Source organism: Streptomyces sp. NPDC048442 (assembly GCF_040651475.1).
Lineage (GTDB): Bacteria > Actinomycetota > Actinomycetes > Streptomycetales > Streptomycetaceae > Streptomyces.
Map to the genome: position 1 here is coordinate 288,358 of NZ_JBEZKB010000007.1, position 42,514 is coordinate 330,871.

33 protein-coding genes are annotated in these 42,514 nt (G+C 69.8%); 17 read left to right on the forward strand and 16 right to left on the reverse strand.

The window, feature by feature from the left end; all coding sequences use genetic code 11:
- Window positions 1-119: 119 nt before the first annotated feature.
- On the reverse strand, window positions 120-551 hold the full coding sequence (locus AB0D18_RS14065) for an SMI1/KNR4 family protein (protein WP_362416596.1): 432 nt from the start codon (window positions 549-551) through the stop codon (window positions 120-122).
- Window positions 552-839: 288 nt separating this feature from the next.
- Here AB0D18_RS14065 and AB0D18_RS14070 point away from each other — a divergent pair, with 288 nt between their 5' ends.
- A complete protein-coding gene (locus AB0D18_RS14070; RefSeq protein ID WP_362416599.1) occupies window positions 840-1,286 on the forward strand; it encodes a hypothetical protein in 447 nt (148 codons plus the stop codon).
- On the opposite strand, the gene AB0D18_RS14075 is transcribed toward AB0D18_RS14070, so the two are convergent.
- From AB0D18_RS14075 to eccCa (AB0D18_RS14120), 10 genes are all read right to left on the reverse strand, one after another.
- Complete coding sequence (locus tag AB0D18_RS14075) at window positions 1,234-1,614, reverse strand: hypothetical protein (RefSeq protein WP_362416602.1); 381 nt, start codon at window positions 1,612-1,614, stop codon at window positions 1,234-1,236. The two genes, AB0D18_RS14070 and AB0D18_RS14075, sit on opposite strands and share 53 nt — an antisense overlap.
- A 52-nt stretch (window positions 1,615-1,666) precedes the next feature.
- Window positions 1,667-2,167, reverse strand: a complete 501-nt coding sequence (locus AB0D18_RS14080) for a hypothetical protein (protein WP_362416605.1) — start codon at window positions 2,165-2,167, stop codon at window positions 1,667-1,669.
- A gap of 290 nt (window positions 2,168-2,457) precedes the next feature.
- Entirely contained in the window at window positions 2,458-2,883 is a 426-nt protein-coding gene (locus AB0D18_RS14085) for a hypothetical protein (protein WP_362416608.1), read from the reverse strand.
- Window positions 2,873-3,379 (reverse strand): Imm50 family immunity protein, encoded by a 507-nt coding sequence (locus tag AB0D18_RS14090; RefSeq protein WP_362416609.1) that lies wholly within the window; start codon window positions 3,377-3,379, stop codon window positions 2,873-2,875. Before AB0D18_RS14090 ends, AB0D18_RS14085 begins: the two co-directional genes overlap by 11 nt.
- A gap of 48 nt (window positions 3,380-3,427) precedes the next feature.
- Window positions 3,428-3,913 carry a hypothetical protein gene (locus AB0D18_RS14095; RefSeq protein WP_362416612.1) on the reverse strand — a complete coding sequence of 162 codons (486 nt, stop codon included), beginning with the start codon at window positions 3,911-3,913 and terminating at the stop codon, window positions 3,428-3,430.
- Window positions 3,914-4,126: 213 nt separating this feature from the next.
- Entirely contained in the window at window positions 4,127-4,456 is a 330-nt protein-coding gene (locus tag AB0D18_RS14100) for a hypothetical protein (RefSeq protein ID WP_362416615.1), read from the reverse strand.
- 139 nt (window positions 4,457-4,595) lie between these two features.
- On the reverse strand, window positions 4,596-9,425 hold the full coding sequence (locus AB0D18_RS14105) for a putative T7SS-secreted protein (RefSeq protein WP_362416618.1): 4,830 nt from the start codon (window positions 9,423-9,425) through the stop codon (window positions 4,596-4,598).
- Window positions 9,425-10,114 carry a hypothetical protein gene (locus AB0D18_RS14110; RefSeq protein ID WP_362416621.1) on the reverse strand — a complete coding sequence of 230 codons (690 nt, stop codon included), beginning with the start codon at window positions 10,112-10,114 and terminating at the stop codon, window positions 9,425-9,427. Before AB0D18_RS14110 ends, AB0D18_RS14105 begins: the two co-directional genes overlap by 1 nt.
- Complete coding sequence (locus tag AB0D18_RS14115; protein ID WP_362416624.1) at window positions 10,111-10,488, reverse strand: SseB family protein; 378 nt, start codon at window positions 10,486-10,488, stop codon at window positions 10,111-10,113. Before AB0D18_RS14115 ends, AB0D18_RS14110 begins: the two co-directional genes overlap by 4 nt.
- Window positions 10,489-10,540: 52 nt before the next feature.
- Window positions 10,541-14,503 (reverse strand): type VII secretion protein EccCa, encoded by a 3,963-nt coding sequence (gene eccCa / locus AB0D18_RS14120; protein ID WP_362416627.1) that lies wholly within the window; start codon window positions 14,501-14,503, stop codon window positions 10,541-10,543.
- A 516-nt stretch (window positions 14,504-15,019) separates the two neighbouring features.
- Here eccCa (AB0D18_RS14120) and eccD (AB0D18_RS14125) point away from each other — a divergent pair.
- Entirely contained in the window at window positions 15,020-16,483 is a 1,464-nt protein-coding gene (eccD, locus tag AB0D18_RS14125; protein ID WP_362416724.1) for a type VII secretion integral membrane protein EccD, read from the forward strand.
- 177 nt (window positions 16,484-16,660) lie between these two features.
- Here eccD (AB0D18_RS14125) and AB0D18_RS14130 read toward each other — a convergent pair whose 3' ends face one another.
- Together AB0D18_RS14130 and eccE are read right to left on the reverse strand one after the other, a co-directional pair.
- The gene (locus AB0D18_RS14130; RefSeq protein ID WP_362416727.1) at window positions 16,661-17,320 is read right to left on the reverse strand and encodes a hypothetical protein; all 660 of its coding nucleotides are present in this window, start codon (window positions 17,318-17,320) and stop codon (window positions 16,661-16,663) included.
- A 5-nt stretch (window positions 17,321-17,325) separates the two neighbouring features.
- Window positions 17,326-18,534, reverse strand: coding sequence for a type VII secretion protein EccE (gene eccE / locus AB0D18_RS14135; protein ID WP_362416730.1), 1,209 nt, complete (start codon window positions 18,532-18,534; stop codon window positions 17,326-17,328).
- 162 nt (window positions 18,535-18,696) lie between these two features.
- Between eccE and eccB the strand changes: the two genes are divergently transcribed.
- From eccB to AB0D18_RS14165, 6 genes are all read left to right on the forward strand, one after another.
- The gene (gene eccB, locus AB0D18_RS14140; RefSeq protein WP_362416630.1) at window positions 18,697-20,322 is read left to right on the forward strand and encodes a type VII secretion protein EccB; all 1,626 of its coding nucleotides are present in this window, start codon (window positions 18,697-18,699) and stop codon (window positions 20,320-20,322) included.
- On the forward strand, window positions 20,319-21,632 hold the full coding sequence (gene mycP, locus AB0D18_RS14145) for a type VII secretion-associated serine protease mycosin (protein WP_362416633.1): 1,314 nt from the start codon (window positions 20,319-20,321) through the stop codon (window positions 21,630-21,632). Before eccB ends, mycP begins: the two co-directional genes overlap by 4 nt.
- Window positions 21,633-21,800: 168 nt before the next feature.
- Window positions 21,801-22,226, forward strand: a complete 426-nt coding sequence (locus AB0D18_RS14150) for a hypothetical protein (protein ID WP_362416636.1) — start codon at window positions 21,801-21,803, stop codon at window positions 22,224-22,226.
- Window positions 22,223-23,497, forward strand: a complete 1,275-nt coding sequence (locus tag AB0D18_RS14155) for a hypothetical protein (protein ID WP_362416639.1) — start codon at window positions 22,223-22,225, stop codon at window positions 23,495-23,497. The genes AB0D18_RS14150 and AB0D18_RS14155 overlap by 4 nt, the downstream gene beginning before the upstream one ends.
- Before the next feature lie 13 nt (window positions 23,498-23,510).
- Window positions 23,511-23,876, forward strand: coding sequence for a WXG100 family type VII secretion target (locus AB0D18_RS14160; RefSeq protein ID WP_362416642.1), 366 nt, complete (start codon window positions 23,511-23,513; stop codon window positions 23,874-23,876).
- A gap of 16 nt (window positions 23,877-23,892) precedes the next feature.
- A complete protein-coding gene (locus AB0D18_RS14165; RefSeq protein ID WP_362416645.1) occupies window positions 23,893-24,192 on the forward strand; it encodes a WXG100 family type VII secretion target in 300 nt (99 codons plus the stop codon).
- Between the two features lie 546 nt (window positions 24,193-24,738).
- Here the strand turns inward: AB0D18_RS14165 and eccCa (AB0D18_RS14170) are convergent.
- On the reverse strand, window positions 24,739-28,821 hold the full coding sequence (gene eccCa, locus AB0D18_RS14170) for a type VII secretion protein EccCa (protein WP_362416648.1): 4,083 nt from the start codon (window positions 28,819-28,821) through the stop codon (window positions 24,739-24,741).
- A 943-nt stretch (window positions 28,822-29,764) separates the two neighbouring features.
- Here eccCa (AB0D18_RS14170) and eccD (AB0D18_RS14175) point away from each other — a divergent pair.
- From eccD (AB0D18_RS14175) to AB0D18_RS14200, 6 genes are all read left to right on the forward strand, one after another.
- Complete coding sequence (gene eccD, locus AB0D18_RS14175) at window positions 29,765-31,447, forward strand: type VII secretion integral membrane protein EccD (protein WP_362416651.1); 1,683 nt, start codon at window positions 29,765-29,767, stop codon at window positions 31,445-31,447.
- A 192-nt stretch (window positions 31,448-31,639) separates the two neighbouring features.
- On the forward strand, window positions 31,640-31,930 hold the full coding sequence (rpsO, locus tag AB0D18_RS14180) for a 30S ribosomal protein S15 (protein WP_362416654.1): 291 nt from the start codon (window positions 31,640-31,642) through the stop codon (window positions 31,928-31,930).
- A 352-nt stretch (window positions 31,931-32,282) separates the two neighbouring features.
- Window positions 32,283-34,493 (forward strand): polyribonucleotide nucleotidyltransferase, encoded by a 2,211-nt coding sequence (locus tag AB0D18_RS14185; protein WP_362416657.1) that lies wholly within the window; start codon window positions 32,283-32,285, stop codon window positions 34,491-34,493.
- Window positions 34,494-34,495: 2 nt separating this feature from the next.
- Entirely contained in the window at window positions 34,496-35,875 is a 1,380-nt protein-coding gene (locus AB0D18_RS14190; protein ID WP_362416660.1) for a pitrilysin family protein, read from the forward strand.
- Between the two features lie 23 nt (window positions 35,876-35,898).
- A complete protein-coding gene (dapB, locus tag AB0D18_RS14195; RefSeq protein ID WP_362416663.1) occupies window positions 35,899-36,651 on the forward strand; it encodes a 4-hydroxy-tetrahydrodipicolinate reductase in 753 nt (250 codons plus the stop codon).
- 14 nt (window positions 36,652-36,665) lie between these two features.
- Entirely contained in the window at window positions 36,666-37,109 is a 444-nt protein-coding gene (locus AB0D18_RS14200) for a hypothetical protein (RefSeq protein WP_362416666.1), read from the forward strand.
- A 157-nt stretch (window positions 37,110-37,266) separates the two neighbouring features.
- On the opposite strand, the gene AB0D18_RS14205 is transcribed toward AB0D18_RS14200, so the two are convergent.
- Window positions 37,267-37,818, reverse strand: coding sequence for a hypothetical protein (locus AB0D18_RS14205; protein ID WP_362416669.1), 552 nt, complete (start codon window positions 37,816-37,818; stop codon window positions 37,267-37,269).
- A 130-nt stretch (window positions 37,819-37,948) separates the two neighbouring features.
- Window positions 37,949-38,188: a hypothetical protein gene (locus tag AB0D18_RS14210; RefSeq protein WP_362416672.1), complete on the reverse strand. Its 240-nt coding sequence runs from the start codon at window positions 38,186-38,188 to the stop codon at window positions 37,949-37,951.
- Between the two features lie 233 nt (window positions 38,189-38,421).
- On the opposite strand from AB0D18_RS14210, the gene thyX reads away from it, so the two are divergent.
- The 3 genes from thyX (at window position 38,422) to AB0D18_RS14225 (ending at window position 42,093) form a co-directional block, all read left to right on the forward strand.
- Complete coding sequence (gene thyX / locus AB0D18_RS14215) at window positions 38,422-39,174, forward strand: FAD-dependent thymidylate synthase (protein WP_362416675.1); 753 nt, start codon at window positions 38,422-38,424, stop codon at window positions 39,172-39,174.
- 198 nt (window positions 39,175-39,372) lie between these two features.
- Window positions 39,373-40,272: a 4-hydroxy-tetrahydrodipicolinate synthase gene (gene dapA / locus AB0D18_RS14220; protein WP_362416678.1), complete on the forward strand. Its 900-nt coding sequence runs from the start codon at window positions 39,373-39,375 to the stop codon at window positions 40,270-40,272.
- 135 nt (window positions 40,273-40,407) lie between these two features.
- Window positions 40,408-42,093 carry a ribonuclease J gene (locus tag AB0D18_RS14225; protein ID WP_362416681.1) on the forward strand — a complete coding sequence of 562 codons (1,686 nt, stop codon included), beginning with the start codon at window positions 40,408-40,410 and terminating at the stop codon, window positions 42,091-42,093.
- The last annotated feature ends 421 nt before the right edge of the window (window positions 42,094-42,514 follow it).

Consider the following 42,514-nt stretch of genomic DNA (forward strand, 5'->3'; position numbering starts at 1 on the left):
TACAGGAGCCAGCGCAGTTCCTCCCTTCGACGGAAACTACCCACGGGTGTTTGCCGCCCAAGGGGGCGGTGATGAGCTCACGCGTAGCGGTGGCGGCTTCCATTCGTGACGGAAAACGCTCACCTGTACCAGTCCTCGCCGTCGCTTTCTAGAAAGCTCCGTAGGAAGCCTTCCAGGGAAGCGGAAATCCAGCTTCGGCTGTCCGTCTCGTGGTCCCACACAAACACGTCGTCGCGTTCAGGGGTGCGGACGAATGCAAAATTATCGCCGCCTCCGTTGTCCCCGAAGAAGATGAGGGGGTCGAAGGGCATATACAGGGACCGAAACTGTTCGTCGCTGCGGAACATGACATTTTCGGCCAGGATTCTTTCGGCCTTCCAGATGGTATCCACGCCATACTTGGTCACCATTCCGTCAGACTCGAGAAGGAATTCCTGAAGGGATTGAGGAATCGACTGTCCAAGTTGCTTCCCGATGTCCATGAGGGAGTCCAAAGTTGTTGGCTCACACAGCCCGGCTCCTGGAAATTGTTCGGCGATTTCCCGCCACATTGCTGTCTCGTCTCTTGTAATTGTCGTTGCGGGCTTTACGCGTTTCGTCGATTACTTCTGGTAGGGCACTCCATAGGAGTTTTGCGGTGCCCGCGAACGAGCAGGTACCCCGGGGCGTCCTCACGGGATCCGGCCCGGCTCGACTCCTCCTACGGCCCCGAGTTCATGCATGCCGAGGCTCAACTGCGCGAGTCCCAGTGTCACTTGAACTGCCTGATACGTTCCCCTACCGGCCACCGTCACAGAGCTCGCCACGGCCGCCGCCACCGCCCCGGAGGAACCACCGGCATGCACATACCGGCCGACTACCTCGCACTGGCGCGTACGTACGACGGAACCTACGCCCCGTCCCTCCTGCACAAACTCACGCACTGCCCGTACCCCTTCGTCTGGCAGGCCCTGGCCGCCAACCCCCTCACTCCGCCCACCACCCTGCTGGACCTGACCAAGGCCCAGGACAGCGCATGGAACGACAACAGGCTCCTGCACCTCTTGGCCGACCACCCCCGCGCAGACCTCTACGTTCTGCGAGCCGTCCTCACCGCCACCGCCACGAAACTTGCGGCAGGCCAACGCCCGTACGCAGCAGCCCTGGCCCTCACGGCCCGTCCCGAACTCGCCCCCGACGCATTTCGGCACCTCGGCGCCCTCCCAGGCGCCTCCCGCCGCTTCCGCCACGGACTCACCCGCCGCCTGAACCACTCATCAGTCCTGTGGATTCGGGCTCAACCGTGAAGTACTCGCTCTCCAGGTACTTGAGGTGACCCAGCTCCGAGCCCTTCAGGTCGGCACCTCTGATCTTTCGCAGCGGAGAAATGTCCTCTGCCTGAATGAACCCGGTGGTCGTCAACTCGCATACAGCGAAGAGTGCGCTCTCAAGGATGTCCGGATCGTTCTCCAGTACCGCCGCAGAAGCGAGCAGGTACGCGATCAAAGCTGCTTCCCGCTGGTCGAAGGTATGAAGCCAGTCGCGCACCACATTGCAAGCCTCTTCCCTCCCTTCAGGAGAGTCAGAGGTCAGCTCATGGACCAACTCAATGAGACTTCTCTCGCCGACAGACATGTCCCGCCCCATTCGTACGATCCCGCCTGTCGCAAGGCCCCCACCCGCACCGCTACGCGCGCCAAGCTTCCACCGCCCGTACGGCCTGGCTCAGTTCATCCTCGGACAGATCCTCCCGCTCTCTGAAGGTCGGGTCGATCGAATAGTCCTCCAACAGCCAGAAGACCTGGTCAAGGGCCGTCTCGCCATTCGCCTGCGCGAGGCCGCGAGCGCGGAGCCAGCCGCGAGCGAACCCCGCTCCGGTGCACCGACCGGCGACGAAGGCGCTCAGCCACTCCAGCGGCTGCGCAGTTGCGGTTCCCGGCGGGACGTCGTTGTTTCGGGACCAGTCGATGTGCCGGGGTGGGAGAGAGCTCGCCACGTTGAGCAGGGCCGGCCACCGATGACCGGCGGCTCGCGCGTAGCGCGCAAACCGGGCGCGGATTTCGTCGATTCTCTCCGGTACGGCACCCGCCAGGAATGCCGCCGTGCCTGCAATCAAAGCGTACCCGGGGGTAGGAAAGAGGACGGCCCCCTGCATATCCAGCTCGGCGAAGAGTATCGGCGGCTCCACCCCGACCAGCTCGGCCCCGCCCTGCTCGGTCCGGCCGGCACCGAGCTCTGCACGCTGCTTGGCCCGATTGCGTACCCCCGGTCGCGCGTCAATGACCCACGTACTCGTCGCACCCGCCGATATCGCGCGAGCCCCCGCCCGGACACGCGTGACGAGGGACCTCTCCACACGGCTGCCTGCGGGGAGCGGTACGACGTTCTTGGATCCGAACGAGAGCCATCGGCTGTCGAATTCTCCACAAGGGGAGACCACACCAAAAGCTCCGGCTCCTCCTGCTCCTGCCTGTCCGTTCATTCAACCCAACTTGCGAGGAATGACCGAACTCGGGTCACGGAGCAGGACGACGCCTCGAAGGACAGCGAAGAACTTGAAGACAGCGAAGAGGCTGGAGCATCCGCGGACACCACGACGCACCCCTGCGCCATCTCCTCCAGCCGCACCTGCTTGTACCCCGGGTACCCCCAACCGCGAACCATGAGGTTTCGTATGTCCGTGAATACGAGAGAGAACTCAATCGCGTTGTGGCCCTCGTCGGTCCTGAACATCGCAATGAGATCGGATCGGCTCTCTCCGTCCTGAATGCCGAACCCGAGGACAACTGTGCGCTGCCGCTCATCAATCTGGACGTAGGAGAGATCGCAGGCGCTGAGCACAGTCGAGTTGGCGAGGACGGCCCAAGGAGAACCCGACACCGGCATTCCCTCGTCAGCGCTCATGGAAGACCCTTACATGAGGTTCCGGAACGGTGGCGTAAAGCCGCCTGTCGATCCCGCCCTTGAAAAGATGCGGGCCGCTGTCTGTGCCGTCTGGACGCCGGCGGAACCCACTCAGGTGGTGCGCGAGCACGTCAGAGGAGCTGCTGAACTCCAAGAGGACACCGTTTTCTGAAGTCTCGAGAACCATCTTGATTCTGCTCTTGGCGTCCAGTGGAGAGACAGACAGCCGGGCTGTGACGGGCGGGTTCCAGTCACTGAGCGAGAGGTCCTCCACCCCTAGGAACACCAGGTGGCACTGGACCGTATCGACCCCGGCCTCGGCCCATGCCTGTGGCAGCGGCAGGGGGGGTTCAGGAAGGTCCAGACGCAAAGTCACGGTCGGTCCGCGCCAGTTGAGTTGGATTGAGCGGACTCGTACGCGCTCCAGGGCGGGCAGCTCGGTGCCGTACAGCGGGGCCAGATACTGCATGTTCCGCACGGGGAAGCCAGTGGTCATATCGGTCTCCTCCTCCTTCACATTCCAGGGAGTCCGGTGCCGAGATGCTCACGACCAGAGCACACAGTCCTTGAGGGAGATCTCGGCAACGGCTGAGTTCTCCACACTCTCAAGATCCGAGATGTACGGGTGCACGTCAGGAAGCGGCGTACAGAAGGTGACGTTTGACGTGAGGAGTGCGTCCTCGGTATCGGCGAAGGACAAGGAGACGTACGCTTTCACCAGGGAGTCACCGAACTCTTCCTGCGCTTTGTCCAGACAGGCACAGACGTAAGCCAGGCACCTTCGAAGGAGGAGAGGCGGGCGCTCATCTGCTGCGGCGGGGAGGTCGTAGTCGGTCATCCCTCTACCGTTGACCGTGGTCTCTTCCTCGAGCCGGTCGTAGTAGGCGCGGGCAGGCAGACGCAGGTCGGTCAATATCCGCGCTCCACTGGGCGAGGTGGACCACCCGCGCTCCGCAACCTCGCGGAACATGGGAGGGATGTCCTCAGCGTTCAGACCTTTGACGTCGGCTTCTTCCAGCAGCGCCCGCATCTGAGGACTGCTTCGCAGGGCTACTCCTTGCTAGTCAAGACGTCGATCACGCTGTCCTGCGCCGGTTGTGCAATTCCCCGGCGATCTCAGTACCGCTCGGCAGCGCGCTCGGGCGGACCGGAGCCCTGGCGTCATCCAGAACCACCACGTGCACACGGATACCAACGCGGAGCAGAGGCACGTTCTGTGACCGTCAGGAACGGAAGCCAGGTCCTACTCCAGTTCCGCCGCGCGCCTCTTGAGGTCCCAGGCGAATGTGTCCCAGTCGGGCCCGAAGGACAGCAGGTCTGCGGCCGCCTCCCGGAGCAAATGCGGGTCGTCGGGACGTTGCAGGCAGGCCAGACGGTAAGCGAGGTTCCGGGCCCAGGGCGGCAAGGCCATCCAGTCCTCGGTGAGGACGTCCTCGAGCATGGCCAGGATCTCGTTGGCCGTCGCGAAGGTGAGCTTCTCGACGAATTCGCGGGCCGCTTCGTTGACCTGCTGGTTGTCACCGCCGTCGATCGCCTGGCTGAGAGTCCTGGCCGCAGGGGTCGGATCGGGCATGTTGCGTTTCTCCTGACGGACTTCTTCCGGCGCCCCGGAGCGCCCCGGTGGTCGTGACGGTACGGGCGCCCAGACCCTAGCAGTCGATCCCGGCACAGCCTGGGCAGGCGCTGTGGTGCCGGGTCCAGGGGACCAGTCACTACGCATTCAGCCAATAGGTGGACAGTTGGTAGGCGCCGTCGGGCCGCTGAATGACCCGGTAGCCGACGTCGTGCCCGTCGATCTTTACCGACCCGTCGAGAGGTCCGGTGAACTCGGGGGTCCTGGTGCGGGGAACGACGCCGCCGTCTCTCATGTACGAGTACACGTCGGAGACGATGGCCTGTTCGATCTGGTCAGGCTTCAAGCTGGTGGTGCGCAGATCGTTCGTGGTTCCGTCCGGCCCAGTGTGGGCTCGGTCATAGCCGTGGCCAGTGTTGAAGTGCCACTGGTCGTCGCCCACCATGGCGGAGCGTTTGAGGTCCTTCCCCTCGCCCTTGGAGGTGTATTCACCGATGGCCGGGCCGTCGCCGTTCGCGTACGGCGACAGGCCGAAGGGGTCACAAACAGTGTGCGGGTCGGTCACGTAGGCGACCGGGTTCGGTGCCGGTGGTAGCCCCAAGGGGTCCGGAGACGTGTACCTGCCGGTCTCCGGGTCGTAGTACCGGTGGAAGTTGTAGTGCAGTCCCGTCTCGGGATCGAAGTACTGGCCCGGGAAGCGCAGAGGAGTGTACGCCGTGCTGTCAGTAGGCCAAGTCGTGGCGCCCCACAAGGAGCTACGGGCCCGCCAGGCGATGTTCCCCAGTTCGTCGACGAGCTCGCGCGGGGTTCCGATGAGGTCAGTGACGATGCTGAAGAAGCGTTCGTCGACCTCGGTCTGCGAGGCATCAGCGGCGGTGATGCGCTCCGTCTGAGTGAGGGGATGGAGGCCCTGGTGGTCCCAGGTAAGGGTGACTGGGTTCGGGAGGGCGGGGGAGGTAGTGGTCTGTTCGCAGAGGGTCGTGCCGTCCCAGGTGAAGTCGGTTTGTTCCAGGACGGTTTGGTTGTCGCGGGCGAGGCGTTGCTTGGAGGTGCGGCGACCGAGAGGGTCGTAGTGGTAGCGCCAGCGGGTGCCGTCGGGGGTGGTGACGGCGGTGAGGTGGTTCTCCGCGTCCCAGGTGTAGTGCCAGGTGTCCGGCTTGCGGGACAGACGGGGTTTCTGGCGGAGGGTGGTGCGGCCGAGGGCGTCGTGTTCGTAGCGGACGGTGCCGGCACGGGTGAGGGTGGTGCCGGTGTAGTCGCGGGTGCCGGTGGATTCCTGGCCGGGGTGGGTGGTGGGCCAGGAGGCCGAGGACTGGTTTCCGGCCGCGTCGTAGGCGTAACTTTCCGACCAGGAGGGGGCGCTGACAGAGGTGACCCGGCCGACCCTGTCGAGGGTGAAGGTGCTGGGGCCGGAGAGTTGGTCGTCGATGCCGGTGAGGTTGCCGTCGGCACGGTAGTTGTAGGCGCGGCGTTGGACGCTGCGGCCCGTACTCGTGACGTGCTGATCGGTGAGGCGGCCCAATGCGTCGTAGGCGGAGGTGAGAGTGACTGTCTCGCCGATGTGGCGGGCCAGTTCGCGACCTGCGTCGTCGTGCTCGAAGGTGAGGGTGCGGCCCGACGTGGTGAGGGTGTCGCGGCGGCCTGCCGCGTCGTACGTCCAGGTGCTGGCCGCGCCCGAGGGCGTACGACGGGAGGTGCGGCGGCCCAGTGAATCGTGGCTGAAGGTGAGCGTGCGGCCGTTCACCGTTTCGGACTTGAGGCGGCCGTGCCGGTCGCGGAGAAGCGTGACCGTGGCGTCTGGGCCTGCGGCCTCTGCCAGTTGATCGAAGAGGTCGTAGGCGTAGGTGGTGACTGCACCGGCGGCGTCCTTGGAGAGGATGCGGCCGAGGTCGTCGCGGGTGTAGCGGACGGTTTGGTTCAGGGCGTCCGTGCGGGTGGTGAGGCGGCCCGCCGCGTCGTGGGTGTAGGTGAGGGTGCGGTCGTCGAAGTCCGTTTCGGTGACCAGGTGGCCGGCCGCGTCGTACGTGTAGTCCCAGGTCAGGCCCTGGGGGTTACGTACCTGGGTCAGCCGGAGTTCCTTGTCGTGCTGGAACTCGTAGCGCACGCCGTCAGGGCCCGTACGAGCCGTCATCAGGTCGAAGTGGGTGTACTCGAAGACGGAAACGGCCCCCATCGGGTCCGTGTGGCTGGTGCAGTTGCCCTCCCCGTCGTACGACCACGTACTCGCGGATCCATCCGGGGAGATGCGACCGGCGAGCAGTCCTTCGACCGTCCAGTCGAGGCGGGTCGTCGCGCCGAGGGCGTCCGTGATCGTCGTCGGGCGGCCGAAGGCGTCGCGGGTGTAGCGGGTGACCGCGCCCAGAGGGTTGGTGATCTCCAGTGGCAGGCCGGCCGCATCCGTACGTACCCGGCTCGAATTGCCGAGGGGGTCGGTGACGGAGCGGAGGCGGCCCGCCGTGTCGAACGAGAAGCGGGTGGAGGAGCCGGACGGGTCGGTCACCGTCGTGCGGTTGCCCCGCTCGTCGTACTCCTGGCGGGTCGTCAGGCGATCCGGACCTGTCACCCGCATCGGCAACCCGAGCGCGTTGTACTCGGCGGTGGCCTCCCGGCCGTCCGGCCGGACCGCTCGGATCACGCCGCCCGTCTCCGAGTCGTACTCGAAGCGGGTCGTGCGGCCTAGCGGATCGGTCCGGGACAGGAGCCGGTGGCGCCGGTCGCGCTCGTAGCGGGTGACCGCGCCCAGCGGGTCGATCTCGGCGACGATCTGGTGCGATTCGTTGACCAGGTAGCGATGGACGGCGCCCGAGCCGGTGGTGGCCGTGGTGACGCGCAGACCGGTGTCCGGGTCGATGTCGTCGTACGTGACGCGCAGCGCGACGTGGCCCTCGGTGCCGCCCTCGGCTATGCAGCGGTCCTGGTCGTCGTACGCGTACTCGTAGCGACTGTCGTTGGTGTCGGTCCAGGAAGTGACGCGGGCGCGGTCGTCGTACGTGAAGACGAGGGGGAGACCGGAGGAGTTGGTGACCGAGGTGAGGTGGCCTTCGGTGTAGCCGTACCGGACGATCTCCTGGTCCGAGCCGTCGGACGCCGCACCAGCCAGGTGCAGGGCGGTGATGCGGCCCTGCTCGGTGGTCAGCTTCAGATGGCGGCCCGCGCTGTCGACGATGGCGGTCGGTACGGACTCCTCCGTGTACTCGAAGGTGATCCAGTTGCCGTTGCGGTCGTCGATCTGGGTGAGGAGGGCGAGGTGGGGGCCGGTGGTGGTGAAGTGCTGGACCCGGCCGGTGTCCGGGTCGGTGATCGTGTAGTTGCCGGCGGCATCTGTGTCCAGGGGGCGGGCCGGGCCGTGGGTGGGGAGGACCGGCACGCCGGGGGCGGGGTGCGGGTAGGGGAGGAGGAGGCCGTCCTCGCAGACGAGGACGATGCCCTCGGAGTCGATCTCCAGGCGTTGGTCGGCTGTTGACGACCAGGAGGGGCCGAACCAGCGGCCCGACCGGTAGTCGGAGGCGACGCGGCGGGTGAAGGCGAGTGGGAGCGTGCCCGGCAGCGCGACGTCCTTTTGGGGGAGGTACATCACGCCCGTGGCGAGGTCGATGGGGTCCGAAGGGCCCTTCTCGACGGCCGCTTCGGGACGGGACGGCTTGAACGGGTCCTCGGCGAGGGATTCGCGCGCCCGGGCGAAGAGTTCCGCCTTTTCCGGGTCGACGGGCAGGTTGGGCCCGTCGACGTCGGCCTCGGCGAGCTTCCTCGCGTTCGGCGCAGCCCCGTCGAGTTCCGTGCCCGGAACCTTGCCCCCGCCATGCTCCGCCGCCCGCCCCGCGGCCGCCGCCTCCTGACCCGCCCTCCGCGCCGTATTCGCCCCCTTCAGCCCCATCCCCGCGCCCTTGGTCCCGATCAGCTCCGGCACCAGCGTGCCCAGGAATTCGCTCGGGTCGGCCTTTGCCGTGTCCCACATGTTCTTCAGGGCGCGGTCCGGGTGGGCCGCGGTGGTGGCCAGGCCGGCCAGGGTCATGTTGGTGGCTTTGTAGTACTCGGCGGGGTGGGAGAGGTTGTACGGGTCGGTCGGGTTGACGCTGCGGACGAAGTTCGTCAGGCCGATGACGCCCTTGGTGACGCCGCCCGCGAAGTGCGTCGCCTCGACGTTCATCCCCATCATCGCGTCGGTGCCGTCCAGCTTGAACCGGTCCATGCCGGTCGGCTCTTTCGGCGCGTGGGCGAGGGCCGCGGTGACCGTCGACCTGGCCGTTTCGGCGGCGGTGTCTCGCTGGGTGCGGGCGGCGGTGAGGATTTCCTGCGCGCGAGTGAGCTTCGCCGTGCCCGGGTCGACGAAGGGTTCCGGGCGGGGCGGCGGGGTGGGTTCGTTGCGGGCCGCGTTGTAGGCCTCGCGTTTTTCGTCGTGGGCGGCGAGGGCCGTCCGGGACGCCTCCTGACCCTCCTTGTAGAGGATGATCGCCTCCCGCGCCTGCCCCTGCGCCCAGGTGATCGTGGTGACGTACGACTCCAGGGCCTTCGCCGCGTCCCCGCAGGCGTCCGCCGCGTGCAGCCAGTCGGTCGGCAGCGGTGCGAACTTCTGCCGGAACGTATCGGCCGCCACCCCCTTCCAGTGGCTGGAGTCCAGCTGCTTCATGCCCGCGCCGACCCGGCCGAACGCGGCGGCGAAGTCCCGCAGGTTCTTCGCCGTCGCCCGGATCTCGGCAGGCTTCCCGTGGATCAGCTCGGTGGGGTCCATGGTCTGGCCCAGCTGCCGCTCGCGGATCTCGGCGCCCAGGTCGGAGGCGGCGCCGTCGCCCCAGTCCCTGATGGCGTCGCCCACCACTCCCTGGCCGATGTGATCCAGACCGTCACCGGCCTTGTCCGTCGCCCAGTCGACGCCCTCGCCGAGCTTCTCCTTGCCCCAGTCGACGCCCTCGCGGACCTTGTCGTAGGCGCCGCCGACGACCTTGTCGAACGTGTCCCCGAAGTCCGGCATCAGCGACTGCCCCCACCCTGTTGGTCCGTACTCGGCTCCGCAGCGCCCTGCTGCTCCGGTGCGTCACCGCGCTGCTGGGCCACCCCGGCCTCGGACGGTTCGAACAGGTCGCGGGCCTTCTCCTGCGCCACGTCCCGCTGTCCCTCGTCGATCAGCCCGGTCCTTTCCATCCAGTCCGCGTTGGTGGCCGTCACGTCGTACCCGGTGTTCTGCCAGGTCTCCTGCACCTCGGAGTTCGCCTTGAGGAAGGACTCCGGGCTCCAGTCGGCGCCGCTGAACTGGTTCTGGGAGCTGATCTCGTCCCAGCTCTTCTCCCTGACCTGGTCCTCGGTCAAGTGCGGATTGCCGTTCATGCCGTTCACGGCGAACTTGAACGTGTCCTTGACGTACCGCTCCTGCTCATGGAAGGAGCCCGCCGAAAGACCGACACCGAGCGCGAAGTTGTTGCCGCGCATCATCAGCGCCCGTACGCCCCACTCCCAGCGCTCGCAGAAGGTCTTGAACTCCGCCGTCAGCCCGGCGTGCCCCAACTCCAGTCCCGACAGGGCGAGTTCGGTGAAACCCCGGCCCATGGTCGCCTCGCCGACCATGCCCTGTTCGTGCAGCTCGGCGAGTGCCGCGTTGATCCCGGACGCGATCCGCGCGAGTGCGGGCTGTGCCGCATCCAGGTCGGGCTGTTCCCCGCTCATCCGGCACCCCCGAGATCCACCACGGCTTCCTCCGGTACGACGCCGGCCACCGGCGGGAACAGCGCCCCGTCCTCGCTGCCCGCGTCCAGCGCCACCCCCGCGGGCACCCCCAGCGCGGGCACCATCACATCCAGCAGCCGCGCACCGTAGACCGTCCGGTACGGCCACTCCCGCCCGGCGTCGCCCTGCGCGAACGCGAACCGGGCGAGTGCCGCCTCGTCGGAGAACGCACAGATCCACCGCACACCGCCCCACTCGGCGGTCCACAGGCTGTCGTGCGCGTCCAAGGGGACGAGGACGGTGTGGCGGCGGAACTCACCGAGGAGAGCGGCGAACTCCCGTTCCGCGGCCCGGATTTCCTCCCGGCCCGTCATCCGTTCACTCCCCGTAATCCATTCACTCCCTGTAATCCATTCACCGGGCCCGTCACCCGTCCACCAACCCCGTCTGCACCAACGGCTTCCCCCGCCTCCGCGAGACGAAGAATCCGCGCCCCGTCGGCATCGGCCGCGGGCGGACGCCCGGCATGACGTCGCCTTCCTGTGGGTCGCCGGAGAGGACGACGCCCTGGGCGCCCAGTTCCTGCATGCGCTGCATGAAGGGTTCGTACGCGGAGCGGCTCGCGCCCGCCGTGTTGCGGGCGATGATGAAGCGGACGCCGACGTCCCTGGCGAAGGGGAGGAGTTCGGCGAGCCGGCCGAGCGGGTTGCCGCTCGACGTGGAGACCAGGTCCCAGTCGTCGACGACCACGTACACGTTCGGCCCCTGCCACCAGCTGCGGTCGCGCAACTGCTGCGCGGTGACGTCGGCGGACGGGGTGCGCCGTTTCATCAGGCCCTCCAGCGCGTCCACGTGGTGCTCCATGTTGTTGGACATGGGCACGTACTCGGCGAGGTGGGCGGGCGGGGTGACGTCGAGCAGGCCGCGCCGGTTGTCGATGACGAAGAACTGGCACGCGGACGGGTCGTAGCGCTCCGTCAGCTGCTTGATCACCAGCCGCAGCAGGTTCGTCTTGCCCGTCTCGCTCTCGCCGAAGACCAGGAAGAACGGGTCCTGGTCGAAGTCGACGAAGACCGGCTCCAGGAGGTTCTCGTCGATGCCGAAGGCGATGCCGCGCTCGGGGTGCGCGTTGCCGTGCGGGAGGGTGGAGGCGGGGAGCTCGCGCGGCAGGAGGCGTACGGCGGGGGCGCCGGGCGCCGTCCAGTGCCGGGCCACCTCGCGGTTCATCGCGGCCGACGCGTCGGAGAGCTCACTGTCGGAGTTGATGCCGTCGATGCGCGGTACCGCCGCCATGAAGTGCAGTTTCTCCGGGGCGATACCGCGACCGGGCACGCCCGGCGGCACGTTCACGGCCACCTTGCGGTCGATCTCGGAGTCCATCACGTCGCCGAGCCGCAGCTCCAGGCGGTTCATCAGGAGGTCCTTGAGGTTGGCTCGCACCTCCATCGAGCGGGAAGCGGTGAGGACGAGGTGGATTCCGTAGCCGAGTCCACGTGCCGCGATCTCCAGGACGAGCTGCTCAAGACCCTCGTACTCCGTACGGAAGTTGCCCCAGCCGTCGAGGATCAGGAAGACGTCGCCCCAGGGCTGGTCGGCCACCGATATCTCGCCGCGCGCCCGCATCCTGCGGTACGTGGCGATGGAGTCGATGCCCGACGAGCGGAAGTACTCCTCGCGGCGCGCCATGATCCCGTACACCTCGGAGACCGTACGGCGCACCTTCTCCGGGTCGAGCCGCGAGGCCACCCCGCCGACGTGCGGCAGCCCGGCGACCGCCGAGAGGCCGCCGCCGCCGAAGTCGAGGCCGTAGAACTGGACCTCCTGCGGGGTGTGGGTCAGGGCGAACGCCGTGACCAGGGTCCGCAGGAGCGTGGACTTGCCGGACTGGGGGCCGCCGACTATCTGCATGTGGCCCGCCGCGCCGGAGAAGTCCCGGTAGAGCGTGTCGCGCCGCTGCTCGAACGGCTTGTCCAGGACGCCGAGCGGTACGACGAGACGTCCCGCGCCCTCGTAACCGGGCTGGGTGAGCCCGCGCCCGGGTACGCCGGCGAGGCCCGGCAGCAGTTCGTCCAGCGTCGGCGGGTTGTCCAGCGGCGGCAGCCACACCCGGTGCGCCTCCGCGCCGCGCCCCTCCAGGCGCCGCACGATCACGTCCAGGACGGTGTCTGCGAGCGCGTCGTCCTGGGCGGGACCGCCCTCGCCGGTACGGGAACCGGCGGCGGGCGCCAGGTAGCGCACCGGCACCGGGGCCGCGGTGAACAGCGCGGGCGCGCGGTCCACCCGGAGCTCCCCGCCCGCGGCGGGCCGCTCGGGACCCGTCCGGTAGACCCCCGACACGTACGCGGCCTTGAAGCGGACCATCTCGTCCGTGCCGAACTTCAGATAGCCCGAGCCGGGCACGTTGGGCAGCTGGTAGGCGTCCGGGACGCCGATCGCCGCCCGCGACTCCGCGGCGGAGAAGGTGCGCAGACCGACCCGGTAGGAGAGATACGTCTCCAGGCCGCGCAGCCGCCCCTCCTCCAGACGCTGTGAGGCGAGCAGGAGGTGGACGCCCAGCGAGCGGCCGATGCGGCCGATCTGCACGAACATCTCGATGAAGTCCGGCATCGCGGTGAGCAGCTCGCTGAACTCGTCGATGACCAGGACGAGGGAAGGGATGGGCTGCAGCGGGGCGCCGGCCGCGCGGGCCTTCTCGTAGTCGTGGATGTTGGCGTAGTTGCCCGCGTCGCGCAGCATTTCCTGCCGGCGGTTGAGCTCGCCGCGGATCGAGTCGCCCATCCGGTCGACCAGGGTCAGGTCGTCGGCCAGGTTGGTGATCACCGCTGCGACGTGCGGCATCTGCGACATTCCGGCGAAGGTCGCGCCGCCCTTGAAGTCCGCGAGGACGAAGTTGAGGGTTTCGGACGAATGCGTGACGGCGAGACCGAGCACGAGGGTGCGCAGCAGCTCCGACTTGCCGGAACCGGTCGCTCCTACACAGAGACCGTGCGGGCCCATGCCCTCCTGCGCCGCCTCCTTGAGGTCGAGCATCACGGGCGTGCCGTCCTCGCCGACACCGATCGGCACCCGCAGCCGCTCCGCCTGGGAGCGCGGCCGCCAGGTGCGTGCGACGTCGACGCCCGCCGCGTCGCCGAGGCCCAGCAGGTCCGTGAACTCCAGATTGGCGAGCAGCGGTTCGTCGTCGTCCCCGCCGGACGCCATCCGCAGCGGGGCCAGCTGCCGGGCCAGCGCCTCGGCGGCCTCCCGGCTCAGACCGTCGGGCGCACCGTCGTACACCATGCCGTGCCCGGACTCCAGACGCAGCGCGTCCGGCCGTACGACGACGGAGAGGCCGCCCCGCGCACCGTTCATCTCACCCGGTACGACCTCGACGACGGTGACTCCCTGCAGCCCCTCGGGGGAGGCCAGCCGCGACATCGGCGGAACGGACAGGCCGTCGATCACCACGACGACGTGCGGCGACTCGAGCAGCGGCTGCCCGCCCGGCTGGAACCGGGGACGCCCGTCGAGCCGTCCGGCCAGCAGGTCCTCCAGCTCCAGGACACCGGTGGCGACCAGCCGACGGCTGCCCGCACCGTCCCCGTCGCCCGGGACCTGTGCGTGCGGCAGCCACTTCGCCCACTCCCACTCGGCGGCGTGGAGCCGGTCCGTGGCGACGGCGATCACCAGGTCCTCGGGGGAGTGCAGCGCGGCGAGCGAACCCACCACGGCGCGCGCGGTGGACCGTACGCACTCCGGGTCGCCGCTCACCGTCAGGTGGTAGAACGCCCGCAGCGAGACCGCCATCGGCAGCCCGTCCAGCGTGCTGTGCACGTCCAGGAACTGCTGCATCGCCCCGGCGGTGAGCGGCTCCAGCTCGTCGACGGGCGCGGTCTCCGGCGGGACCAGCTCGGTGGCGAGCTGCTGGCTGCCGAGACCGACGCGCACCTGCCCGAAGTCCGGATCGGCCGGCCGCCGCTCCCAGACCCGGCTGCCCTCGGCGACCAGCGCCCAGAGCTGCTCGGGGGAGGGGTGCAGGTAGTACTGCGCGTCGCGCTGGAGCCGGGCGGTCTCCAGGACCGTACGCCGGGTTCTGGTGAGGTACTTGAGGTAGTCGCGCCGCAGGTCGGCGAGCGCGCCCTGGGTGCCGCGCCGGTAGCGCACCAGCATGGCGACCGCCATGCCGACGGTCGCCGCGACCATCAGCATGCCCATGATCTTCATGATCGGATTCGGGGTCATGAAGAAGAACACGACCGATCCACCCATGCCCAGCATGGGGAGGATCTGCATCAGCGCGCCCTCCTGCTGACCGCGCGGCAATTCCGGCGGCGGTTGCAACTGCACCTGCTCGCCGGGAATTTCGGATGGCAGCGCACGAGGCGGGCGCTTGACGACTATCTGGCTCACAACTCCCCAATTCCCCTACCGGGCCGGAGTCGTTCCTCCTGGCAGCTCATGACGGACGACTCTGCCCGCGGGGATCCTAACTTGCGCACCGGTGGCTCGGTCGGCGGTAGGGTGGCGCCCGGCGAGTACGCACCCGCGAACAGCGGGAGCAAACAGTGCGGTTGAGGACAACTGGGAATTCGTCGGTCGATTCGGCGCCGTGGGTGGTCATTTCGGACACCTGGTGCGCAACTGGTGCGCAGCTTGTGTGCGACTGGTGCGCGCGCTGCCCTGCGGCTGCCGCCTAGCCGGCTTGCGGTCGGCGTGCGTCGGGCTTGCGGTCGGCGTGTGTCCGGCGTGTGTCCGGCGTGCGGTCGGCGTGCGTTCGGCGTGCGCGCACGGGCCGGGCCCGACCACCTCGTGTCCCGACCACATCGTGAAAACCTGCGACGGGAGCAGAAGTTGAGTACGACGGTCTCAGCGCCGACGGCCACAGGCGGCCACCCGGGTGCCGCGAACGGCCGGTCGGCCCCCGCGATCACCACCACCGCCGCGAGCGGCACCGGCTTCTGCCGCGTCACGGTCGTCGCCCCCGACGGCCGCATCGACGTGGCCCTCCCCGACGACATCCCCGTCGCCGACCTCCACCCCGAGATACTCCGGCTGTCCGGCCAGAGCCCCGCCGCGAGCGCCCCCGTCGGCTACCACCTGGTCCGCCGGGACGGCACCGTCCTGGACGGCGCCCGCACCCTGGCCGCACAGCGCATCCTGGACGGCGAGCTCCTGTCGCTGCGCCCCTTCTCGGAGTCCCTCCCGCCGGCCGTCTTCGACGACGTCTCCGACGCCGTCGCCACCGCCGTCGCCCGCGACCGCACCCTGTGGAACGACCGGCTGACGCGCGCCGCGGGCCTCTCCGGCGGCGCCGTACTCCTCGTCCTCCTGGCCTTCGTCCTCTGGAACGCCGACCCCCGCCACGACATGCACGGCCTGCCCGGCATCCTGGCCGCCGTCACCGGCACCCTCCTGCTGGCCCTGGCGTGCGTACGCGCCCGGGTGTACGACGACCGCGCCTCGGCCGTCGCGCTGGGCACCGGTGCACTGGTGCACGCGGCCGTCGCCGGAGCCGGACTGCTGCCGCTCGCCGCCGGTCAGGGCATCGGCCGGCTCCAATTCCTGCTCGCCTGCGCCGCGGTGCTGATCGCCGCCGTCGTCCTGGTGATCGTCTCCCCGTACGGCGACGGGCCCTTCGTCGCGTTCGCCGTCGCCTCCGCGCTCGGTCTCCTCGCCACCTTCACCGCGATCCTGACCGGCCTCAGGACCGTCGAGACGGCCGCGATGCTGCCGCCTCTCGCGGTCGGCGGACTCGCCTTCCTGCCCGGCCTCTCCACCCGGTTCGCCCGCCTGCCCATCGGCTTCGAACCGCCCCGCACCACCGTCGGCGACTACAGCACCGGCGCCGAACCGGCCCCGCAGGGCCCCGTCGACGCCGACCGCATCGCCGCCCAGGCCCGCCGCGGCCACGAACTCCTGGTCGGCCTGGTGGGCGGCTTCTCGCTCACCACCGCGGGCGCCGCCGCCGTACTCGGCTTCTCCGGCGACACCTGGGCACAGGCACTCGCCTTCGCCACCGGCCTCGCCATGCTGATGCGCGCCCACCTCTTCCGCTACACCACCCAGGTCGGCTGCGCGCTGGCCGCGGGCCTCGCCGCCCTGGTCCTGCTCGGCCTCGGCCTGTGCCTGAACCCGCCGCACACCCTGATCCTCGAAGCCCTCACGGGCGACACCACGGGCCTCGACATCCGTACGATCTGGCTCACGGCGGCGATCGCCGCGACGGCCGCACTGATCACGGCGACGGGCCTGATCGTCTCGGGCAAGGGCGTCACCCCGTTCTGGGGCCGCTTCCTGGAAATCGCCGAAACCTTCGTCCTGCTGACACTGCTGCCGCTCTGCCTCGCGGTCTTCGACGTCTACCACTCGATCCGCGCGCTGACTTCCTGAGGGGGAGGAGCGGGGACGCAGTGCGGGGGTGAGCGGCCGGGGTGCGAAGGCGCGGGGCGAGGAGGGGACGGCGCGGGGGAACGGCGGGGGCGAGGCAGGCGCACCGCAGGGGTACTGCGCCGCGCCCCGCGGCCTTGGTGCCCCCGCGCCCGCCGCCCGTGCCTGGTCCTGTGCTCCTCAGTCCATCCTGCGCGCAGGCCCGAGCAGCGTCCCCTCGTCCGGGGTCGGCACCATTGTCACCCAGTGCCTCTCCCGACCCGCGCTCCACAGCGTGACCCCGTCCCCGAGCCCCGGCAGCGCGTCGGCCTCTTCAGGCGTCAGGCCGAGGAGCCGGCCGGTCTGTTGTGCCTCGTCGGGCGACACCCGCTGTACGCCGACGAGCGCCGAGTCCCGGATCAGCCGGGGTGCCACCGGGCTCAGATACGGCAGCAGCGTCAGCACCGACTGCCACGCCGCGCGCACCACCCGTCCGCGCGGCGGCCGCATCCCACAGTCCCGTACGACCAGCACCGGCCGCCCCTCGGCAGCCCCCAGCACCGGCACCCGACCCACATCAAAAAGATCCACGCCACCCTCCGTGCCCACCACCTCCCACACCTGCGCCCGCGCCGTCTCGACGGCCACCCGAACACCGGCCGCCGCCGCCCGAAGCGCCAGGACCTGAGCAGTCCAGAGCCCGCCGATCAGCAGTACGTCGTAAGGGGCGGCGCGGTGCACCCCGAGCAACAGGGCCCGCCCTTCGGCATCGTCCCCGACGGGCACCCCGTCGTCCCCGACGGGCAGGGCCGACGTGCCGCCGAGGTTCTCCCGCTCTCCCGTACGCCGCCCCCAGAACAGGCTCCTCACCGCGTACCTCCCAGCGGCAGCGTCGCGAGCACGCCGGGCAGCTGCTCCCGGTCCAGCCGTACGAGCCCCACCCCCGCCTCCCGAGCCACCTGCTCCAACTCACGCCTTGCTGCGACGAGTTCACCCTCGTTCCGGCAGCTCACCCGGACGTGCCCGGACACCTCCAGCGCCCGCCACGACGCACCCCGCCGTACGGACAGCCCGACGGTGGTCGTTCGACCGGCCGACGCCGAGAGCAGCCGGACGGCTCGGACGGCGCGTTCCAGTGCGCCACTGTCTGCTGCTGCGCCTGCGACCGCATAGGCGGTGTGCAGCAGTCCGCCCCCGCGCCACACCCGCGACGACTCGGCGCTCCCGCCCCCGGAGTCGCCAACAACCGCACCAACACCCGCCGCACCCACAACCGCACCAGCACCCGCCGCACCAATATTCGCCGTAGCAACACCCGCAGCACCCGCCGCAGCCGCCGCCGAGCCGATCCCCTCCTGATCCAGCACCTCCGCCCGCAGTCCCGCCCCCGCGATCCGGCTCGCCACCTGGTCCGCGGCCCGTACCAGGCACCGCTGCGCCCCGCCGAGTCCACCGCCACGCGCCGCCACCGCCTCCGCGCAACGCTCCGGCTCGAGCCGCAACGCCACCCAGGTCTGCCGCAGCGCGGGCGACACCTCGCCGGGAGATGCCACTCCCCGCACCTGCTGCACCCGCTGCACCAACTGCGCCGAAGCCAGCACGACCCCGTCCACCTCCAGCGCGTCCGCCAGCAGCGACAGCGGCAACTCCCGCGCCCCGCCGGCCGGCCGCAGCCCCGTACCGGCCGGCCGCAGCCCCGCCCCGTCCGCCTCGACCCGTACGACCGCCGTCAGGAACGTCCCGTCGCCCACCATGCCGACGACCCGCCGCCCCCGGTCCTCATACGCGTACGCACGCATCCCGCGCATCCCGAAGAGGTCATGAACGCCGTAACCGGAATCCCGCCGCCGCACCCGCGACCGGAACGAGACAGCCGCCGCGAGCCACTCGCAGGCCCCCCGCCCACGCCGTCGCAGCAAGCCCAACGCCAATCCCGCGAAAGCGAGCAGAGCCGCCGGCACCAGCCACGGGGACCCACCCACAACTCCCGCCGCCACCACCGCGAGTGACAACTCGCAGAGCACCAACTCCCGTACTCCCAAAGGCCCGTTGGCCCCGCGCACCGTCGCCCCCATCACCGTCCCGCCTCCCGTCGCCCGCCGCGGCCGTAACTCCCGCTTCCACAAGGGAGTTGACGGAGCGTTCACCCTATCCGAGCTGTGAGTGACGAAATCCGCAGCCGGAACGGGGGTCCCACAGCTACGACGGCTACGACTGGGGAGAGCGGCGGCGGTCCGATGGCATCACGACGAGACGAACTCAACGCATACACCTTCGCGAAACGGAGGCTGGTCGCACAGTTCCTGCGCCCCAGCCCGACCGGCTCGGAAGAGAACGCTCCACGCCCGCTGCGCGCGGTACTGCCGGGGGTGCTCGTCGGCGCGGTCGGGCTGGCGGCCTTCGGGGCGTGGGGGCTGTTCAAGCCGGTGGCGCCGAGAGACTGGGCGGTCCCGTACAAGAACATCATCGTCGCGAGCGAATCCACCACCCGCTACGTCGTCCTGACGACGAACGGTACGTCCAAGCTCCACCCCGTCCTCAACATGGCCTCAGCCCGGCTCCTTGTCGCGGACGGGCAGCAGAAGATCGTCAAGGTCGACGACGCGGTCCTCGACCGCAGCACCCTCCCGCGCGGAGCCACTGTCGGAATTCCGTACGCCCCTGACCGGCTGCCCGCCCCCAAAGAGGCCAGGCGGCCCAAGCTCTGGGCGGTCTGCGAACGGGCGGAGCAGGGCGGCCGGTCCGTGCAGAGCGCCGCGTTCGTCCTCGCGGGGCGGGACCGGGCGGGCATCGAGGGCCGGAACCTGCTGCGGGGCGGTCAACTCCTGTACGTGGAAAGCCCCGACAAGGGCCACACCCGGTACGTGGTGGACGCGACGGGGACGGCCTACCCCGTCCGCCCGGGGAATCCTGCGCTCCTCAACCAACTGGTCGGCCCCGGGCAAGTGCCGCAACGCGTGTCCGAGGCGTGGCTGGCCACGCTCCACAAGGGGGACCCGATCGCCTTCCCCAGGGTGCCGGGAAAGCTCGGCGCACGCGTCTCTGTCCGTGATCTCCAGGCCGCGGACAGCCGGGTGGGGAGCGTCCTCGTGTCTTCGGGGCCTGGCAGGACCTCGTACTACGTGGTCCTGCCGGACGGTGTGGCACCCGTTTCGCACTTCCTGGCGCGGCTGCTGCTCAACAGCCCACAGCTGCTCGGCCTCGGCCAGCACGGCAGCGCGCGGCCGGTCAGCGCCGCCTTCGCGCCGAGGCCGCAGTGGCGTCCGTACGAGAAGTGGCCGCAGTACGCACCCGAGCCGGAACCCGCGAACTCCGCCCACCCCACCCTCTCCGCCGCCGACCTCTCCACGCCCGCCGACCTCTCCACGCCCGCCGACCTGTCCACACCTGCCACGAATCGCCCTCGTACCACCGTCTGCACCGTTCTGCGCTCCGTCGACCGCGCCACCGGTGCCACCGTGCTCGGCACGTGGGCCGGGACAAAATTCCCCCGCCCGCTCCCGACCGGCACCACCTCCGCGTACGTGACGCCGGGGTCCGGCCAGCTGATCCGCCAGTTCACGGGTACCGGTACGCACCTGGGCCCGGTCTTTCTGGTCACCGACTCGGGTCTGCGCCACACCCTCCAGATGAAGGGCAGCAGCGAACCGGGCGACGCGGGCCACCGCGACGGCCCGGATCCGGTAGCGCAGCAGGGCCAGGGCCAGGGGCAGGGCCGAGATCCGGGCCAGGTGAAGAGTGCCTTCGAGCTCCTCGGCTACTCCGCCGCTTCGCTCGCCCCCGTACCCGCCGCCTGGACCTCCCTCGTACCGACTGGGCCGCGCCTGTCGACCGGTGCGGCCGTGCAGCTGCAGGGCTCATGACCGGGCTCCCGCGCAGGACGGCTGCGTGCCGCGGGCTCGTCCGATCCATCGTCCGAGGCTTCGTCCGCGGCACAGCGACGGTCGCGCTCGCCACGCTCTGCCTGCCCGCCGCACAGGCCAGGGGTCAGTCGGAGGAACCTGTCGACCCGGGCCCGTGCACCTTCCCCGCGAAGCCGTACGCGGGCCGCCCCTGGCCACTGCAACGAGTCCCGCTCGACGAGGTGTGGGCGCAGTCCCGTGGCAAGAACGGGTCCCGCGGCAAGAACGTCCGGGTGGCTGTCGTCGACACCGGAGTGGACACCCGGAATCCGCAGCTCACCGACGCGGTGGACACCCGGGCGGGAGCCAACTTCCTGCCCCGTAAAGGTGCTCCGGCCGACCCCGGCGCACGCGGCGCAGGCAACGGCACCTCCGACGAGGTCGGTCACGGCACCAAGGTCGCCGGCCTCGTCGCGGCCCGCCCCCACCCCGACACGGGCTTCGTCGGCCTGGCCCCCGAAGCCACGATCATTCCCATCGACCAGAACGACGCCGAGGGCAACGGCACCGCCGAACTGCTCGCGAACGCCATCGACCACGCCGTCCGTCAGCGCGCCGACATCATCAACATCTCCCAGGACACGGCGAAGGCGGTGAAACCGACCCGCCTGCTGGAACGCGCGGTCGAGAAGGCGCTCGCGGCGGACACGATCGTCATCGCCTCGGCGGGCAACAACGGCACCGACGGGAACAGGGACCGCACCTACCCGGCTTCCTACGAAGGCGTCCTGGCCGTCGCCTCCTCCGACCGCGACAACGAGCGGGCGTACTTCTCCCAGTCCGGATCCTTCGTCGGTATCGCCGCCCCCGGCACCGACATCGTGTCGACGGTGCCCGGCGGCGGTCACTGCACCGACAGCGGTACGAGCTTCTCCGCGCCGTACGTGGCCGGTCTCGCCGCCCTCATCAAGGGCGCGCACGACGACTGGACCGGCCCGCAGATCGTCGCCCGGATCAAACAGACCGCCGAACGCTCCGGACCCGGCCCCGACCCCTTCGTCGGCTGGGGCGTCGCCGACCCGCTGCGCGCTCTGACGCGGGACGCACAGGGCATCGACCACCCCGTTGCGGACGGGGGCCCGTCCCGGGGGCAGGCCCCCGCCCCGCTGGCGGCCCCGGCGGGCGAGACACCGCAGGAACGCTCCGTACGCCTGTCGGTCTACGTCCTCACCGGAAGCGCGGTGGCCCTCGCCGTACTGACCGGATCGGCGGTGGCAGTACGCGACGCGAGGCGGCGCGGACGGCGGACGGCGGGGGAGCGGACGAGCTGACGTCACCCGCTGAACGGGTGTCCCCATACCGGCCCGCCGATGCGGTAATCCCGGGCAACAACCCTGTCTGACCAGCGACTTGGCCGGATTTTGCTGTGCGGTCCGATGGCACGCTCAGCTGATCAACAGTCACGCACGAAGACGTGACGACGCGAAGAAAGGAGCGCCGTGCTCGACGGAGGCAGCGCGACCGGAGGCAGCGCGACCGGCGGAAGAGCGACCGGCGGCAGCAGCGACCTCGAACGCGGGGTGGGCGCACTGAAGCGCTTCCGCTCCCGAGTGCACGCGATACTGGCTGCCTTCGAGGACAGCGCGGCCGGCCCGGAAAAGGTGGCCGCCCACCCGCTCGCGCGCGCCCACTTCGGCGCCCCCGGCACGACTTTCCCCGAGGCCGACGAACTCCACGCGCAGTACCGCCGTGTCCACACCGGCCTGGTGAAGCTCTCCCGTTCCCTCACCGAACAGATCGACTGCCTGAGCATCGGCGTGCACGGCGCGGAAGTCGGCTTCGATAACGTGGAGGAGGAACTGCGCCGCCGCTTCTGGGAGATCCGTTCCCGCACGGAGCAGCAGGGCCGGGGGACCGGCTCATGACGCGCTTCGAGTCGTACGCGCTGAACACGATGATCGACCTGGTCGAGGCGGGAAACCCGCAGGCCCTGGCGGGTGCGGCGGAGGCCCTGGGAGGTGTGCGGAAGGCGTTCCAGGAGGCGGCGAGGGAACTGCGCGGCCACCTCGGGGCGGTGGAGTGGAAGGGTGAGTCCGGCACGGAGTTCCGCAGGTTCGGCGGACGCCTCGCGGAGCACGCCGACGACTTGGGTACGTACGCGAGCCTGGTCGGCGCACACCTGACGGAGGCGGCGACGGGCCTGACGGTGGTACGCAGCGCGATGCCGCCCAGGGCCCCGGCGGCCGGCACCGGGCTGCCCCCGTCGGAACCGCACCGCCAGGAGGCGATCAACCAGCTGAACCGGCTGGCTTCGTACTACGCGGTGACGGGCGCGAACCTGGCTGCGGAGGAGCCGCCCCGGTTCGAGGAGAAGCTGGACGCGGCGGTACCGAGGCCGGCGGCCGGCGGGGGAGCGGCGGCTGCCGGAGGCTCCCAGGGACCCACCGCGACAGCGGGCAACCACGGCGGAACCGGATACGAGGGCACCGGATGGCCCACGCCCGCGCCCACCCCCACTCCGACCACGTACGCCCCGCACGTCACGTACGACACCGCAGGCGACCCGGCGGGCACCTCATCCAGCCCGCGTACAGGCCACGCCCCGACACCGCCCCCGGCGGCCGTATCGCCAAACCCCCCGACAACCACCATGGAACTCAACAGCGTTACACCCCCCACCCTCGCCACCACCACCGTCGCCGCCGCCTCCTCCGGCATCCCCACTCCCGCGGTGCCCCAGCTCACCCCGCCTCTCCAGCCCCTTCCCCCGGTAGCCGCCTTCCCCGGCCCGCTCGGCGGGATCTCCGGCGGAATGCCACTCACTACCCCCGCCAACACCGCACCGCACACGCCCGCTTCCGGAATCACCGGCCGCGCCGCCACCGGTGGGACCGCCACCGGCCGCAACGGCCCGCGCCAGCCCTTCACCGCCGGCATGCCGGGCGTGGTCGGCGGCTCCCCCGTGCGAGGAGTCCCGACCCCGAGAACAGGCACGGGCGGCGGCCCCTTCACCCAGGGCGGTGCAGGACTCCTGCGCCCCGCGCCACCGGCCATGGCCCCCGCGCCACGAACCCCCCAAGGTTCAAAGCCATCCCCGTCCCGCCCCCGCCCCCGTCACCTGACGGAGGACGAGGAGACCTGGACAGCAGGCCGGCAGACCCCCGTACCTCCCGTCGTCCACCATCCGCCCCACTGAGGAGCCCCCACCCATGGCAGTCCAGAAGGTCAATGACGTAGCCCTCGCCAAACTCCAGACCGAACTCACCAGGAACTTCGACAACGTCAAGGGCCAACTCCAGCGCCTGCACGCCACGATCGACGGCCTGGAGGGCCAGTGGCAGGGCATCGGAGCAGGCGCCTTCAACTCGAAGCAGGCCCAGATCAACCAGAACATGGTCCGCATCGGACGGCTTCTCCTGAAGTTCCAGGCGGCGATCGAGGCGGCGCGCACGATCTCCGGCAATACGGAGGACGAGGTACGCACCGCCATGAGAGGCATCGACGTCACCCCGGGCCACGCGGGCTCGCCCCCGCCCCCCGCCTCCACCCCCACCTCACCCCTCAGCAGCTACTGAACGGAACAGGAGCCCCATGTCTCACCACGACGGCACCATGCTGGTCACTTACGCAGCCCTGGACGATGCGGCACGCACGATCAAGGCCCAGGCGAACAGGCTCGACGAGAGCCTGGAAGCGATCAAGGCAAAGATCGCCTCGGTCTCCCCACTCTGGTCAGGCGAAGCCCGAGAGGCCTACAACGCAGCGCAGGCGGACTGGGACCGCGAAGCAAAGTCCATCCACACGTCGCTCCTCCAGATCTCCCGCGCGGTCAAGGACGCGGCCCCGGCCTACCAGGCAGGAGACAGAAAGGCAGCACAGGGCTTCATGTAACCCCCGCGAACCGGTGCGGCCACCCCTCGGATCCGGCCGCACCGGTCCGTGCTCCCCTACCCCGACCCGCAACGCCCGGCACTGACCCGCACTGACCCGCATTGACCCGCACCGGCCTGTGCCGCCCCGCACTGACCCGTGCGCCCGGCACCGGCCCGTGCTGACCCACACTGCCCGGCACCGGTTCGCACTGCCCGGCACTACCCCGTGTTGCCCGGTGGCGCCCCGCACTGAAGCGTGCTGACGCGCACCGGCCCGCACTGCCCGGTACCGGCGGCCCGCAGTGCCCGGCACCGCCGCGAACCAGCCCGCAGTGCCCGGCACCGCCGCGAACCAGCCCGCAGTGCCCGGCACCGCCGGCCGCGAACCAGCCCGCGCTGCCCGGCACTGACCCGTGCGCCCCGCACCGGTCTGTGCCGCCCCGCACTGACGCGTGCTGACGCGCACCGAACCGTGGCGCCCGGCCCCCCGCACAGACCCGCCCGCCCCCGCACACACCCGTGCCACCCCGCCCCGCCCCCCACACCAACGCGGCCCCCGCCCCCACTAAATCCCGCCCCGCCCCTCCCCACCCGCAAGCTCCCCAGAGTCCCCAGAGTCCCCCGAGTTCCCAACCCCCACCCACCCCGTCTGCACCAGCGAAGCCCCCCGTCTCCGCGACACCGCCACCCCTCGCCCCGCCGGCATCGCCCGTGGTCGGACGCCTCCGAAGACGTCCCCTTCGTTCGGGTCGCCGGACAGCACGATCCCCTGTGCTCCCAGCTCCACCATCCGCTGCACGAACGGCTCGTACGCCGCCCTGCTCGCCCCCGCCGTGTTCCGCGCCACCACGAACCGAACCCCCACGTCCCGTGCGAACGGCAGCAGTTCCGCCAGCGGGGCCAGTGGGTTGCCGCTGGACGTCGACACCAGGTCGTAGTCGTCGACCACCACGAACACCGTCGGCCCCTGCCACCAGCTCCGCTCCCGCAATTCCCGCGCCGTGACGTCCGCCGACGGTGCCCGCCGCCGCATCAGTTCCACCAGTGCCTCCACGTGGTGGTCCATGGAGTGCGACATGGGTACGTACTCGGCGAGGTGCGACGGCGGCGTCACGTCCAGCAGTCCGCGCCGGTTGTCGATGACGAAGATCTTGCAGTCCTCGCCCGCGTACCGCTCGCTCAACTGCCCGATCAGCAACCGCAGCAGATTCGTCTTGCCGGACTCGCCCTCCCCGAACACCAGGAAGAACGGATCCCGCTCGAAGTCGACGAACACCGGCTCCAGCCGGTCCTCGTCGATCCCGAAAGCGATCCCCTCCGCCGGCCGCGCACCGCCCGCAGGCAGCTCCCCTACCGGCAACTCCCTTGGCAGCAACCGCACGTGAGGAGCGGCGGCCACTCCCGCCCACCGCTCCGACACCTCCCGCACCAGCGCCGCCGTCGCCTCCGCGAGATCGTCCCCCGACCCCACCCCGTCAACCGCACAGCTCCTCGGCACCGCCGCCATGAAGTGCAGCTTCTCCGGAGTCAGGCCCCGCCCCGGCACCCCGGCCGGCACCTGGGCGGCGACCCGCCGGTCCAGCTCCGAGTCCATGACGTCGCCGAGGCGCAGCTCCAGCCGGTTCATCAGGAGGTCCTTGAGCTGCGCCCGCACCTCCATGGAGCGCGAAGCGGTCAGTACGACATGGATTCCGTAGCCGAGCCCTCGCGCCGCGATGTCGACCACGACCGGCTCCAACGCCTCGTATTCGGTACGGAAGTTGCCCCAGCCGTCGATCACCAGGAACACATCACCCCAGCGCCGGCCACTGTCCGCGACCATCCCCGCGACCTCGGCCCCGTCCCGCGCACGCATCGCCCGGTACGTCGCGACGGAGTCGACTCCCGCCGCCCGGAAGTACTCCTCGCGCGCCGTCAGCACACCGGACACCTCCGCGACCGTACGACGCACCCGCTCGGGATCCAGCCGCGACGCGACCCCGCCCACATGCGGCAGCCCGGCCACCGCCGACAGCCCGCCACCGCCGAAGTCCAGCCCGTAGAACTGCACGTCACGCGGCGAGTGCGTCAGCGCGAAGGCCGCGACGAGCGTCCGCAGCAGCGTGGACTTCCCGGACTGCGGCCCGCCGACGATCTGCATGTGCCCGGCCGCCCCGGAGAAGTCCCGCCACAGGGTGTCCCGCCGCTGCTCGTACGGCTTGTCGACCACCCCCAGCGGTACGGAGAGCAACCCACCCGCCCCACCCGTCGACCCACCCGACCCACCCGCCCCACCCGTCAACTCAACCAGCCCCGGCGGACTCTCCAACGGCGGCAGCCACACCCGGTGCGCCGCCGGACCACGCCCCTCCAGCCGCCGCACGACCACATCCAGTACGGAATCGGCCAGCGCCTCGTCCTCGACGGCCGCCCGCGCCCCGGGCACCACCGGGCCGGGGCCCGCCCCCTCCTCCACGTACCGCACCGGCACCCGCGCCGCCGTGAACAGCACCGGCCGCCGCTCCACCGCCCGTACGTCCGAGCCGGCGGACTCCCGCGCATCCTCCGCACTCCGGTACGCCCCCGACACGTACGCCGCCTTGAACCGCACCATGTCGTCCGTGCCGTACTTCAAGTACCCCGACCCCGGCACGTTCGGCAGTTGGTACGCGTCCGGGACTCCCAGCGCCGCCCGTGACTCCGCCGCCGAGAAGGTCCGCAACCCCACGCGGTACGACAGATACGTCTCCAGCCCTCGCAGCCGCCCCTCCTCCAACCGCTGCGAAGCCAGCAGCAGATGCACCCCCAGCGACCGGCCGATCCGCCCGATCTGCACGAACATCTCGATGAAGTCCGGCATCGCGCTCAACAGCTCACTGAACTCGTCAATCACCAGAACGAGTGACGGGATGGGCCGCAGCGGCACCCCGCCGGCCCCGGTCGCCCCCGCCACCCGCGCCCGCTCGTAGTCGTGCACGTTCGCGTAATTGCCCGCGTCCCGCAGCAACTCCTGCCGCCGGTTCAGCTCGCCCCGGATCGAGTCGCCCATCCGATCGACGAGCGACAAGTCGTCGGCCAGATTGGTGATCACGGCCGCCACGTGCGGCAACTGAGCCATCCCCGCGAACGTCGCCCCGCCCTTGAAGTCCGCCAGCACGAAGTTCAAGGTCTCGGACGAGTGGGTGACCGCAAGCCCCAGCACCAGCGTCCGCAGCAGCTCCGACTTCCCCGACCCGGTCGCCCCCACGCACAGTCCGTGCGGCCCCATCCCCTCCTGCGCCGCCTCCTTCAGATCCAGGAGTACGGGCGTACCGTCCTCGCCCACCCCGATCGGCACCCGCAACCGGTCCGCCCGCGCCCGAGGCCGCCAGGACCGCGCCACCTCGACCTCGGCGGCATCCCCCAACTCCAACAGATCCGTGAACTCCAGCTCCTCCAGCAGCGGTTCACCCCCGTCGCCGCCCGCGGCCACCCGCAGCGGCGCCAACTGCCGGGCCAGCGCCTCGGCGGCCTCCCGGCCAAGACCGTCCGCCACCCCTTCGTAAGCGACCCCGCCCCCCGACTCCAGCCGCAACACCCCGTCCCGTACGACAACGGACAGCCCGCCCCGCGCATCCTCCGCACCCAGCTCACCGGGTACGACCTCGACAACGGTCACGCCCTGCAGCCCGTCGGCCCCGGCCAGCACGGCCCCCGCAGGAACCGTCACCCCATCCAGTACGACCACCACATGCGGCCGGTCCGTCACCGCGGGCCCCTCCGCCCGGAACCGGGGCCGCCCCTCCAACAACCCCCCGAGCCGCCCTTCCAATTCGGCGACTCCCCCCGCGATCAGCCGCCCGCTCCCGGCCCCATCAGGCTCCCCACGCACCTCCTGCGCATGCGGCAGCCACTTCACCCACTCCCACTCCGCGGCACACCGCTCACCGGCGGCGACGGCCACCACCAGATCGCCGGGGGAGTGCAGAGCGGCCAACGCCCCCACCACCGCACGCGCCGAACCCCGTACGCCGGACTCCTCCCCACTCACCGTCAAGTGATAGAAGGCCCGCAACGACAGGGCCATCGGCAGCGCGTTCACGGTGGTGTGGATGTCGAGGAACCGCCGCAACGCACCCGCAGTCAACGGCTCCAGCTCATCCACCGGCGCGGTCTCGGGCGCCACCAGGGGAGTGGCCAGCGCCTGACTCCCCAGCCCCACCCGCACCTGCGCGAAGTCCGCGTCGCCAGGCCGCCGCTCCCACACCCGGCTGCCCTCGGCAACCAGCGCCCACAGCTGCTCGGGCGACGGATGCAGGTAGTACTGCACGTCCCGCTGCGCACGCGCGGTCTTCCGTACGGTCCGCCGCACCTGCGCCAGATGCCGCAGATAGTCCCGCCGCAGATCGGCAAGCTGCCCCTGAGTACCGCGCCGATGCCTGACGAACATGGCCACGGCCATGGCCACGGTCGACACGACCATCAGCCCGCCCATCACCAGCATGATCGGGTTCTTCCCCAAGAACAGAAAGACGACCGAACCCCCCATCCCCAGCATCGGCAGGAGCTGCATCAGCACCCCCTCCTGCTGCCCGCGCGGCAGCTCCGGAGGCGGTTGCAACTGCACCTGCTCCCCCTTCACAGCAGGCGGCAGAACCCGAGGCGGACGCTTCACGACGATCTGACTCACGGATCCCCAATTCCCCTACCGAACAGGCGTGTTACTCCCGCAACCGATCACTCACGGGCCAACCCGCCGGGGATCCTACTGTCGCCACCCCGTCCCCCCACACCGCCCAGCCCCCACCCCACCCCTATGCACAAGCGAACAAAATTCGCACAAGCGGGACCCCAAACTGCGTGCCCTCCCACCCCGCTCCACCGTTGACCATTCAGCGAGCCAGGACGCATTCGGTCGAGTCCGGATGCATTCGGCTGAGTCCGGACGCATCCAGCGAGTCCGGATACACCAGTTCGTCCGTACGCCTCAAGTCCGTCCGAACATCTCCAGTTCGTCCGTACGCCTCCGGCCCGTCCGCACGCCTCCAGCTCGTCCGTACGCCTCCAGCTCGTCCGTACGCCTCCAGTCCGTCCGGACACCTCAAGTCCGTCCGAACATCTCCAGCTCGTCCGCACGCCTCCGGCCCGTCCGAACATCTCCAGCTCGTCCGCACGCTTCCAGCTCGTCCGCACGCCTCCAGTCCGTTCGGACACCTCAAGTCCGTCCGCGCGCTTCCAGCCCGTCCGGACACCTCCCACCCCGCCCGTGGGCCCGTCAGCCCGCCCAAACACTTGAGCCCGCCCAGACCACTCCAGCCCGTCCGGCGTTTGAGGACGCACGGACGCAGTCCGCGCACCGGGCGCAGCCCGGAACACCCAGCCCCCACCGGCGCCAGCCGTGTTTCCACCCGCCCCACCGGGCGCAGCCCGAGACCCTCAGCCCTCGCCGGCGTCAGCCCTGACTCCACCCGCCCCACGGCGTGAACCATGCCCCCCCCAGCCCCGCGGCCAGCGGTTTCGGGAAGGGGCGGGGAGGGGCCGGCGCCGCAGGCAACACCAGCCACCCACCAACCCGCACCTCCCCCCACCCCTCATCCCCCACCCACCCCAAACCCTCCGAAGGAGACCAGGAGTTGACCACCCCACCCACCACCGCCACCCCACCCACCACCGCCACCCTCCCCGCCCCCCGGGCCCCACATCCCAACGCCACCCACACCCCCACCCACACCCCCACCCACACCCCCACCCACACCCCCACCGGCTTCTGCCGCCTCACCATCACCGCCCCCGACAGTCGCATCGACGTAGCCCTCCCCGACGATCTCCCCCTCGCCGACCTCCACCCCGAGATCCTCCGCCTCTCCGCCCAGAGCCCCGCCCCGTACGCCCCCGTCGGCTACCACCTCGTACGCCGCGACGGCACCGTCCTCGACAGCGCCCGCACCCTCGCCGCCCAGCGCATCCTCGACGGCGAGATCCTGGCCCTGCGCCCCTTCGCGGAGTCCCTCGCCCCACCCGTCTTCGACGACGTGTCCGACGCGGTCGCCTCGGCCGTCGCCCGCGACCGCACCCTCTGGAACGACCAACTCACCCGCACCGCAGGCCTGTTCGCGACCTCCGCCCTCCTCACCCTGCTCGCGTTCTCCCTCTGGAACGCGGCCCCGGGTCACCAGACCCACGGGCTCCCCGGCGTCCTCGCGGGACTCGCCTCCGTACTCCTCCTCGCCCTCGCCGCCGTACGCACCCGGGTGTACGACGACCAGGGCTCGGCCGTCGCCCTCGGCACGGCAGCCCTCGCGCACGCAGCCGTCGCGGGCACGGCCCTCCTGCCGCCCACCCCCGGAGAAGGCCCCGGCCGCCTCCACCTCCTTCTCGCCTGTGCGGCCGTACTCCTAGCCTCCGTACTCCTGGTCCTCGCCGCACCCCCCACCCCCTCCGCCGAGCCAACCCCAGCCCCCACCCGTACCCCCACCCGAACCCCCACCCACCCCCCGACCGACGCCCCCTTCCTCGCCACCGCCCTCGCCTCCGCCACCGGCCTCCTCCTCGTCTTCACCGCGACCCTCGCCGACCTCGAACCCGCCAGAGCCGCCGCCCTCTGCGCCCCGCTCCTGGTCGCCGCCCTCGCCTTCCTGCCCGGCCTCGCCGCCCGCTTCGCCCGCCTCCCCGTCGGCTTCGCCCCACCGCCCACCGCGGCCGGTGCGTACGACACCGACCCGGATGCCCCCAGCCCCGGCGAAGCCATCGCGGACACCGACACCGACGCCCACCACATCGCCACCCGCACCCGCCGCGGCCACGAACTCCTGACCGGCCTCCTCGGCGGCTGCGCCCTCCTCGCCGTCGCCGCCGCCGCGGTCCTCTCCTTCTCGGGCGGCGTACGCGCCCAGGTCCTCGCGTTCGCCCTCGGCGTCGCCCTCCTGATGCGCGCCCACCTCTTCCGCCACACCGCCCAGGCCGCCTGCGTCCTCGCCGCCGGCCTCGCCGCACTCCTCCTGCTCGGCCTGGGCCTCTCCCTCCACCCGCCGCACGCCCAAGCCGCTGCCTCCGCTGCCCCGAACGCCTCCGCTACCTCCGCCGCCTCGACCGCCTCCGCGGCCACAGCGGACCTGCGTACGATCGGAATCACCGCAGCCACCGCCGCCACGGCAGCCGTCCTCGCCGCGATCGCCCTGATCGTCCCGAACAAAGGGGTCACCCCCTTCTGGGGCCGCTTCCTGGAGCTCGCCGAGGCATGCGTCCTGCTCACTCCGGTCCCGCTGTGCCTGGCCGTCTTCGACGCGTACCACGCACTACGCGCCATGGGCCCGTAGAAGAAGCCCGGCCCCCGCCGCGTAAACCGCCTGGTACTCTGACCTACGGCCGTTTGTGTACGCGCCCATCGGAGTCTCTTCGGAGCTCTGCGGGCTGCGCCCAACGGATCCCCGCCTCCCGAGTAACGGAAGCTCCCCTGAGAACGAGACCAGGGGCACTCGGTGGCAGTCATTTACACACGAGGAGCACGCATGGCGCTCGACGCCGCTGTCAAGAAGCAGATCATGACCGAGTTCGGCCAGAAGGAGGGCGACACCGGCTCCCCCGAGGTCCAGGTCGCCATGCTTTCCCGTCGTATCTCGGACCTGACCGAGCACCTGAAGACGCACAAGCACGACCACCACTCCCGCCGGGGTCTGCTGATCCTGGTCGGCCAGCGTCGTCGCCTGCTCCAGTACCTCGCCAAGAAGGACATCCAGCGCTTCCGTGCGCTGGTCGACCGCCTCGGCATCCGCCGCGGTGCGGCCGGCGGCGCCAAGTAGGACGCCACGAAGGGAGCGGTTCCCGCCACTGGGAGCCGCTCCCTTTGCCGTACGTACAGAGCTTGTACGTGCGCGACGTACCGGACCCCACTTAGTCTGGTACGCGAAGCACCAGCGCGAAGCAGCTCAAGCAGCATCCGCGCGAAGAACAACCGCAGGAACACCGCAGAAAAACGAAGAGCGAGAAGTGCGGCGCATCCAGAGCGCCGGTCCTCGGTAGTGGCCCCCGGAGAAACACGACCCCGGGTGCTTCGATCGAAGACCGGCCCGCTACCCCATACGGAGCGCGCGCTTCTCCGCCACCGTCCGCCGACCACACGGGTCAGGGGACGAAGACGAGGAGAAAACGCTAGTGGAGAACGAGACCCACTACGCCGAGGCCGTCATTGACAACGGTACTTTCGGCACCCGCACCATCCGCTTCGAGACGGGCCGCCTGGCCAAGCAGGCCGCCGGCTCCGCCGTCGCGTACCTGGACGACGACACCATGGTGCTGTCGGCCACGACCGCGTCGAAGCGCCCCAAGGACCAGCTCGACTTCTTCCCCCTCACGGTGGACGTCGAAGAGCGCATGTACGCCGCCGGCAAGATCCCCGGCAGCTTCTTCCGCCGTGAGGGCCGGCCCTCCGAGGACGCGATCCTCACCTGCCGCCTGATCGACCGGCCGCTGCGCCCCTCCTTCAAGAAGGGCCTGCGCAACGAGATCCAGATCGTCGAGACGATCATGGCGCTCAACCCCGACCACCTGTACGACGTGGTCGCGATCAACGCCGCGTCCTGCTCCACGATCCTGGCGGGCCTGCCCTTCTCCGGCCCGATCGGCGCCACCCGCGTCGCCCTGATCAAGGGCCAGTGGGTCGCGTTCCCGACGCACACCGAGCTCGAGGACGCCGTCTTCGACATGGTCGTCGCCGGTCGCGTCCTGGAGGACGGCGACGTCGCGATCATGATGGTCGAGGCCGAGGCCACCGAGAAGACCATCCAGCTCGTCAAGGACGGCGCCGAGGCTCCCACCGAGGAGATCGTCGCCGCCGGTCTTGAGGCTGCGAAGCCCTTCATCAAGAACCTCTGCAAGGCCCAGTCGGACCTCGCCGCCAAGGCTGCCAAGCCCACCGGCGAGTTCCCGGTCTTCCTCGACTACCAGGACGACGTCCTGGAGGCCCTCACCAAGGCCGTCAAGTCGGAGCTGTCCCAGGCGCTCACCATCGCGGGCAAGCAGGAGCGCGAGCTCGAGCTGGACCGCATCAAGGAGATCGCCGCCGAGAAGCTCCTCCCGGCCTTCGAGGGCCGCGAGAAGGAGATCTCCGGTGCCTACCGCGCGCTGACGAAGAAGCTCGTCCGCGAGCGCGTCATCAAGGACAAGGTCCGCATCGACGGCCGCGGCGTCACGGACATCCGTACGCTGGCCGCCGAGGTCGAGGCCATCCCGCGCGTGCACGGCTCGGCCCTGTTCGAGCGTGGCGAGACCCAGATCCTGGGCGTCACCACCCTCAACATGCTGCGCATGGAGCAGATGCTGGACACCCTCTCCCCGGTGACCCGCAAGCGCTACATGCACAACTACAACTTCCCGCCGTACTCCGTCGGTGAGACGGGCCGCGTCGGCTCCCCCAAGCGCCGCGAGATCGGCCACGGCGCGCTCGCCGAGCGCGCGATCGTGCCGGTCCTGCCGACGCGCGAGGAGTTCCCCTACGCGATCCGCCAGGTCTCCGAGGCGCTGGGCTCCAACGGCTCCACCTCGATGGGCTCGGTCTGCGCCTCCACCATGTCGCTGCTGAACGCCGGTGTGCCGCTCAAGGCCCCCGTCGCCGGTATCGCCATGGGCCTCATCTCCGAGGAGATCGACGGCAAGACGCACTACGTCGCGCTGACCGACATCCTCGGCGCCGAGGACGCGTTCGGCGACATGGACTTCAAGGTCGCCGGTACGAAGACCTTCGTCACGGCCCTCCAGCTCGACACCAAGCTCGACGGCATCCCCGCCTCGGTCCTGGCCGCCGCGCTGAAGCAGGCCCGCGACGCGCGTCTGCACATCCTCGACGTGATGAACGAGGCCATCGACGTTCCGGACGAGATGTCCCCGAACGCGCCGCGCATCATCACCGTCAAGATCCCGGTGGACAAGATCGGTGAGGTCATCGGCCCCAAGGGCAAGATGATCAACCAGATCCAGGAGGACACCGGCGCCGACATCACGATCGAGGACGACGGCACCATCTACATCGGTGCCGCCGACGGACCGGCCGCCGAGGCCGCCCGCGCCACGATCAACCAGATCGCCAACCCGACCATGCCGGAGGTCGGCGAGCGCTACCTGGGTACGGTCGTCAAGACCACCACCTTCGGTGCGTTCGTGTCGCTCATGCCGGGCAAGGACGGTCTGCTGCACATCTCGCAGATCCGCAAGCTCGCCGGCGGCAAGCGCGTGGAGAACGTCGAGGACGTGCTCGCGGTCGGCGCCAAGGTGCAGGTCGAGATCGCCGAGATCGACTCCCGCGGCAAGCTCTCCCTCATCCCCGTCGTCGAGGGTGAAGAGAACGAAGAGACGAAGGACGACGCCTAAAAGTGACGTCCCGTAGTTCCGTGACGACGGCCCGCACCTCCTCGGAGGTGCGGGCCGTCGCCCGTACCCAAACGCTTCTCAAGGGCGAGAACGGCATCGGTACGGTCCGCAGGACCACCCTCCCCGGCGGCCTGCGCATCGTCACCGAAACCCTCCCCTCCGTACGCTCCGCCACCTTCGGGATCTGGGTGAACGTCGGCTCACGCGACGAGACCCCCGCCCTGAACGGCGCGACGCACTACCTCGAACACCTCCTCTTCAAGGGCACCGCCAAGCGCAGCGCCCTCGACATCTCCTCCGCCATCGACGCGGTCGGCGGCGAGATGAACGCCTTCACGGCGAAGGAGTACACCTGCTACTACGCACGGGTCCTCGACACCGACCTCCCCCTCGCGATCGACACGGTCTGCGACATGCTGACCGGCTCGCTGATCCGCCAGGAGGACGTGGACGCCGAGCGCGGCGTCATCCTCGAAGAGATCGCGATGACCGAGGACGACCCGGGCGACTGCGTGCACGACCTGTTCGCGCACACCATGCTCGGCGACACCCCCCTCGGCCGCCCGGTCCTGGGCACCGTCGACACCGTCAACGCGCTCACCGCGGACCGCATCCGCCGCTTCTACAAGAAGCACTACGACCCCACCCATCTGGTGGTGGCGGCCGCGGGCAACATCGACCACGCCACGGTCGTACGACAGGTCCGCCGCGCCTTCGAGAAGGCCGGCGCCCTCGGCAGCCCGGACGCGACCCCGGTCGCCCCGCGCGCAGGCGCCCGTACGCTCCGCACCGCCGGCCGCGTCGAGCTCCTGAACCGCAAGACCGAGCAGGCGCACGTCGTCCTCGGCATGCCGGGCCTGGCCCGAGACGACGAGCGCCGCTGGGCACTCGGCGTCCTCAGCACCGCCCTCGGCGGCGGCATGTCCTCCCGGCTCTTCCAGGAGGTCCGCGAGAAGCGCGGCCTGGCCTACAGCGTGTACTCGTACACCTCGGGCTTCGCCGACTGCGGCCTGTTCGGCGTGTACGCGGGCTGCCGCCCGAGCCAGGTGCACGACGTACTGAAGATCTGCCGCGACGAACTCGACAAGGTGGCGGCCGACGGCCTCACCGACGACGAGATCCGCCGCGCGGTCGGCCAGCTCTCCGGCTCCACGGTCCTCGGACTCGAAGACACCGGCGCGCTGATGAACCGCATCGGCAAGAGCGAGCTGGCCTGGGGCGATCACATGTCGGTCACCGACATGCTCACCCGCATCTCCGAGGTCACCCCGGACGAGGTAAGGGAAGTCGCCCGCGACATCCTGGGACAGCGTCCTTCCCTCTCGGTGATCGGCCCGCTCAAGGACAAGCAGGCCGCCCGCCTCGACGAAGCGGTCTCGTAACTCCCCCTAAGGAATCACTGAACATGAGCAAGCTGCGCGTGGCGGTCCTCGGCGCCAAGGGCCGTATCGGCTCCGAAGCGGTACGAGCCGTGGAAGCGGCCGAGGACCTGGAACTGGTGGCCGCCCTCGGCCGCGGCGACTCGCTGGACACCCTCACCGAATCCGGTGCCCAGGTCGTCGTCGAGCTGACCACCCCCGACTCGGTGATGGCCAACCTCGAATTCTGTGTACGGCACGGAATGCACGCGGTCGTCGGCACCACCGGCTGGAGCGACGACCGCCTCGCGCAGCTGAACTCCTGGCTCGACGCATCCCCCTCGACCGGCGTCCTGATCGCCCCGAACTTCTCCATCGGGGCCGTCCTGACCATGAAGTTCGCGCAGATCGCCGCGCCGTACTTCGAGTCGGTCGAGGTCATCGAGCTGCACCACCCGAACAAGGCCGACGCCCCCTCCGGCACGGCCGCCCGCACCGCCCAGCTCATCGCGGCGGCCCGCGCCGAGGCGGGCAGCGCCCCGATGCCGGACGCCACCACCACCGCCCTGGACGGTGCCCGCGGCGCGGACGTCGACGGCATCCCCGTCCACTCGATCCGCCTCCGCGGTCTCCTGGCCCACCAGGAAGTCCTCCTCGGCGGCGAGGGCGAGACCCTCACGGTCCGTCACGACTCCCTCCACCACAGCAGCTTCATGCCGGGCATCCTGCTCGGTGCCCGCCGCGTGGTCACCACTCCCGGCCTCACCTTCGGCCTGGAAAACTTCCTCGACCTGAACTGACGGCCCCCACAGCCATGCGCGCAAAGATCACGTACTTCATCACGGCAGCCGTCCTGGTCGTCTTCTTCGTCCTGGTCGGCGGCCGCGCCGTCGCCATGATCAAACTGGGCACCGCCCTCGGGATCGGCTTCGGCATCGCCGCGCTGATCATCCCGCTCATCGGCGTCTGGTTCCTCTGGAAGAACACCGAGTTCGTCCGCAAGGCCAACCGGCTCACGGCGCTCCTCGACGCCGAAGGCGGCCTCCCCGTCGACGAGTTGAGGCGCACCCCGGCCGGCCGCATCGACCGCGACTCCGCCGACGAGGTGTTCGCCAGGCGCCGCGAGGAGACCGAGGACGCCCCGGACGACTGGCGCTCCTGGTTCCGCCTCGCCATCGCCTACCAGGACGCCAGGGACACCCCGCGCGCCCGCAAGGCGATGCAGCGCGCCATCGCCCTGCACGACGGCAAGTTTTAGGGGCGCGGGGCTGTAGTGGATTTGCGGCTCCGCCGCGCGGGCGCGAGCAACCACGACGCACCCGCACGTAACAAACAAAGGGTCTGGCCCCGGAAGCTCCGGGGCCAGACCCTTTGTGCAGGGGCGTACCTACGCCTGCCGTTGTGCAGGGGCGTACCTACGCCTGCCGGTACTCGTCACCCCACGCCTCAACCGTGTCCGCCGCCCGGTCGAACGCCTCGACCCGCGAGAGGAAGTCCGCACTGTGGTCGGTGAGCAACGGCGGCAACTGCGCCCCGTTGTGACGCTCCATCACCAGTGCCTGTCCCTGTACGGTCCGGGGCAGCCCGAGCCAGCGCACCGGCTGCTGCACGGTCCGCACGTTCGAGGTCTGGCTCCACGGCACCGTCACGGTGCTGAGGAACCCCACCCGCCGCAGCCCGGCCCGGCTGACCCATACGCCGAGACGCAGAATCCGCAGCGCACAGACGATGGCGACCACTCCGACGCCGAGCACGATCAGTGAAGCCGTCAGCTCGGCGGCGAACGCGATGATCATCGCCGACAGCAGGATGAACGACGCCAGCAACAGCAGCAACGCCGCCGCCCCGACCCGGTAGGGGCCGGGCCGGTACGGTCGCCGCCACTGGTCGTGGTCGTCGTACGGCAGCGCAATGTCGTCCGCGCCTGCTTCAAAAGCGCGGTCGGCCGTCAGGAAAGGCAGGGGCACGACTGGTCCTCACTCACAAGCACGCTCGGTTGGGCTGTGCCCGGTGAGGCTACCGAGCGGGCTCCCGCCGGGCCACCTCAGGGGGTCCGGAAGTGTCCTGACGGGCGGTGAGGTCCGCGGGGCTGTGAGGTCAGCGCCCCCGGGCGGCCTCGGACTGCTGGGCCTTGCCCGGAGCCTTCCCGGGATCGAGCGCGGGAAGCCCGAAGAGCAGCGAACCGACCAGCCCGGCGACCACGGTCAGACCGACCAGCGACCGGTGGAAGACCTGGGCAGTGCTCGGGCGTTCAGGCGGGGGAGGGGTGACATTACTGCGGAAGCGGTCGGCCTCGGCCACGAAGGCGAACGGGACGGCTTCTCGCCGGCGAAACATGAGTGTCGCTCCTTTTGCTCATCTTGCTCGTCAAAAAACGAATGCGCCTGTGGCGCCTTTGAGGCGCCTCGCACAGGCACCTCTACAAAGACAGACGTTCAAGCCCGCCACTTGGTGCCCGTTTTCCCCGAATTGCTCAAAGAATGTCCTGAGGGTCGGTCCGGCCATCCGGACCTCTTCCGGCCCGTAGAGTGGACGCCGCCCAGAGCGACGCAAGACGGAAGGACCCGCCGGTGACCGTGACCCCGGACAGCACCCCCGAAGAGACCCAGAAGCCCAGCTTCCGCAGTGAAGTCACTGTCGAGCTGGTCAAGCACGCCGCACAGGACTCGGACGTCCTGTGGGCCGCCCGCGTCTCGACGGCCGGCGAGCAGTCCCTGGAGGAGCTCACCAAGGACCCCGAGCGCTCCAAGGGCCTCATCAACTACCTGATGCGCGACCGGCACGGCAGCCCCTTCGAGCACAACTCGATGACCTTCTTCATCAGCGCCCCGATCTTTGTGTTCCGCGAGTTCATGCGGCACCGCGTCGGCTGGTCGTACAACGAGGAATCGGGCCGCTACCGTCAGCTCGACCCGGTCTTCTACGTCCCCGGCGCCGAGCGCAAGCTCGTCCAGCAGGGCCGTCCCGGCAAGTACGTGTTCGTCGAGGGCACCGAGGCCCAGCAGGAGCTCACCTCCCGCGTCATGGAGGACTCCTACCGCCAGTCCTACGAGGCGTACCAGGAGATGCTCGCCGCCGGCGTCGCCCGCGAGGTCGCCCGCGCCACCCTCCCGGTCGGCCTGTACTCCTCGATGTACGCCACCTGCAACGCGCGCTCGCTGATGCACTTCCTCGGCCTGCGCACCCAGCACGAGCTCGCCAAGGTCCCCTCCTTCCCGCAACGCGAGATCGAGATGGTCGGCGAGCAGATGGAGACCCATTGGGCGCAGCTGATGCCGCTGACCCACGCGTCCTTCAACAACAACGGCCGCGTCGCTCCGTAACGGACTGCGGGCACAGATGTACGGATGGGCCGCACGAGGTGTCCGTATTGCGGCGTTTCGAGAAGTTCATCTAGGCTGATCAAACGGACCCGGCACTGCTTGAACCCCCGAGCAGGCAGTGCCGGTGTCCACTTTCCCCCCTCTCACCTGTCCCCCCGAGGGGACACCCCGCGTTGAGCAGCGAGTAGCGTGTTACCCATGGCTCCGATCTCCACTCCGCAGACCCCCTTCGGGCGGGTCCTCACCGCCATGGTCACGCCCTTCACGGCTGACGGCGCACTCGACCTCGACGGTGCACAGCGACTCGCCACTCATCTGGTGGACGCAGGCAACGACGGTCTCGTCGTCAACGGCACCACCGGCGAGTCCCCGACCACCAGCGACGCGGAGAAAAACGACCTGGTACGGGCGGTGCTCGAAGCGGTCGGCGACCGCGCCCACGTCGTCGCAGGAGTCGGCACCAACGACACCCGCCACAGCCTTGAGCTGGCCCGCGCCGCCGAGCAGACCGGCGCCCACGGCCTCCTCGCGGTGACGCCGTACTACAACAAGCCCCCGCAGGAGGGCCTGTTCCGGCACTTCACCGCGATCGCCGACGCCACCGAACTCCCGGTGATGCTGTACGACATCCCCGGCCGCAGCGGCGTCCCCATCAACACCGAGACGCTCGTCCGCCTCGCCGAGCACCCCCGGATCGTCGCCAACAAGGACGCCAAGGGTGACCTGGGCCGCGCCAGCTGGGCCATCGCCCGCTCCGGCCTCGCCTGGTACTCCGGCGACGACATGCTCAACCTGCCGCTCCTGTCGGTCGGCGCCTGCGGCTTCGTCTCCGTCGTCGGCCACGTGGTCACGCCGGAACTGCGCGCCCTCCTGGACGCCTATCTCGGCGGCGACGTCCAGAAGGCGACCGAGCTCCACCAGAAGCTGCTCCCGGTCTTCACCGGCATGTTCCGCACCCAGGGCGTCATCACCACGAAGGCCGCCCTCGACCTGCAGGGACTGCCCGCGGGCCCGCTGCGCCTGCCGCTCGTCGAGCTTTCGGCCGACGAAACCCACCAGCTCAAGATCGATCTCGCCGCGGGCGGGGTACAGCTCTAAACACAGACTTCACAACTGAACAAGCACCACCGAGCAAGATCAGCAACACCCCCACACAGACACAGCCATGTGCACAACACAACACGCATGTCACGACCCCCTTCAGGCCGTGACCCGCGTGGTGAGGAGAGTCTTTTGAGTCATCCGCATCCCGAACTGGGCGCCCCGCCGAAGCTTGCCAAGGGCGGCCTGCGCGTCACCCCGCTGGGCGGTCTCGGCGAGATCGGCCGCAACATGACGGTCTTCGAGTTCGACGGCCGTCTGCTCATCGTCGACTGCGGCGTCCTCTTCCCCGAGGAGGAGCAGCCCGGCATCGACCTGATCCTGCCGGACTTCACGTCCATCAAGGACCGCCTCGACGACATCGAGGGCATCGTCCTGACACACGGCCACGAGGACCACATCGGAGGAGTTCCGTACCTCCTGCGCCTCAAGCCCGACATCCCGCTGATCGGCTCCAAGCTGACCCTCGCCCTGATCGAGGCGAAGCTCCAGGAGCACCGGATCCGCCCGTACACCCTTGAGGTCGTCGAGGGTGACCGCGAGCGTCTCGGTCCCTTCGAGTGCGAGTTCGTCGCGGTCAACCACTCCATCCCGGACGCGCTTGCCGTCGCCATCCGCACCCCCGCGGGCATGGTCGTCTGCACCGGCGACTTCAAGATGGACCAGCTCCCGCTGGACGGCCGCCTCACCGACCTGCACGCGTTCGCGCGTCTGAGCGAAGAGGGCATCGACCTCCTCCTCTCGGACTCCACGAACGCCGAGGTCCCCGGCTTCGTCCCGCCCGAGCGCGACATCTCGAACGTTCTCCGGAACGTCTTCGCGAGCGCCGAGAAGCGCATCATCGTCGCGAGCTTCGCCAGCCACGTGCACCGCATCCAGCAGATCCTGGACGCCGCCCACGAGTACGGCCGCCGCGTCGCCTTCGTCGGCCGCTCGATGGTCCGCAACATGGGCATCGCCCGCGACCTGGGCTACCTGAAGGTCCCGGGCGGCCTCGTCGTCGACGTCAAGACCCTCGACGACCTCCCGGACGAAGAAGTGGTCCTGGTCTGCACCGGCTCGCAGGGCGAGCCGATGGCCGCCCTTTCCCGGATGGCCAACCGCGACCACCAGATCCGCATCGTCCCCGGCGACACGGTCATCCTGGCGTCGTCCCTCATCCCCGGCAACGAGAACGCGGTCTACCGCGTGATCAACGGCCTGACCCGCTGGGGCGCCAACGTCGTCCACAAGGGCAACGCCAAGGTCCACGTCTCGGGCCACGCCTCGGCCGGCGAGCTGTTGTACTTCTACAACATCTGCAAGCCGAAGAACCTGATGCCGGTCCACGGCGAGTGGCGCCACCTGCGCGCCAACGCCGAGCTGGGCGCCCTCACGGGTGTCCGCAAGGACCACATCGTCATCGCCGAGGACGGCGTCGTCGTCGACCTGATCGACGGCCGCGCCAAGATCGTCGGCAAGGTCCAGGCCGGTTACGTGTACGTCGACGGCCTCTCGGTCGGCGACGTGACCGAGACCCACCTCAAGGACCGCCGCATCCTCGGCGACGAGGGCTTCATCTCGGTCTTCGTCGTGGTCGACAGCTCCACCGGCAAGATCGTCGGCGGCCCGACCTTCCACGCCCGCGGCTCCGGCATCGACGATGCCGCGTTCAACGCCGTCACCCCGAAGATCGAGGAAGCGCTCATGCGCTCGGCGGCCGACGGAGTGATGGAAGCGCACCAGATCCAGCAGCTCATCCGCCGCTCGGTGGGCAAGTGGGTGTCCGACACCTACCGCCGCCGCCCGATGATCCTTCCGGTCGTCGTCGAGGTCTGACCGAGGTTCCACTACCTCATCTCCTGGAGCGGGGCACCTCGATTTGCATCGGGGCGCCCCGCTCCAGTACGTTTACGGCTCCACCTCACCGGGAAGCAGCGCACGCTCGCGTGCCTGTCCGACCCACGAGGGGGTGGAAATTCCGACTCAGAACTTCTGATAAAGTCGGAACCGCCGGAAAGGGAAAACGCGAAAGCGAAGAACCTGGAAAGCACCGAGGAAGTCGGAACGGAAACGGTCTGATAGAGTCGGAAACGCAAGAACAGAACAAAATGCAGTACCGAATAAAACGAATACCGAACGAAAACGTCCGGAGGAAAGCCCGCGAGGGTGAGTACAAAGGAAGCGTCCGTTCCTTGAGAACTCAACAGCGTGCCAAAAGTCAACGCCAAATATGTTGATACCCCGGCCACTTCGGTGG

Coding starts and splice junctions, on each gene's coding strand:
- AB0D18_RS14065 (WP_362416596.1), bottom strand. CDS start 551: ATGTGGCGGGAAATCGCCGAACAATTTCCAGGAGCCGGGCTGTGTGAG.
- AB0D18_RS14070 (WP_362416599.1), top strand. CDS start 840: ATGCACATACCGGCCGACTACCTCGCACTGGCGCGTACGTACGACGGA.
- AB0D18_RS14075 (WP_362416602.1), bottom strand. CDS start 1,614: ATGTCTGTCGGCGAGAGAAGTCTCATTGAGTTGGTCCATGAGCTGACC.
- AB0D18_RS14085 (WP_362416608.1), bottom strand. CDS start 2,883: ATGAGCGCTGACGAGGGAATGCCGGTGTCGGGTTCTCCTTGGGCCGTC.
- AB0D18_RS14090 (WP_362416609.1), bottom strand. CDS start 3,379: ATGACCACTGGCTTCCCCGTGCGGAACATGCAGTATCTGGCCCCGCTG.
- AB0D18_RS14095 (WP_362416612.1), bottom strand. CDS start 3,913: ATGCGGGCGCTGCTGGAAGAAGCCGACGTCAAAGGTCTGAACGCTGAG.
- AB0D18_RS14100 (WP_362416615.1), bottom strand. CDS start 4,456: ATGCCCGATCCGACCCCTGCGGCCAGGACTCTCAGCCAGGCGATCGAC.
- AB0D18_RS14105 (WP_362416618.1), bottom strand. CDS start 9,425: ATGCCGGACTTCGGGGACACGTTCGACAAGGTCGTCGGCGGCGCCTAC.
- AB0D18_RS14110 (WP_362416621.1), bottom strand. CDS start 10,114: ATGAGCGGGGAACAGCCCGACCTGGATGCGGCACAGCCCGCACTCGCG.
- AB0D18_RS14115 (WP_362416624.1), bottom strand. CDS start 10,488: ATGACGGGCCGGGAGGAAATCCGGGCCGCGGAACGGGAGTTCGCCGCT.
- eccE (WP_362416730.1), bottom strand. CDS start 18,534: ATGGGGGCGACGGTGCGCGGGGCCAACGGGCCTTTGGGAGTACGGGAG.
- eccB (WP_362416630.1), top strand. CDS start 18,697: ATGGCATCACGACGAGACGAACTCAACGCATACACCTTCGCGAAACGG.
- mycP (WP_362416633.1), top strand. CDS start 20,319: ATGACCGGGCTCCCGCGCAGGACGGCTGCGTGCCGCGGGCTCGTCCGA.
- AB0D18_RS14155 (WP_362416639.1), top strand. CDS start 22,223: ATGACGCGCTTCGAGTCGTACGCGCTGAACACGATGATCGACCTGGTC.
- AB0D18_RS14160 (WP_362416642.1), top strand. CDS start 23,511: ATGGCAGTCCAGAAGGTCAATGACGTAGCCCTCGCCAAACTCCAGACC.
- AB0D18_RS14165 (WP_362416645.1), top strand. CDS start 23,893: ATGTCTCACCACGACGGCACCATGCTGGTCACTTACGCAGCCCTGGAC.
- rpsO (WP_362416654.1), top strand. CDS start 31,640: ATGGCGCTCGACGCCGCTGTCAAGAAGCAGATCATGACCGAGTTCGGC.
- dapB (WP_362416663.1), top strand. CDS start 35,899: ATGAGCAAGCTGCGCGTGGCGGTCCTCGGCGCCAAGGGCCGTATCGGC.
- AB0D18_RS14200 (WP_362416666.1), top strand. CDS start 36,666: ATGCGCGCAAAGATCACGTACTTCATCACGGCAGCCGTCCTGGTCGTC.
- AB0D18_RS14210 (WP_362416672.1), bottom strand. CDS start 38,188: ATGTTTCGCCGGCGAGAAGCCGTCCCGTTCGCCTTCGTGGCCGAGGCC.
- dapA (WP_362416678.1), top strand. CDS start 39,373: ATGGCTCCGATCTCCACTCCGCAGACCCCCTTCGGGCGGGTCCTCACC.